The sequence below is a fragment of the Sphingopyxis sp. A083 genome, from assembly GCF_001468495.1.
Taxonomy (GTDB): Bacteria; Pseudomonadota; Alphaproteobacteria; order Sphingomonadales; family Sphingomonadaceae; genus Sphingopyxis; species Sphingopyxis terrae.
The window spans coordinates 1-54172 of sequence record NZ_LNSK01000005.1 but is presented as its reverse complement, the minus strand read 5'-3'; the positions used below and the strand labels follow the sequence as shown (position 1 = coordinate 54172).

The window sequence follows — 54172 nt, the reverse complement described above, 5'->3', positions numbered from 1 at the left end:
CGCGGGTTCAAGCTCGGCGGCAGCGAAGCGCTGAACTATCTGCTCGCGGCGCGGCGCGCCGGCTGATCGCGCGCTTGATCGCGGCGCCGGCGCCTGATAGGCACCGCTGCGATGACCAACGACCGATCCCTTCGATTCAAGGCGTATTGGCGCTCCTTTACCTAAGGAGCGGCATGGCATCATTCATCATGACCATGGCCGCCGTGTCGGAAGGCGAATGGTCATTATCATGAAACCGTACCCCTCTGTCACGGCGCGCCTTTTAGAAGAGACGCTTGCGATGACAGAGACTTTGATCCGCCTCACCACCCCGCGATGCCGCATCGACCGGCTGGTCGCCGATGATGCCGCCGACCTGTGGGCGATCACCGATGCGTCGGTGACGTCGCAGGTCCATTTCCTGCCCGAACCCTTCACCAAGGACGAAGCCGCCGCGCTGATCGCGCGGTCGCGCGGCGACGATGTCTTCCACGCCGTGCGCGACGCGGCGGGGCTCGCCGGGGTCATCGGCGTCCACCGCCGCGGCGCGGGCGAATATGAGGTCGGATACTGGTTTGCGGCGCGGGCGCGCGGGCAAGGGCTGGCGCGCGAGGCGGTCGGCGCGACGGTGCGAGAGATTGCGGCGGCGCGGCGCGGCGCGACGGTCGTCGCCGAATGCCGGCCGGGCAATGCGCGGTCCGAAGCTTTGCTGCGCGCAGTCGGCTTCGTACCGACGGGTACTGCGGGACGGCGCCCCGGGCGCGCGCTGTTCGTGTGGCGCGCGGCGCCGGGCGAGCGGATCGATGTGTGTTGAGGGCGCCGAAGGCCGGGGCGATCAGGATCAGAGCGCGGCGAGGCGGCGGCGGTCGACCCAGCCGGTGGCACAGGTCGCTCCGCGTGCGGGCACGCAGCTGTTGCGGCGGCTGGCATAGGCGACCCACGCCCAGCCGCCCTGTTCGCCGCACACCAGGACGCGCGTTCCCGCGCGCAGCCGGTCGGTCTTGCGTGCGGCCAGGCTGGGCGAGCGATAAACGGCGACGCGGGCGCTCTGCGCGCTGCCCGTGACGACTGCGGGCGGACAGGCGGCGGGCGCGGCGGCGCCCTGCATCGCGAGCGCGAGTGTCGCAAAGATCGTCAGCATCGGTGCATTCCTTTGGCTAGCCCTGTCGCTGGCCTATCGCACATCAGCCTATCTCTTCGGTTAACGCCTTGGCAATTGCGGCGACCGACGTCGGGGCATAGGCAAAGCCCATATGCGCGCATTCGACCTCGATCTGCCGGTCGCTTTCGTGCGGCAGGCCGCGCGCGCTGTTCACCGCGACGACGCCGTCATGCTTGGACCACAAGGCAAATGTCGGCATTTCGGGGCGCGGCGCCGGGTGGAAGTCGATGGGGGGATTGTCGACCGGGTGGCGCGCGATCAGATGATAGAGCCGCCAGGCGCGGTTGGCGCGGCGGCTGCCCGAAAAGGGCGAACCGAGAGTGACGACGCGCGCGACCTTGTGGGGGTGATGCTTGGCATATTCGCGCGCATAGATGCCGCCGAGGCTCCAGCCGACGAGTGCGGGCGGCTGTCCGGTCCGCGCGATGATCCATTCGACGCGCGCATCGATGCGGTCGATGATATCGGCGGTCGCGCCGCGGTTGAAGCCGAGGCCCCAGGCATAGCAGCGAAAGCCCGCGCGGCGCAGGTCGGCGCGCAGCGCCTTCGTCGACCAGTCGCCCGACAGAAAGCCCGGCAGCACCATCACCGGCGGGTGGGCGCTGTCGGGATTGGGTTCGGGCGGCATCGGCCGGACGCGTCCGCCGAGCGCGCGCAGCAGCGACCCCGCCTCGCGCCAGAGCAGCGCCAGCCGCGGCGGGGCGTCGGGGTCGGACACGCGCGCCGGCCACAGGGCACGCCGGGAGAGATAGCTGCGGATCATCGTCGGCGCGGCAGTCAGGCCTTCGGCACCAGCTTCAGCAGCTTGCCGTCCTTGCCGTCGGTCAGCAGCCAGACGCTGCCGTCGTCGCGCACCTCGACCTCGCGGATGCGGGTGCCGAAGTCCCAGCGATCGGACTTGTGCAGCGTGTCGCCGTCGATCGCCATGCGGATCAGCCCCTCGCCCGACAGCGCACCCATCAGCAGGCTGTTCTTCCAGCCGGGATAGGCGTCGCCGCCGTACCAGACGAGCCCGGCGGGCGACACCGAGGGGTTCCACCATAGCTTCGGCGCGGCAAATTCGGGGCGGGTCGGATGGTCGGGAATGTCGCGGCCGTCATAATGATCGCCGTTCGACACGATCGGATAGCCGTAATTGGCCTTTGCTGCGACCAGATTGACCTCGTCGCCGCCCTTTGGCCCCATTTCCTGATTCCACAGCCGCCCGCTGCCGTCGAACGCGAGGCCCAGGATATTGCGATGGCCGAGCGACCAGATTTGCGCGGTCACGCCGCCCTCAGCGGCAAAGGGGTTGTCGGCGGGGACGCTGCCGTCGGGGTTCAGGCGCAGGATCTTGCCGAGATTGGCCTTCATGTCCTGCGCCGGATCGAACTTCTGCCGTTCGCCCGAACCGATGAACAAATATCGGCCGTCGGGCGAGAAGGCGAGGCGGTGCGAATAATGGCCGCGGCCGGGCACTTTGGGATCCTGTTTCCAGATCACCTCGAGCCCATCGAGGCGCGGCGCGGCGCCCTGAACCAGCTTCGCCCGGCCGACGACGGCACCGGCGGTGTCGCCTGGGCCGGCTTCGGCCCAGCTCAGGTAAATGGTACCGCTCTGCGCGAAATCGGGGGCGAGGATCACATCGCCGAGGCCGCCCTGTCCGGCGTAGAGAACCGGGGGAACCCCTGCAACGTCTCGCGCGGCGCCGCCTTCTCCCCAGAGTTTGAGTTTGCCCGATTTTTCGGTGACGAGCGCGAGGCGCGTTCCGGGCAGGAAGGTCATCGCCCAAGGCTCGTTGAAGGCCGCCGCTTCCTGCACCGTGAAGGGCGCATCGGCGAGCGCGGTCGCGGGCTGCGCACCCGACGTGTCGAGCGCGGCGCTGTCGGTGGCCGCGTTGCTGGGGGTTCCGGTCGAACAGGCGGCGACGGCCAGTGCGGCCGATAGCGCAAGGGCGGGGATTTTCTGCATGAAAAGGCTCGCTTTGCTGGGGAGGTGGGCGGCCAGTCTGGCGCGCCCGCCCGGAAAAGTCGAGAGGATGTGCGGCGCGTTAGCGGTTCGCGGCTTCGCGGCGCGCGGTGATTTCCTCGACGCTGTCCATGATCGCATCCATCGCCTCGCTCGCCGGAACCGCGTCCGAGCGGCGCTGCGAGAATTGGCCTCGATCCATGATCTCTTCGAGCGCGGTGCGCGCGCGCGACACGCGACTTTTCATCGTGCCGAGTGCGCAGTCGCAAATCTGCGCCGCTTCCTCATACGACATGCCGCCCGCGCCGACGAGGATCAGCGCCTCGCGCTGGTCCTGCGGTAATTCCATCAGCGCGCGCTGGAGATCGGCCATCTCGCCCGAATCTTCCTGCGACGCGGGGGTCGACAGCGTGCGCTCGACGGTTGTTTCGTCATATTCGCCGTGAAATTTGTTGCGGCGCATCTGCGAAAGGAAGGTGTTGCGCAGGATGACGAAGGTCCACGCCTTGATCGAGGTGCCGCGTTCGAAGCGCGCACGCGACGCCCACGCCTTGACCATCGTGTCCTGCGTCAGATCGTCGGCCAGATCGGGATTGCCCGACAGGCTGCGCCCATAAGCGCGCAGATGCGGGATGACGCCAGCGAGAAGCGCCTTGAATTCGCCGTCCGACAGGCTGTCATTTTCCTGCGAACGCGGCGCAGCAGCAGGGCGGGTCATCAGAGTTTAGGGCTTTTCTGATCGAGTTGGGCCAAAAGATCGAGCATCTGGTCGGGAAGCTTTTCGGCGACGACGCTGCCATAGATCATGCGCAGCTTCGCACTCACCGGCTCGGGCGACTGCCGACCGGTCAGCGTGCGATGCCACTGGTCGCTGTCCGTCCCCGGAAAGCTGCCATTCGTGCGGCGCACGACTTCGGCTTCCTCCGCCGGGTGGGGCGGCTTGCCGTTGATCCTGTTGTCACCATGCGTAGCCATGCCGAAGCAACGAGGAAGATCGCCGCTGGTTCCCGGCAATTTCGATTTTGCGACGAATGCGTTGCCAAGGTGCCACACGCGCCCTAAGCAGGCTGGGCAGGCCCGCACGGGTTTGCGGATGGGGTCACAACGCTCCTTGAATGGGGAAGCCGGGAGTCATTTGACTTGCGATCGATTATCTATGTCAGCGTTGCGGACCCGCTGATAACGCCCGACGACATTGCCGATATTCTGGGTACGGCACGCCGCAACAATGCTCGCGATGCGCTGACCGGCGCCCTGATCTTCAACGGGCATAATTTCATGCAATTGCTGGAAGGCCCGGGCGACAAGGTCGAGGCGTGCCTTGCCGCGATCCGCGACGACCGCCGTCACAGCGGTATGGTCGAGGTGCGGCGGCGTGACATCGACCACCGCGAATTCGGCGACTGGTCGATGCTCTACGAACCCAATTTCGACGGGCATGAGGACAGTCTGAAGCGGCTGGCCGCCAACGGCCGGCTCGACCCCGTCGACGAACAGATGATGGCCAATTTCATCGCACTCGGACGTCGACGGCCGACAGCCGCGGTTCCCGCCTGAGCCATTGCGGCAGGGATCGCCGCTTTCCATCGACGTTTCAACGCGCTAAGCCCGATGCCAGACGCATCGAGAGATTGCCCAGATAAAGGCCCGATTATCAGCGACGACACGCCCCGACCGCTCGACGACGCCAGCTTCAAGCAGGAGCTGGCGGCGATGCTGCCGCATCTGCGCGCCTTCGGCCGCAGCCTGACCGGCAACGCCGACCTGGCCGACGATCTGGTGCAGGAGACGATGCTGAAGGCATGGAAGGCGCGCGCGAGCTATATTCCGGGGCCGTCGAGCATGAAGAGCTGGGCCTTCGTCATCCTGCGCAACTGTTTCCTGTCGCAGATGCGGCGCAAGAAATTCACCGCCGATTATGATGAGCTCGCCGCCGAACGCTTGCTCGTCGCGCCCGACGATCAGGACGACAGCCTGCACCTGTCGGACGTGCAGCGCGCGCTGATGATGCTGCCCGTCGACCAGCGCGAGGCGCTGATCCTTATCGGCGCAGGGCAATTATCCTATGAGGAAGGCGCCGACATCTGCGGCGTCGCGGTCGGCACGATGAAAAGCCGCGTCTCGCGCGCCCGGGCCGCCTTGCAGGCGATCCTCGACGGCGGCGAGATGCCGCTGCGCAGCGACGACCCGCTGCCGCCGAGCGAAGCCTTCGCGACGATCATGGGCAGCGTCGACCAACTGACAGGCGGGGGGCCATCGCCGGATTAACGGCGCCTGCGTGGCGGCTGCGGGGTGGGGAACGGACTTCGCCGCTAACCGCTTCGTGTTCCCCGGCGAAGGCCGGGGTCCAGAACGTCAACCGCTAACGTTGGTGCAGTAAAGCCCTGGGCCCCGGCTTTCGCCGGGGAACACATCAATGCCGGACGAATGAGAATATCCTCCCTGTCGCGCAGCGATGGGGAGGGGGACTGCGCCCGAAGGGCGTGGTGGAGGGGCCGTGGCGCCGCGGCATTGCCCCTCCGTCAGCCCTGCAGGCTGCCACCTCCCCATGACTTCGCCACGGGGAGGACCGAACGACCGCAACCGGTCGTTTCCGGTCATTCGATCCGTATCGGCGGCGAACGGCGACTTTGGGGTGGGAAGCTGCCACCCGCCATTTTCGTCATCCCGGCGAATGCCGGGATCTCGCCGGTGCGCTATTCCGTTAGGTAGAGATCCCGGCCTTCGCCGGGATGACGATGGAAGAAAAGTCGGCGGACGACCGCAATCGGCCGTTTCCGGTCATTCGCTCCGTATCGGGGTGAGCGCCCCGGTGGCCAGCGAAGCCCTATGCCGCGAGTTGGGGGGTGAAGAGCAGGCTCTGGCTGATCGCGGCGCGGACCATATTCTGGCGGAAGGGCTTGGAGATCAGGAAGGTCGGCTCGACCCGGTTGCCGGTGAGCAGCCGTTCGGGAAAGGCCGTGATGAAGATCGCCGGGACGGGGGCGATCGCCAAAATATCCTGTATCGCGTCAATCCCCGACGATCCGTCGGCAAGCTGGATGTCGGCGAGGACGAGGCCGGCCTCGGTGCGTTCGAACGCCGCGACCGCATCGTCGTGCGTCGTCGCGATCCCGGCAACCTCGTGGCCGAGTTCGCGGACGATCTGTTCAAGCTCCATCGCGATCAGCGGCTCGTCTTCGATAATCAGGACCGAGGTGCGCGATTCGCGGTCGAGATCGCCGACCGCTTCGGCGAGCAGCGTCTCGACGGTGGGGATGTCGGTGCCAGTGATCGCCGCAGCCTCGTCGGCCGAAAAACCTTCCAGCGCGGTCAGCAGGAGGATCTGGCGGCCGAGCGGCGTGATCCGGCGGAGGCGGTCGTTCGCGGCGCGCAGCACCGGGTCGAGTTCGGCGTCGCTGCCTTCGCCGTCGTCGATATAGGCGCTTTCCCAGATGCGGTGGAAACTGCGGTAGAGGTCGATACGCGTATCGGGACAGGTGCGAAATTCCTGGGGCGCCGCGACGATGACTTCCAGCGTGGTGTGGACGAAATTGTCGCCATGTTGCTGACTGCCCGTGAGCGCGCGCGCATAGCGGCGCAGGAACGGCAGATGGCCACGGATTTCTTCGCCCAAGCTCATGCAGGAACCTCCCTCTTTGAACCGATCATACGCGCCCCGCGGGGGCGGGTTCCCGGATTGAAGCAAAAAAGCACCGCCATTTTCTGCAACCACCACGCGCCTGATGCGTAGAGTCTGCCGGGACGCTACCGGATCGCCGCGTAAGTAGCAGAAAGATGGTCTTTTTCTTGCGCGCTCATTCACAAGCTTTTGCAGGGACCAGATTCATGGCACAGCGCCCCACCACGGCAATCGATGCGACGGCATCGAGCGAGGGCGCTTCGGAGAAGAGCGCGGCGGGAAAAGACGGAGGGCGGGCTTTGGCCGACGGGGGCGACGAAGGGGGTTCGAGGGACATGCGCGAGCGCGAACGCCGCCGGCTCGAAACGCTTCGCGAATACCGGATATTGGACACCGCCCCCGAACCGGCTTTCGACCGTGTCACCAAACTTGCGGCCGATCTGTTCGACGCGCCGATCGCGCTCGTGTCGCTGGTCGACGATTGCCGGCAATGGTTCAAATCCTCCTACGGCCTCGATGTCCCCGAAACGCCGCGCGAGATCAGCTTTTGCCAATATGTCGTGACCAGCGAGCAGGCGATGATTGTCGCCGATACGCTGGAGGACAGCCGTTTTCGCAGCAATCCGCTGGTCACCGGCGAACCGCTGATCCGCTTTTACGCCGGTGTGCCGCTGCGCGCCTATAATGGCGCGGTACTGGGGACTTTGTGCATCATCGACCGGCGGCCGCGCGCCGATTTTGCGGACCGCGAGCGCGAACGGCTCGAGGATCTGGCGGCGATCATCATGGCCGAGGCCGACCTGCGGCGCACCGTGATGGAGCGCGACGAGGCGCGGCACATGCTGGAACGCGCGCTCGACTTTTCGTGCATTGCGACCTGGCAGTTCGACGCGCGCACCGACGAGCTCAAATGGCGCGGCGCCACCGCCGAGCTATGGGGCGCCGATTTCGAAACCGCATTGAGGACCGGCGAGGGGTTTTTCGCGCGCGTCCATCCCGAGGATCGCGACGCGGTGCGCCGCGTGCTCTATGCCTCTGTCGACAGCGGCGCGCCCTATTCGATGGAGTACCGCATCGACCATCCCGAACGCGGTGTGCGCTGGATCGCGGCGCGCGGGGACTGGGATGTGCGCCGCGACGATGCCATTCTGACCGGGATCAGCGCCGACATCACCGAACAGAAGAGCCGCCAGGAAAATGCGACGCTGTTGATGCGCGAGCTGCACCACCGGATGCGCAACCTGTTTGCAACGGTCGGCGCGATCATTTCGCTCACCAAAAATTCGGCGCGCGATGTCGACGATTATGTCGAGCGGATCAGCAGCCGGCTCGACGCGCTTAACCGTGCGCAGAACGTCCTGCTCGGCGCAAATTTCATGACCGGATCGATACACGCGCTGATGCGCGAGGTCGAAGCCGCCTTTCCGCGCGTGCGCTGGTCGGGGCCCGACCTGCTGCTGCCCGAAAATGCGCTGGTGGCGATGGCGCTGCTGTTCAACGAACTGGCAACCAATGCGGTCAAGCATGGCGCGTTGACCGGCGCGCGCGGGCAGGTCGATGTCAGCTGGAGCCAGGACCCTGAAGGCAGCGAGCCGCGCCTGTTCCGGCTCGACTGGACCGAAAGCGGCGGCGATGCGCCGATCGGTCCGCCCGATCGCACCAGCTTTGGCACGCTGCTGATGGAGCGCAGCGTCCGGAACAATCTGGGGGGCACGATTACGCGGCACTGGAACCCCGAGGGTCTGCGCGTCGAGATATCGCTGCCCGCCAAATGGCGCGAAGCCTGAAACGCGACGAGGCGATTTGTTCCTTAAATGTTCTCGTGTTAAACGGGCGGCATGTCGGGAAAATCGATTCTGCAAAAGCTCGCGATCCTTGCCGATGCGGCGAAATACGACGCCTCCTGCGCCTCCTCGGGAACGGTGCGCCGCGATTCGACCGCGACCAAGGGCATCGGATCGACCGAAGGCATGGGCATATGCCACAGCTACGCGCCGGACGGCCGCTGCATTTCGCTGCTCAAGATACTGCTGACCAATTTCTGCGTTTATGACTGCCGCTTCTGCATCAACCGGGCGTCGAGCAATGTCGCGCGCGCGCGTTTCGATCCGCAGGAGGTCGTGCGGCTGACACTCGATTTCTACAAGCGCAACTATATCGAGGGGCTGTTCCTGTCGTCGGGGATCATCCGGTCCGAAGACTATACAATGGAGCAGCTGGTCGAGGTCGCGCGGCTGCTGCGCGAGGAGCATCGCTTTCAGGGCTATATCCATTTGAAGACGATCGCGGGCGCCGATCCCGCGCTGATCGCGCTTGCCGGCATTTATGCCGACCGGCTGTCGACCAATGTCGAACTGCCGACCGAGGCAGGACTGGCGAGCTTTGCGCCCGAAAAGAAGCCCGGCGTCATCCGCAAGACGATGGCATCGGTGCGCACGCGCGAGGCCGACGTCCTCGACGCCGCGAAGGGACGGCTGATCGGCAAGGCACCGCCGCCGCGCTTTGCGCCTGCCGGGCAATCGACGCAGATGATCGTCGGCGCCGACGGCGCGCGCGACGACGACATCCTGCACGCGGCGACCAACCTCTATTCGGGCTATCGGCTGCGCCGCGTCTATTATTCGGCCTATAGTCCCATTCCCGACGCGAGCAGCGACCTGCCCCCCGTGCGGCCGCCGCTGATGCGTGAGCACCGCCTGTATCAGGCCGACTGGCTGCTGCGCTTCTATGGCTTCGAGCGCGCCGAAATCATGGCGGGTGGGCGCGGCGGTATGCTCGACCTGGCGATCGATCCCAAGCTTGCGTGGGCGCTTCAGCAGCGCGAGAGCTTCCCCGTCGACATCAACCGGGCGCCGCGCGAACTGCTGCTCCGCGTGCCCGGTCTTGGCACGCGCGCGGTCGACCGCATCGTGGCGGCGCGGCGGCTGGGCAAGGTGCGGCTCGGCGACCTCGCCAAGCTGACGGCGTCGGTCAAAAAGCTGCTGCCCTTCATCGTCACACCCGACTGGCGGCCGGGCAAGCTCACCGACAGTGCCGACCTGCGCGCCCGCTTCGCGCCGCCCGCGGAACAACTGACGCTGGCGCTGTGAGGGAGGTCGTCCTCGAAACGCCCGGCGATTTCGGCGAATGGCGCCGCGCCGCGCGCAGCCTGCTGGCGGACGGGATTGCGCCCGAGGACATCAGCTGGCGCGGCGACGGCGAGGGCGCATCGCTGTTCGGCGAGGCCGCAGCGGTGCTGCCGCCGTCCGGGGCGCTCAGCCTGCCGCGCGAGCTGGTTGCGATCGCCGAGCGGGTGATCTGTTACCGCGATGCCGCGGTGCCCGCTCGTCTTTACCGCGTCCTTTGGCGCGCGTTGCAAGACCGTCGGCTGCTTGAACGGCGCACCGACGCCGATGTCGACTGGCTGATGAAGGCCGACAAGGCGATCCGCCGCGACGTTCACAAGATGCACGCCTTCGTGCGGTTCCGGCGGCTGGGCGAGGATGGCGAGCGCGAGGGCTTCGCCGCGTGGTTCGAGCCCGCGCACCGCATCCTGCGGCTGACCGCCCCCTTTTTCCAGCGTCGCTTCACCGGCATGGACTGGGCGATCGTAACCCCCGACGCGCGTGCGATCTGGCAGGACGAGGAGCTGCGTTACGGCCCCGGCGGGACGCGGGACGAAGTGCCGGAGAGCGATGTGGTCGAGGATCAATGGCGCACCTATTATGGCGCGATCTTCAACCCCGCGCGCGTCAAGATCGCCGCGATGCGCGCCGAAATGCCGAAAAAATATTGGCATAACCTGCCCGAGGCGCAGGATATTGCGCCGTTGCTGGCAGGCGCCGAGGCGCGCGTGGAACGGATGCGCGCGGTGGCCGTTTCGGCTGCGAATGCGCGAACGGAGAAATGGCGCAAACGCGTGACTGACGACGACGCCTCGACCGAAGCCCTTGATACGCTCGACGCGATCGCGCGCGCGCTCGATCGCTGCACGCGCTGTCCGCTCTATTGCGACGCGACGCAGGCGGTCGCGGGCGAGGGGCCGGAGACGGCGCGGATCATGCTGGTCGGCGAACAGCCCGGCGATCAGGAGGATTTGCAGGGACGGCCCTTCGTCGGCCCGGCAGGGCAAGTGCTGAACGAAGCGCTCGACGAAGCGGGCATGGACCGACGGCGGCTGTTTCTGACCAACGCGGTCAAGCATTTCAAATTCGAACCGCGCGGCAAGCGAAGGCTGCACCAGAATCCGACGGCTGCCGAGATCGACCTGTGCCGCTGGTGGCTCGACAAGGAGCGCGCGCTGGTCCGGCCCGACGTGATCGTGACGCTGGGCGGCAGCGCCCTGCGCGGGGTGACGGGGCGAAGCGCGACGATCGCGTCGATGCGCGGGTCGGTGCATGAATTGGAGGGCGGGTCGAAGCTGATCGCGACGGTCCATCCGTCGTTCCTGCTCCGCCTGCCCGACCGCGACCGCGCGGCAAAGGAGCGCGACATGTTCGTCGCCGACCTGATCCGCGCGCGAAAGCTGGCCGCCTGATGCCCGGCGCTAGCTGGATCGAGCCGCACCCGAGCGGCATCTATGTGAAGCCCGCCGACTTGTGGATCGATCCGTCGCGCCCCGTTGCGCGCGCTGCGGTCACCCACGGCCACGCCGATCATGCGCGCAGCGGGCATGGATCGGTCTTCGCGACGCCGGAGACGCTCGCGATCATGGCCCTGCGCTATGGCGTCGATGCCGAGGCGAGCCATAATCAGGCCTTTGCCTATGGCGACGGGTTCGAGCGCGGCGGGGTGCGGTTCAGCTTCCATCCCGCCGGCCATGTGCTCGGCAGCGCGCAGATATTGATGGAGTATCGCGGCGAGCGGATCGTCGTCACCGGCGATTACAAGCGCCGGGCCGACCCGACCTGCGCACCGTTCGAGGTGGTGCCGTGCGATATTTTCGTGACGGAGGCGACCTTTGGCCTGCCGGTGTTCCGGCACCCTCGGACTGGGGACGAGATCGCCAAGCTGATCGGCGCGGTGCGTGCCGAGCCCGACCGCGCGATACTCGTCGGCGCCTATGCGCTCGGCAAGGCGCAGCGGGTGATCGCCGAACTGCGCGGCGCGGGCTGGGATGCGCCCATCTATATTCACGGCGCGCTCGAACGGATGTGCGCGCTCTATGCTGCGCACGGCGTCGATCTGGGCGAATTGCGGCTGGTATCCGAAACCGACAAGGCGGCGATGGCGGGGCAGATCGTCATTGCCCCGCCGTCCGCGCTCAACGACCGCTGGTCGCGGCGGCTCCCCGATCCCGTCACCGCGATGGCGTCGGGCTGGATGCGGGTGCGCCAGCGCGCGCGGCAACGGATGGTCGAACTGCCGCTCGTCATCTCGGACCATGCCGACTGGGACGAACTGACCGCGACGATCGCCGAAGTGAACCCCAAGGAGAGCTGGATCACCCACGGCAGCGAGGACGGCCTCTTGCGCTGGTGCGAACTCACCCAGCGCAAGGCGCGCGCGCTGCACCTCGTCGGCCGCGACCTGGAGGAGGAGGCGTGAAGCGCTTCGCCGCCCTGATCGACCGGCTGATCTACACGCGCTCGCGCAACAGCAAGCTGGCGCTGATCGTCGATTATCTGAAGCATACGCCCGATCCCGATCGCGGCTGGGCGCTTGCGGCGTTGACCGAGGCGCTCGACTTTCCGGCGGTGAAGGCGGGGACGGTGCGGACGCTGCTCGCGACGCGCGTGGATGAAGAGCTGTTCCGGCTGTCGCGGCATTTCGTCGGCGATACGGCGGAGACGGCGGCGCTGTTATGGCCTGATTCAGACAACCGGACAGAAACAATCCGCATCCCCGAGCGAAGCCGAGGGGCTCTTTCGAGCGCAGCGAGAATATCGGGCGTTGCGGCCTCGACTTCGCTCGGCATGGCCCCTCGGCTTCGCTCGGGGATGCGGGATTCGGACACTGCGCAATCTTCACTCTCGGTCTCCGAAGCCGTCGACGCGCTGGCCGCCGCCAGCCGCAGCGATGCGCCCGCGATCGTCGCCGCATTGCTCGACCGGCTCGACGCCGACGGGCGTTATGCGCTGCTCAAACTGGCTTTGGGCGGGATGCGCGTCGGGGTGTCGGCGCGGCTGGCGAAACAGGCTTTTGCACAGGCGTTCGGCGTGCCGGTCGACGATGTCGAGGAGCTGTGGCACGCGATCCCGCCGCCCTATGCGCCGCTGTTCGCCTGGGGTGAGGGACGGGCGCCGCGCCCCGACCTTGCCGACGTCGCCTTCTTTCGGCCCTTCATGCTGGCGCACCCGCTTGAGCAAGAGGCTATCGACCTTGCCGACTTCGCCGCCGAATGGAAATGGGACGGCATCCGGGTCCAGATCGTGCGTGCCGCCGGCGAGACGCGTATCTATAGCCGTGGCGGCGAGGAAATCAGCGGCGCCTTCCCTGAACTGGTCGCGGCTTTCGATCAGGAGGCGGTGATCGACGGCGAATTGCTCGTGCGCGGCGAGGTTCAGGGCGGCCCAGAAACACAGGGAGGGGCGGCGAGCTTCAACGCGCTGCAACAGCGGCTGGGGCGCAAGACCGTGTCGAAAAAGATGCTCGCCGATTATCCAGCCTTCGTGCGCGTCTACGACCTGCTTGGCGTCGATGGCGATGATTTGCGCGCCCTGACGTGGACCGAGCGACGACGCCAGTTGGAGGCCTTCGTCCCGCGGCTGGCCGCCAGCCATTTCGACCTGTCGCAGGTCATCGACGCGAAGGATTTCGACGACCTCGCCGAACGCCGCGCCGGCGCACGCGACGCCGCGATCGAAGGCGTGATGCTCAAGCGGCGTGATGCCCCCTATGTCGCCGGGCGACGGGCGGGGCTGTGGTACAAATGGAAACGCGACCCGCTGACCGCCGATTGCGTGATGATGTATGCGCAGCGCGGGAACGGGCGCCGCGCCAGCTTCTATTCGGATTATACCTTCGGCTGCTGGACCGAGGCGGGCGAATTGCTGCCGGTGGGCAAGGCCTATTCGGGCTTCACCGACGCGGAGCTGAAGTGGCTCGACAAGTTCGTGCGCGACAACACGGTCGATCGCTTCGGCCCGGTGCGCGAGGTCCAAAAGACGCTGGTGCTCGAAGTTGCCTTCGATTCGATCCACGCATCGAAGCGGCACAAATCGGGGCTGGCGATGCGTTTCCCGCGCATCGCGCGCATCCGGCGCGACAAGCCGGCGGAGGAAGCCGACCGGATCGCGACGCTGCGCAGCATGGTGACGTAAAAATAACGCCAGAATTCGTCGTCACGGGGTTGCAACTCGCGTCAAACATACCGAGTTACACCCCCGAACACCAAAAAAAAGGAGACTGCCATGACAATCGCTTTTCCGCCGCTGCCCTATGCCGAGGACGCGCTGGCGCCGCATATTTCGGCCGACACGCTCGCGACGCATCATGGCAAGCATCACAAGGCCTATGTCGACAAGACCAATGCCGCGATCGAAGGCACCGACCTCGCCGGCAAGAGCCTCGAGGAAATCATCCACCATGCCGAAGGGTCGGGCAACAAGGGGCTGTTCAACAACAGCGCCCAGTCGTGGAACCACGCTTTCTACTGGAACTGCCTGTCACCGACCAAGACCGCACCGTCGGGCGATCTCGCCGCGGCGATCGACCGCGACTTCGGGTCGCTGGACGATCTCAAGAAGAAGCTGAAGGACACGGCGGTCAACCATTTCGCCTCGGGCTGGGCGTGGCTGGTCGCCAAGGACGGCAAGCTGTCGGTCACCGACACGCATGACGCCGGCACCGAAGTGACCGCCGGCATCAAGCCGCTGCTCGTCATCGACGTGTGGGAACATGCCTATTACATCGACCGCAAGAACCTGCGCCCGGCCTACGTCGATGCGGTGGTCGACGAGCTGCTCAACTGGGATTTCGCCGCCGAGAATCTGGCGCGCGACGGCGCCTGGATCTATCCGGCGTAATTTCCCGTCAAAGAAAAGGCCGTGCGTCCCCGCGAAGGCGGGGACCCATCTCCGGTCGGTGCTATTTTTCGCCCACGGATGATGGACCCCCGCCTTCGCGGGGGCACACGGCTTTCGACGTCAGGGCATTGGCTTCTGTCATAAGACTATTTCCTCGCCTATAGGCGCGGCATGACGATCAGCCTCTTCGAACTTTTCAAAATCGGTGTCGGACCATCGAGCTCGCATACCGTCGGACCGATGGTTGCGGCGCGGCGCTTCACCGTCTGGCTCGACGAACGCGGCCTGCTCGGCAAGGCGGCGCATGTCGAGGCCGATCTCTATGGCTCGCTTGCGCTGACGGGGAAGGGGCACGCGGCCGATACCGCAGTCGTCGCCGGGCTGGCGGGCGAAATCCCGGCCGAAACCAGCCTCGCCGCGATCAAGGCGCATTGGGACCGCGCCGAGAATGAAGGCTTTCTTTATCTGCTCGGCCGCCATCGCGTCCGCTTTCAGCCGGCGCGCGACCTGCATTTCCAGATGAAGCAGCGCCAGCCCTTTCACAGCAACGCCCTGAGCTTCACCGCGCGCGACGGCGATGGCGAGATACTGGCCAAGCGCATGTATTTCTCGATCGGCGGCGGTTTCGTCGTCGACGAGGAGGAGGCGGGACGCAACAGCCGCGGCGCCGAGGACGAGGTGGCGCTGCCTTTCGCCTTCACCTCGGGCGCTGATCTCCTCAGCATGGGTGCGGCGTCGGGCAAGAGTTTCGCCGAAATGATGCTCGACAACGAGCTGGTGCACCGCAGCCCCGAACAGGTCGAGGCCGGGCTCGACCTGATCGCCGCCGCGATGGACGCGTCGATCGATGCGGGCTGCTGCAGCACGGGCACGCTGCCCGGCGGGCTGAAGGTCAAGCGCCGCGCGCCGCAGATCGCCGCCGACATCCGCGAACGGCATGAGGCGAACCTGTCCGATCCGATGGCGATGATGGACTGGATCAACCTGTGGGCGATGGCGGTGAACGAGGAAAATGCCGCGGGCGGCAAGGTCGTCACCGCGCCCACCAATGGCGCGGCGGGGATCATCCCGGCGGTGATCCGCTATTACCGGCGCAGCTATCGCGGCGACGCGGCGGGGGTGCGCACCTTCCTGCTCGCCGCTGGGGCGGTCGGGGCATTGTACAAGCGTAACGCCAGCATCTCGGGCGCCGAGGTCGGCTGCCAGGGCGAGGTCGGCGTCGCCTGTTCGATGGCGGCGGCGGGGCTCACCGCAGCGCTCGGCGGCACCAACGCGCAGGTCGAAAATGCCGCCGAGATCGGCATGGAGCATAATCTGGGTCTCACCTGCGACCCGATCGGCGGGCTGGTCCAGATCCCGTGCATCGAGCGCAACGCGATGGGCGCGATCAAGGCGATCGACGCGAGCCGCATCGCGATGATCGGCGACGGCACGCACGTCGTCAGCCTCGACACGGTGATCGCAACGATGTTGCAGACGGGGCGCGACATGCGCGACAAATATAAGGAAACGTCGAAGGGCGGGCTGGCGGTTAGCGTGGTGGAGTGTTGAGGGGGCGCCGAATTGAGATGCGGTTGTATCACCCGTTCATCCTGTCGATTTTGGCCGTTCTTAGCATGACAAATGCGGTCGCTTGCGAAGTGGCTGACGTTCCAGAGACATTGAAAGAAATCGACGATAATGCTCGGCAGCAATTCGCAAATGCCGAGGGCGTGTATGAGGGGATAATTATCGCCAGTCCGGATGCTCGGGATGGCGGAACATTTTGGGTGATCAAAACTCATAAAGGGCAGAACAGAAGTTATCAGTTTCTGCATTTGCCTATCGCGGGTGGCTGTATCGGCGCGCTCGGACCGAGCGGCTTGGCTGACACCGGATTTCTAGCCATGCCAGACGAACCCGCCAACCGCTTTAATGGATTGGTTGCTCCTCAAATCGCCCAAAGCTGGGAGCGCCAACAACTTGTTGAGCAAGGCAGGGTTACGACCGCCAAAGTCTTGGCGGTTCTTGGCGCGTTGTTGCTTGTTCTGGTCGGCCTGATGTGGCGCTTCATGCTGCGAGGTAAGAGGATGAAATAGCCCTCTCGCGGGCTGGCTTTACTGGGCTATGCCGCATCGCTTCGCTGCAACATCCCCCCGGTAACTCCTCGCGTAACTTGTCGATCAGTAGCCGTGCCTTTGGCAGCAGATGGCGCCGCCGCGGATCGACGGCCCAGACCGGCTCCTCCTGCGGGCGCAGCTGGTTGAGGAGCGAGACGAGCGTGCCGCTTTTCTAGCCCATCCATCGTCATTGCGAGGAGCGAAGCGACGAAGCATCTCCAGTCATCGGCAAAGCGGTGCGATAGCTGGAGATTGCTTCGCTCCGCTTGCAATGACCCGGTACGGATGCGGACGGGACGAGCGCCAACTTGTTTCAGGGTTCATGGCCTGCCGTTTCCTTCGACGCCGTGTTCTTTTCTTTCACACGAAGACACGAAGAGGAAGACGTGGGCCGCTATGTCCCACTTCTCCGTCAGCGCCGCGGCTGGCCGAACGGTCCGAATCAAAAGCCGCTTCGCGGCCGATGCGACATCTTTGTGTCTTTGTGTGAAAATAGCTGGCGCCGCCTGGGCTGGCGAGCACCGGGCCATGGATGCTGAAACGCATTCAGCATGACGAAGGTTGGGAATGCGACCCTCGCATCTTGCATTGCGACCCCATTTGCCTGATTGGAGCGCCCGAGAAGGAGACCCGCCATGAAGACCCGCGCCGCCGTTGCGTTCGAAGCGAAGAAGCCGCTCGAAATCGTCGAACTCGACCTCGAAGGCCCGAAGGCGGGCGAGGTGCTGGTCGAGATCATGGCGACGGGGATCTGCCACACCGACGCCTATACGCTCGACGGCTTCGACAGCGAGGGCATCTTCCCGAGCGTGCTGGGGCATGAGGGCGCGGGCGTGGTGCGCGAGGTCGGCGCGGGCGTCACCAGCGTGAAGCCCGGCGACCATGTGATCCCGCTCTACACCCCCGAATGCCGCCAGTGCAAAAGCTGCCTCAGCGGCAAGACCAACCTCTGCACCGCGATCCGCGCCACGCAGGGCAAGGGGCTGATGCCCGACGGCACGACGCGCTTTTCGTACAAGGGCCAGCCGATCTTCCACTATATGGGCTGCTCGACCTTCTCGAACTTCACCGTGCTGCCCGAGATCGCGGTCGCGAAGATCCGCGAGGACGCGCCCTTCCAGTCGAGCTGCTACATCGGCTGCGGTGTGACCACCGGCGTCGGCGCGGTGATCAACACCGCGAAGGTGCAGGTCGGCGACAATGTCGTCGTCTTCGGTTTGGGCGGCATCGGGCTCAACGTGATCCAGGGCGCGCGGCTTGCCGGTGCGAACCAGATCATCGGTGTCGACATCAACCCCGATCGCGAAGAATGGGGCCGCAAGTTCGGCATGACCGATTTCCTCAATTCGAAGGGCATGAGCCGCGAGGATGTCGTCGCGGCGATCGTCGCGATGACCGACGGCGGCGCCGATTACACCTTCGACGCGACGGGCAACACCGAGGTGATGCGGATCGCACTCGAAGCCTGCCATCGCGGCTGGGGCACCTCGATCATCATCGGCGTCGCCGAGGCGGGCAAGGAGATCGCGACGCGGCCGTTCCAGCTCGTCACCGGCCGCAACTGGCGCGGCACGGCCTTCGGCGGCGCCAAGGGCCGCACCGACGTGCCCAAGATCGTCGACATGTATATGCAGGGCAAGATCGAGATCGACCCGATGATCACCCATGTCATGGGCCTCGAAGAGATCAACAAGGGGTTCGACCTGATGCATGCGGGGGAAAGCATCCGCAGCGTTGTCGTGTATTGACGCGGAAGGACGCGCAGCATGTTCAGCCATGTCACGCTCGGCGCCAACGATATTGCGGCGACCAAGCGCTTTTACGATGCGGCGCTTGGTGCGCTCGGCATCCCCGTCGGCCGCGTCGATGAGCGTGGCCGGTTGATCTACGCGCATGACGGCGGACGGCTCGTCATCACCAAGCCGGTGAATGGTGAAGCGGCGGCGTGCGGAAACGGCCATACGCTCGGCCTGCTCGCGGCCTCGCCCGAGGCGGTCGATGCGTGGCACGCCGCGGGCCTTGCCAATGGCGGGACGAGCGCCGAGGATCCGCCGGGCATTCGCAACGCGACCGAAGGCCGGGTGCTGTATCTGGCCTATCTGCGCGATCCGGCGGGCAACAAGCTGTGCGCTTTCCACAAGATTTCGGGCTGACATGACAACCGAACGTCCGGCCGCTTTCGTCCTGACCTTCAGCTGCGTCGATGCGGTGGGCATCGTCGCGGCGGTGACGGGGCTGCTTGCCGAAACCGACGGCTTCATCCTCGACAGCCAGCAATATGCCGACCTCGATTCGGGGCGCTTTTTCATGCGCGTCGAATTTCGCGGCGCGGGGCCGCGCTTTCCGCAGACGCTGGACGCGGTGCGCGCGGCGTTCGCGCCGATCGTCGCGCGGTTCGCTATGGAAGCGCGGATCAGCGATGCCGGGGCCAAGCCGCGCTTCGTGATCGCCGTGTCGCAGGGCAGCCATTGCCTCAACGACCTGCTCCACCGCTGGTCGACGGGCAATCTGGCGATCGACGTCGTCGGCGTGGTGTCCAACCACGACCATTTGCGCCGCCTGACCGAATGGCACGGCGTGCCCTTCCACTATCTGCCCGTCAGCGACGCGAACCGCGCCGAACAGGAAGCCGCGATGCTGGACGTCATGGCACGCGGCGGCGCCGATTATCTGGTGCTCGCGCGCTATATGCAGGTGCTTTCGGCCGATCTGTCGGCGAAGCTCGCGGGGCGCTGCATCAACATCCATCATAGCTTCCTGCCCGGCTTCAAGGGCGCCAAGCCCTATCATCGCGCGCACGAACGCGGGGTGAAGCTGATCGGCGCGACGGCGCATTTCGTGACGAGCGACCTCGACGAAGGCCCGATCATCGAGCAGGCGGTCGAGCGCGTCGACCATCGCGACGGGATCGAAGACCTGATCCGTATCGGCCGCGATGTCGAGGCGCAGGTGCTGGCGCGCGCGGTGCGCTGGGTCGCCGAACAGCGGGTGTTGATCGACGGACGCAAGACGGTGGTCTTCCGTTAGTCACGCGAACAGGATAAGTCCCGATTCGCAACCAAATCAGGAGGAGCCAAGGGCGATGTACAGTCACAATATGGTCGGATCGAACGACCTCGACGCATCGAAGAAATTCTACGACGCGACCTTTCAGGCGATCGGCGGCAAGCCGGGCATCGTCGACGACAAGGGGCGCCTCATCTATATGCACAATGGCGGACTGTTCCTCGTGACGGCACCGATCGACGGCCAGCCAGCGACTGCGGGCAATGGCTGCACCATCGGTTTCGCAATGGAAGGGCCCGAGCAAGCGAAGGCGTGGCATGACGCCGGCGTCGCCGCGGGCGGCACTTCGATCGAAGATCCGCCGGGCGTGCGCGAAGGCGGCTTCGGCAGCCTGTACCTCGCTTATCTCCGCGATCCGTCGGGCAACAAGCTGTGCGCGCTGCACCGCGTCGTCTGATCGTCTGAGGCCCTATGCGCGGCGAAGCGGGATTGCTGGCGGATCTGGATGCGCTCGCCATCCCCTTCACCGCGCACGAACATGTCGCGGTGTTTACCGTCGCCGAAAGCGATACGGTGAATGCCGCGATTCCGGGCGCGCACACCAAAAATCTGTTCCTGAAGGACGCGGGCGGGGCCTTCTGGCTCGTCACCGTGCCGGGCGAAGCGCGCGTCGACCTGAAAGCGCTGCCCGCCGCGATCGGATGCAAGCGCGTGAGCTTCGGCAAGGCCGACGACATGCAGCGGCTGCTCGGCATCGCCCCGGGATCGGTGACGCCGCTTGCCGCGATCAACGCCGCACCGGGAAGCATCACGGTGGTGCTCGATGCCGGGCTTGCGGCTGCGGAGCGCGTCAACGTCCATCCGCTGCGCAACACCGGAACCATCGGCCTTGCGGGCGCAACGATCCTCGACCTCTTGCGTCATTGGGGGCATGAGCCGTTGATCGCTTCCATACCCGTGCAGGACAATCCATGACCCTCGAAACGCTATCGACCAACCGCAGCCATGGCGGCACGCAGGGCGTCTATCGCCATGCCAGCGACACCACCGGCACCGACATGACCTTTGCGGTGTTCGTTCCCGATCATGCGCCGGGCGCGAAGCTGCCGGTGCTGTGGTATCTGTCGGGGCTGACCTGCACCCATGCCAATGTGATGGAAAAGGGCGAATATCGCGCCGCCTGCGCGCAGCACGGCATCATCTTCATCGCTCCCGACACGAGCCCGCGCGGTGAGGGCGTGCCCGACGACCCCGAAGGCGCATGGGATTTCGGACTCGGCGCCGGCTTCTATGTGGATGCGACCGAGGCGCCATGGGCAAAGAATTACCGCATGCGCTCCTATATCGAGGATGAACTCCCGTCGGTAGTACTGCGCAATTTCCCGATGGCCGACATGACGCGGCAGGGGATCAGCGGTCATTCGATGGGTGGCCATGGCGCGCTGACGGTGGCGCTGCGCACGCCCGACCGCTTCCGCTCGGTCTCGGCCTTTTCGCCGATCGTCGCGCCGCTGCAATGCCCGTGGGGCGAAAAGGCGCTGTCGAACTATCTCGGTGCCGACCGCGAGCCGTGGAGTCACTATGACGCCTGCGCGCTGATCGAAGGCGGCGCGCGCGTTGCCGACCTGCTCGTCGATCAGGGAGAGGCGGACAGCTTCCTCGAAGATCAGCTCAAGACGCATCTGCTGGTTGAGGCGTGCGAGAAGGCGGGGCAGAAAGCAGAAATCCGCATGCAGCCGGGCTATGACCACAGCTATTATTTCATCTCGACCTTCATGGCCGAGCATGTCGGCTGGCACGCCGAACGGTTGAAGGCTTAGTCGCTCCCCTCCCGCCCGCAAGCGGCAAAGATCAGGGCATCAACAGCGTCGACCCCATGGTCCGACCCGCTTCCAGATCTTCGTGTGCGCGAGCCGCGTCGCGGAGCGGGTAGCGCTGACCGATGGTGATCGCGACCGCGCCGTTTTCGATCATCTCGAACACGCGCGCGGCGCCGGCGGCGCGTTCGCCGGGATCGAGATAATAGTCGAACAAGGTCGGGCGCGTGACGAACTGCGATCCGTGCTGCGCCAGGATGCCGAGATTGACGCCGGTCACCGGCCCGCCGGCATTGCCGTAGCTGACGATCAGCCCGCGGCGCGCGGTGGCCTTGAGCGAGGTCGCCCAGGTCGCCATGCCGATGCCGTCGAAAGTGACGGGAACGCCTTGGCCGTCGGTGATTTCGCGGACGTGCGCGGCGACATCTTCGTCCCGGTAGCGGATGACATGGTCGACGCCGGCGTCGCGCGCGGCCTGTTCCTTGGCTGCGGTGCTGACGGTGCCGATCACGGTGGCGCCGACGGCTTTCAGCCATTGGACGAGGATCAGACCGACCCCGCCGGCGGCGGCGTGGACGAGCACCGGCCAGCCCGCCTCGACCTTGGCGCAGCGTTCGACGAGCGCTTCGACCGTGCAGGCCTTGAGCAGCGCGGCCGCCGCGGTCTCGTCGTCGATCGCCGCGGGCAGTTTGAACAGCGCGGCAGCGGGTACGAGCCGCGCGGTCGCATAGGCCGTGCGGCGGGGGCCGAAGGTCGCGACGCGGTCGCCGGGCTTCAGCCCGTGGACGTCGGCACCGATCGCCACGATCTCGCCCGCCGCCTCGAGCCCCAGACCGCCAGGAAGGTCGACCGGGTAGGTGCCGTCGCGATGATAGGCGTCGATATAATTGAGCCCGACAGCGGTCTGGCGGACCAGCACCTCGCCCGACCCGGGGGCGCCGAGCGTGACGCTGCGCCACTGGATGACGTCGGGACCGCCCTGCTTCTCGATAAAGGCTTCAACCGCTTCCATGCGTCCTCTCCTGCCGTTCGCCCGATTTGGGACGGCGGCGGAGAGGGCGCAAGGGCTCTACGCCTTAATATCTCCCGGTCTTGCGCGGGTTGCGCTGGCCGTAGGGTTTGGGCTTGTAACGGTCTGTGCCGCCGCCGGGGGCGCCGGGGCCGCGCGGTTTGCGCGGACCGTCGCCGCGAGGGCCGTCGTGGCGCGGGCCAGCGTCGCGGCGCCCGCCCTTATGGGGGCGCGTGTCGCGGCGCGGCGGATAGGTGCTGCCTTCGGGCGCCGGGGTGATGGCGACGCCGCTATCGTCTTCGCCATCCTTGTTCGCGGTGCGCGACACGGCTTCGGCGAAGCGATCGGCGATCGCGAGCGGGATGTTGAACAGCGTTTCGTTGGGGCCGATGCGGATCGCGCCGATTTCGTGCTTGGTCACATGGCCGCGGCGACAGAGCAGCGGCAGGATCCAGCGCGGATCGGCGTTCTGGCGGCGGCCGATGTTGAGCCGGAACCAGACGCTGTCGTCGAACTGTTCGCGGTCCGCTCCACGATCGGCGCGCTCGAGACGCTCACCGCGTTCGGGGCGCTCGCCGCGCGGGCGCGGGCCGTTATCGATCAGATCCTCGGGCGGCGGCATCGTCGCGCGGTGCGCGCGGACGAGCGCGGCGGCGATGTCTTCGGCGCTGCGCTCGGCGAGCAGGCGCTGGCCGAGTTCGATGTCATCAGCCTCATGTTCGACCGGCGCGAGCAGCGCCTCTATCAGCCGTTCCTTGTCGCGCGCGCGCACGTCGGTCGCCGTCGGCGCGTTCATCCACTGCGCGTCGATCTTCGCACCGCGCAGCATACCGTCGACGCGGCGGCGGCGCGGATAGGGGACGATGAGCACGGCGGTGCCCTTTTTCCCCGCGCGACCGGTGCGGCCCGAGCGGTGCTGAAGCGTTTCGGCATCGCGCGGGATTTCAACGTGAATGACGAGGCTGAGGCTCGGCAGGTCGATACCGCGCGCGGCGACGTCGGTCGCGACGCAGACGCGTGCGCGGCGGTCGCGTAGCGCCTGCAGCGCGTGGTTGCGTTCGGACTGGCTGTGCTCGCCCGACAGCGCCACCGCCGCGAAGCCGCGTTCGAGGAGGCTGGCGTGGAGGCGGCGGACATTGTCGCGCGTGGCGCAGAACAGCATTGCCGTGTCGGCCTCGTGCAACCGCAGCAAATTGACGACCGCGCCCTCGATATCGGCGGGGGCGACGGTGACGACCTGATAGGCGATGTCGCCATGGCCGCGATCTTCGCCGACGGTCGAGATGCGCAGCGCGTCGCGTTGATAATGTTTGGCAAGCTGGGCGATCGGCTTGGGGATCGTCGCCGAAAAGAGCAAAGTGCGGCGCGTTTCGGGGGTCGCGTCGAGGATTTCCTCAAGGTCTTCGCGAAAGCCCATGTCGAGCATTTCGTCGGCCTCGTCGAGCACGGCGACGCGCAGCGATTCCAGGTCGAGAGCGCCGCGTTCGAGATGGTCGCGCAGGCGGCCGGGGGTACCGACGACGATGTGCACGCCCTGGCTGAGCATCCGGCGCTCGCGGCTTGCATCCATGCCGCCGACGCAGGTCGCGATGCGCGCGCCGGCCTTCGCGTAGAGCCAGCTCAGTTCGCGGCTGACCTGCAGCGCGAGTTCGCGTGTCGGGGCGATGATCAGCGCCAGCGGCGCCGCCGCGAAGGGCAGGCGCCCATCCTCCAGCAATTCGCCGGCCATGGCGAGACCAAAGGCAACGGTCTTGCCCGATCCGGTCTGCGCCGAGACGAGCAGGTCGCGGCCTACAGCTTCGGCTTCGACGACGTGGGTCTGGACGGGGGTGAGTCCTTCATAGCCGCGCGCGGCAAGGGCGTCCGCAAGGACGGGCGAGAGATTTTCAAAAGGCATTTTATTCTTCTTATCCTGTGCAGCAAAGGCGCCGCTGTTTGGTCCTCGCTGCCCAGTCTGCGTCCCGGGGTCTGTCGCCCGCGATCGAAACACTGGTCATGGATGCCGAAACCCGTTCGGCATGACGAAGAAATATCTGGGTTTTTTCCTAAAGAGCCTGACCCGCCGCGTATCCGCTGGCCCAAGCCCATTGAAAATTATAGCCGCCCAGCCACCCGGTGACGTCCACGGCTTCGCCGACCGCATACAGTCCCGGCACGCTTTTGGCCATCATTGTTTGCGATGAGAGATTTGCGGTCGAAATGCCGCCCACCGTCACTTCGGCCTTGGCGAAGCCTTCGGTGCCGTTCGGACGGAAGGTCCAGCGCGCCAGCCGCGCCTCGGCATCGGCGAGCCTGCGGTCGGTCTGCGCGCCGAGCTCGCCGGCCAGCGCCAGCCGCTCGGCGAGCGTCTGCGCCAGCCGATCGGGCAAGGGCAGCGTTGCGGCAAGCGTGGCGCGCGGGCGTGCGCGCTTCGCCTCGATCAGCCAGCCGGGTGCGGCGGCGGGCAGGAAATCGATCGTTACCGGATCGCCGGGACGCCAATAGCTACTGATCTGGAGGATCGCCGGACCCGATAGACCCTTGTGGGTGAACAGCGCCGCTTCGCGGAACGCCGCCTTGCCGGCGTGTGCTTCGACCGGGGTTGCGACCCCCGACAGGTCGCGGAACAACACATCGTCACCGCCGAGCGTCAGCGGGACGAGCGCGGGGCGCGGCTCGACGATTTTCAGGCCGAACTGGCGCGCCAGATCGTAAGCAAAGCCGGTCGCACCCATCTTCGGGATCGATGGGCCGCCGGTAGCGATGACGAGGTTGGACGCGCGGACAGGCCGGTCGCCGAAGGCGACGGAGAAGATGCCATCCGCATGCGTGACCGCGCGCACCGGCTGGCCGCAGCGGACTTCAACTCCGCCCTTTGCACATTCCTCGAGCAGCATCGCCACGATCTGTTTCGCCGACCCATCGCAGAACAGCTGGCCGAGCGTCTTTTCGTGATGTGCAATGCCATAGGCATCGACCAGCGCGATAAAATCGGCGGGCGTGTAGCGCGCGAGCGCCGATTTGGCGAAATGCGGATTCGCCGAAATATAGCGGTCGGGCGCGGTGTGGATATTGGTGAAATTGCAGCGGCCGCCGCCCGAGATCAGGATTTTCTTGCCCACCTGCTCGGCATGGTCGAGCAAGAGGACGCGGCGACCCCTTTGCCCCGCGACCGCGGCGCACATCAGCCCGGCCGCGCCGGCACCCAGCACGATGGCATCATAATCGGTGGCGGTCATGCGGGGTGGTCAGCGCAGCTTTGCGATCGACAGGCCGTCGGCCTTGGCGCGGATCTTAACCGACTCTTCGCTCCGCGTCAGTGCCTTGGCGATGGCTTTGAGCGCCATGCCCTTTTTCGCCAGCGTGTGGAGCTTGTCGATTTCGGCGGCGGTCCACGGCTGCTTGTGGCGTTCGAACTTGTCCTTCATGCCATTTCCTCCGCATCGGGCGCGGCGGCAAGGACGGTGATGGCATCCTCGCGGCCCTGGAATTCGACGTTCTCGCCGACCTCGGCGCCCATCAGGGCGCGGCCGAGCGGCGCGGTGAAGGCAATCCGCCCTGCCGCCGGATCGGCTTCGTCATGCCCGACGATCGTCACGGCGCGCTCGGTACCCGCGAGCCGATAGCGCACCGCCGTGCCCATGCCGACGATCCCGTCCGCGGGCGCGGCCTGAACCTCGGCGGTCGCGTGGCGCGTGGCGATATAGCGCTGGCGGCGCTGCAATTTCTTGCGCGCGTCATCGGTTTCCGCCGCCGCGATGGCAACCTCGATTTGCGCGAGTTCTTCGCCGAGCAGACGGTGTCCGCGCGGGGTCACCAGATTGGCACCCGGCGGGATCGGCCATTCGAAGACCGGTTCCATATGTTCGTCATCGCTTTCGCGGCGGAACGCTACGCTCACGTTTCTCTCTCGGTATCGGGGAGGGGAAAGGCTCCTTTGCCGCGCGAAGGTGGCGACAAGATGGCGCGCTGTAACCTTGCCGGGCGGCGCGGCGAATTTCCCTTCGATGCCATCCCCCCGCATCCCCCTTTGTTGTGAATGGAGTGAAGAATGAGCAATGCCTTGAAACTGTCGCTGGCCGCCTCGGCCGTTCTGGCCATGGCCGCCGGCGCGATGGCGCCGGGAACCGCCGCCGCGGCCGGAAAGACCGAAAAATGCTTCGGCGTCGCGCTGAAGGGCAAGAATGATTGCGCCGCCGGCCCGGGGACGAGCTGCGCGGGCACCTCGACCGTCAATTATCAGGGCAATGCCTGGAAGTCGGTTCCGGCCGGCACCTGCGTCAAGATGGGCGGCACGCTGACCGCGCATGAGGGCAATGCCAAGCCGGTGCCGCAAAAGAAGAGCTGAGCCCCCGCCGTGTCCGCCTCCACTACCCCCCGGCTACCCCGACGCGCCGGCATAGGACTGAAATCTCAGCATTATGCCGCGCTTCTTGCCGCGGTGGAGGCGGGCACGGCACCCGCCTGGGCCGAAATCCACCCCCAGAATTATTTCGGCCCGGGCGGGCCCCCGCATCGCTGGCTGACCGCGGTCGCCGAGCATATGCCGCTCAGCTTTCATTCGGTCGGCCTGTCGCTGGGGTCGTCGGGCGGCGTCGATCGCGGCGAGCTCGATGCGCTGGCGGCGCTGTGCGCGCGCTATGTGCCTGCCATGGTGTCGGACCATCTGAGCTGGAGCAACGGCCCCGGTGACAAATTTCCCGACCTGTTGCCGATGCCCTATACCAGCGCCGCGCTCGCGCATTTTGCGGGCGAAGTGGCGCGCGTGCAGGACCGGCTCGGCCGCACGATCCTCATCGAAAATCCGTCGCGCTATCTTGCCTTTGCGGCAAGCAATTGGTGCGAGGTCGATTTCCTGCACGAATTGTGTCGCCGGACCGGCTGCGGCCTGTTGCTCGACATCAATAACATTCTCGTTTCCGCCCATAATCTGGATCGCGACCCCGAAGCCTGGCTTGACGCCTTCGACCCGCGGCTGGTCGGCGAAATTCATGTGGCGGGCCATGCGGTAAAGCCCGATGGCGACGGCGGCACGATCGCCATCGACGATCATGGATCGCCGGTCGGCGCGGCCTGCTGGACTTTGCTCGACCGCTTTCTGCACCGGGCAGGGCCGACGCCGGTGCTCGTCGAATGGGACAGCGACGTTCCGGATTATGCGGTGCTACACGCCGAAGCCGTGCGCGCCGACACGCTCATCGCGGCCTGTTCATCCGTCACCGCCGATGCTTGAGCGCGATCAGGCCGCCATCACCGCGGCGATCAACGGCGGGCCCGACCATTTGCCCGACTGGCTGTTCGCGGGCGATCCGGCGCAGATCCTGCGCGGGCTGCGCGTCCATGCCAATACGATCTCGCACGCGCGGCTCGTCGCGCTGGAGGAGACGTTTCCGCTATGCCGCGATCTGCTGGGCGTCGAAACATTCAACCGGCTGTCGCGGCATTATGTCGAAACAAACGGCGCGCGGCGTCGGGCGCTGGCCGACACCGGCGCCGGCTTTGCCGACTGGCTGCGCGGAAAAGCACCGCCGCCCGCGCAGGACCTCGCCCGGATCGAATGGGCGTGGCTCGAATGTTATCACGCCGCGGACGCGCCCGCGCTGACCTTGGCCGAACTGGCGGGGCAGAGCGAGGCGGCGCTGCTGTCGCTGGCGGTCCGGCGGCATCCCGCCGCGCGGATCGTCCGCCTGTCGAGCGATGCAGCGGCGGCGCTCGACCCCGCGCTCGCGGCGGCACGGCTCGTGCTCCTCGCCCGGCCCGATGCGGAGGTGCGCGTTCACGCGCTTGCCCCTGCCGAAGCCGCGGCGCTGGCGCTGGCCGATGATTTCGGCCCGCTGCGTAACCTGATCGCGCTTCTTGCCGAAAAGCATCCGGGCGGCGGCGCGGCGATCGCGTCGCTGATCGCCACCGGGGCGCTCGAAACAGCGCAGGAAGAAGGATAGCATGAAGCAGATTGTCGCATTTTACGATCGCGGCGTGGCGATCGTTTCGGGCCGGTTCGTCGAAAGCGTCGCCCTGCTGCTGCTGCGCGTCGCGCTGGGCGGCGTCTTCTGGCGATCGGGGCAGACGAAGGTGGTCGAAGGGAGCTTCCTTACCATCGATCCCAACACTTATGATCTGTTCCACAACGAATTTTCCGGCCTGCCGCTCGACGCCTCGATCGCGGTGCCGCTGACGACCTGGGCCGAGCATATCTTCCCTGCGCTGTTGATCATCGGCCTTGCCACCCGCTTTTCGGCGGGCGCGCTGCTGGTGATGACGCTCGTCATCCAGATATTCGTCTTTCCAGACGCGTGGTGGCCGGTCCATTCGCTGTGGACCGCGATGGCCGCGATCCTGATCGTGCGCGGCGGCGGCCTGTTTTCCCTCGACGCCTTGCTTGTTAGGATGCGCGGGAAATGAGCCTCGACGAACCTTCGCTCGCGCGCCTGATGGCCGCTTCGCAGCGGGGGGATCGTGCGGCCTATCGCGCGCTGCTCGGCGATTGCCGGACATGGCTCGCGCGCTATTTCGCGCGGCGGATCGCGCCGCATCAGGTCGACGATCTGATTCAGGAAACTTTGGTGTCGATGCATCGCAAGCTGGCGACCTGGGACAGCGATCGCGCCTTTCTGCCGTGGCTCGCCGCCATCGCGCGCTATCGCTGGATCGACATGCTGCGCCGCCAGCGTGACGAGGCCGAGCTCGGCGACAATGACGCCGCCGTGGGCGCCGAGGACGAAGCGGTCCATGCGCGGCTCAGCCTCGATCATCTGCTCGCGCTGTTGCCGCCGAAACAGGCGCAGGCGATCACGCTGGTCAAGATCGAGGGCGCGTCGATCGCCGAGGCATCGCGGATTTGCGGGCAGAGCGAATCGCTGGTGAAAGTGAATATTCATCGCGGCTTGAAAAAGCTCAGCCAATATATTGAAAGCGAATGACATGACGGACGTATCGATCGACGATCTGATCGACGGCCTGGCCGATGATCTGAAGCCGATCCGGCCGCGCCGGCTGCTGCGCGGCGGGGCCTGGACCGCGGCGGCGTGGCTGATCGGCGGCGGCACCCTGCTGTGGCTGCTGGGGATGCGGCACGATCTGGCTCATGGTGCCTCTATGGCGCCGATGCCGATGTTCGCCTTCTGGCTGATCGTCGCGCTGGGACTGGCCGCAACCTGGAGCGCCTTGCGCATGGGGCTGCCCGGAGTCGGGCGCGACTATAGCGGGTGGCGCTGGGCCGGGCTCGCGGCGCTCGCGCTGCCGCTGACTGCGCTCGTCGTCGGGCTGGGCGATACCCATGCGGCGATGCACGGGATGGACCCGCACGGCGGGATGCGCTGCACGCTCGACGGATTGGTTGCCGGGCTCGGGGTCGGAGCCGCGCTGTTCGCGTGGTTGAAGGGCGGTGCCCCGACCTCGCTCGAACGCGCCGGCTGGGTTGTCGGGGTCGCGGCAGGTGCGGCGGGTGCGGCGGTGCTCGCGCTTCATTGTTCGTCGGACAATATGGTCCATATCGCGCTGTGGCACGGGCTTGTCGTCATCCTGTCGGCGATTGCCGGGCGCCTGATCCTGCCGCCGCTGCTGCGCTGGTAGGACGGACTGGACAGTATGCCTCCTCTGTGTTAGGCGACTAATACAGAGGAGATTGATGATGCGAAACCGGTTGATTGGCGTTTTGCCGCTGGCGCTTGTGATGGCGACCGCGGCCTGTGGCGGATCTTTCACGATCGACAGCGACAAGGACAGCAAGTCGGGTGCCCGCGATGCGGGACCGGTTACCACCCGCGGCTTCGCGCTGAACGGCTTCACCGGCGTCAAGGTCACCGGCCCCGACGATGTCACGATTCGCCAGGGCGACGCCTTCGCCATCACGGCCAAGGGGCCGCAAGGCGAGCTCGACCAGCTCGAGATCGTGACCGACGGCTCGACATTGTCGATCGGCCGCAAGCGCGACGGCTTCAGCTTCGGCGGGCGCGACCATGAGGGTGTCGAGATCAGCATCACCATGCCGAAACTGTCGATGCTGCGCCTGACCGGATCGGGTTCGATCGACGCCGACAGCGTCGATGGCGACGCGCTGGAGGCGACGGTGACCGGATCGGGCGACCTCAAGGTCGCGAAGATGACCGGACAGAGCGCTAAAATCGCGATCTCGGGGTCTGGCGACGTCGATATCGGCGGCGGTACGGTCAATTCGGGCGCGATCAGCGTGACCGGATCGGGCGACGTCGATGCCAAGGGGCTTGCGGCGCAGACGCTCGACGTGTCGGTCGCGGGATCGGGCAATGTCGAAGGACGGGCGAGCGGCACCGCGGCGATCAATATCCTGGGGTCAGGCGATGTGACGCTGACCGGCGGTGCGACCTGCACCTCGCGCGAAATGGGATCGGGCACCGCGACCTGCAAATGATCGCGCGCTGGTGCCGCCGCCGCGAACCGGTTAAGGCGGCGGCATGACCAGCATCATGCGATGGGCCGCGATCGCGGCGACCGCCCTCTTGTCCGCTGCATCGGCGCACGCCGCCGAAAAGCGCTTCGGCCTCACCAGTTTCGCGGCGATCGAAGTCGGCGCCGATGTCGATGTCGAGGTGGTGACGCGCGCGCCGGTGAGCGCCGTGGCAACGGGATCGCAGGATGCGCTCGACCGGCTGACCGTCGAAAATCGCGACGGACGGCTGGTGATCGGGATGCGCCAGTTCGCGGGTGACGACCGCCGCGGCAGTTCGCCGGGCGCGGTGCTGCTCCGCATCAACGCCGCGACGCTGCAATCGGCAACGCTGGTCGGCGCGGGGTCGCTTCACATCGACGGGATGAAGGGCCAGCGCGTCGCACTCGGACTGCGCGGTCCGGGCAAGCTGAGCGTCGACGCGGTCGATACCGACCGGTTGGCGGTCGCGATGATCGGCAACGGCACGCTGACGCTCGCCGGCAAAGCGAAGCAGGCGCAGATGACGCTGTCGGGCTCGGGGGTCGTCGATGCCGGCAAGCTGGCGGTCGACGGACTGATTTCGGACAGCGAAGGGACGGGCGACCATATCTTCAACGCGGTCAAATCGGCCGCGATCACCGCGCGCGGCAGCGGCAAGACCGTGGTGCTGGGGCGCCCTGTCTGCACCGTGCGCAACGTCGGCACCGGCACGGTGGCGTGCGGCAGGGCGCGCTAGGGCGCGCGGTGGGACACGGAAGGGACGCTGGCGTGAGCGACGATTTTCTTCAGGGCACCGTGCATCAGGCTGCCGACGATATGCAGGCGGCGATATGCGCCGATCCGGCGGTCTTCGCGCTATGGCAGGGACTGACGCCGCTCGGGCGCAATGAATTCATCTGCTGGGTGGAGGATGCGAAACAGGCGGCGACGCGCGCCCGGCGCATCGGCCGGACCGTCGAGGAGTTGCAGGAAGGCAAGAAGCGCCCCTGCTGCTGGGCGGGGTGCATCCACCGCACCGACAAGGCGCCAAGCCGGTGGCAACAGGCGGTGCTGATCGACGGCAAGGCGAAGGCGCGCTAGGCGGAGCCGGGACGACGCACATTGCGCCGCCACTAGCCCGCCGCCGCGTTCCCTAGCTGGCGCTTTTGAAGCTTTCGGTGCCGGCCCAGCCGCGTTCGGACACGTCCACCATCACATTTTCCGGCCCCGTCATCTTGTACTCGGCATTGTCCTTGGCTGGGTTTTTGCCGAGGCCTTGCGCCAGATTGACGTCGTGGCGCGGCGCGTAGCCCGAATTTTCGAAGCGTTCGACCACTTCGGCGATATCGTCGCACTGGAAACCGATGTGGTGCAGCCCGGTATAGCCTTCGGGAAATTCCATTCCCGCGGCGGGGCGGTTCTTGAAACACAGCAGCGCGATGTTGATGTGGCCGTCGGTGACATAATAGCCGTGCGCGTTGCGGCTATCGATCTTGCCCGCGACGGTCCAGCCGAGGACTTCGGTGAAGAAGCCGACCGAATTGTCGGGGTCGGCAGACGCGATTGCCACATGGCGGAGGCGGGTGGTCATCGGGGAAACCTTTCTATGTTCCGATACGAATGGGGCTGACGAGATCGTGCAGCGCCGCGACGATGCTTTGTGCGGTGATGCGGCCGGTGCCGGGATTTTCGTCGGTGGGGATATTCTCGATCGCGAGTTCGAAGCGCGCGCTGTCCGAATCGACGATGATGCGGTGCGTGTTGCGCGTAAGGGCCGGGTCGGCCCAGATTTCGAGCCGCGTCTGGTCGGGGCCTGTTCCGGCCAGGCCCAATGCAGCGGCAACATTGACATTGGCCGGAAAGGCGATGGCACCTTCGCGCGCGCTGCCTTCGAATATCTTCAGCGGTTCGTCGATTTCAGTGAGATCGATGCCGTTGCGCACGACATGGTCAGCCTTGATGAGCGATTTGACGGGTTTGCGCGTCACCATCGTCACCGAATGGATCGAGCCGACCGCCGCCGCGCGCACCGCATCGAGACCGAGCAGCGCGCCGGTGGCCAGGATGATGCGGCCGCCATGGTCACGCGCGAACCCGGCCGCCCCGGGCCATTGCATCAACGCGGTGCCGCTGACCGTAACCAGCGTCTTGCCGGCGCATAATGTCGCTTCGGCGATGTCGCGAAACGCTGCGGTCGGCGCGCTGTCTACGATGACATCGGACAAGGCGACGAGTTCGGCGGTGTCGACGATCGGAACCGGCCGTGCAAGCTGCGCCATGGCGACTTCGGCGCGGGTGCGATCACCTGCCGAGACGGCGGCAAGCGCCAGCGGCAGATCGCTATTCTCGATATGGCGCGCGACGACGCGGCCGATGGTGCCGAACCCGGCAATGCCAATGCGTTTCATGGCCCCGCGCTAAGGGGGCATTGCTATATGCGATAATATCGATTGTCCGTTTCGCTATCTGCGAACGGCTATAAAGGCGCTTGGGCCACCGCTATCTATTTTTGATTATAGATAGGCGCATATTCTATCTTTGACTGCATATCGTCTGCCCCGCACAAGCAGGATCGAACTGTCGGGGGAGGCCATGCAGGCGCTTTTGAATCCGGATATGGCGATGCTCGCGGCGATGATGCTGTTGACCGGCGCGGTCGGCGGCGTGATCGCGGGGATGCTGGGCGTCGGCGGCGGGATCGTGATCGTCCCGGTGCTCGACCTCGTGCTCGCGGCACTGGGCATCGATTCCTCCGTGCGCATGCACGTCGCCGTTGCGACCTCGCTTGCGACGATCATCCCCACCGCTATCTCCTCATCGCGCGCGCACGAAGCGAAGGGCGCGGTCGATCATGACCAGCTCAGGCGCTGGGGCGTCGCGATCTTCCTCGGAGCGATCGCGGGCGTGCTGCTCGCGAGCCGCGTCAGCGGCGACGTGCTGGCGGCGGTGTTCGGCATCGTCGCTTTGCTCGTCGCGGTGAAGATGCTGCTGCCGCTGGAGGGCAAGCATATCGCCGAGACGATGCCGGAGGGCGTGGCCGGGCAGGTGATCCCCTTCGCGATCGGCGGCATTTCGAGCATGATGGGGATCGGCGGCGGCACGCTCAGCGTGCCCGTGATGACCTTGTTCAACGTGCCCATCCATCGCGCGGTGGGCACCGCGGCGCTGTTCGGGCTGCTGATCAGCGCGCCCGCCGCGGTCGCCTTCGTCGTTACCGGCTGGCACGTCGAAGGCCTGCCGCCGGGCAGCCTCGGCTATGTCAATCTGATCGGCCTTGCCGTCATCGGCCCCGCAACCTTCGTCACCGCGCCGTGGGGCGCCCGCATCGCGCATGCGCTCTCCAAACGCCAGCTCAGCATCCTGTTCGGCCTCTTTCTCACCGTCGTCGCGGTGCGGATGCTGATCCGGGCCTTCGGGTGAGCGGGGGGTGGCGACATTCGACCGCCGTGCGGCACTGGCCGCGATCGGCGCCGGCCTTGCTCTCGGCTGCGCCGCGCCCGGCTTCGCACGCAATTTTCAGAAGGATGATCTACGCATGACCCGCTTTGCCCTTGCGACCCGCCTCACACCGGACGGTGCGCGCCCGATGATCCGGGTCGGCGACGCTTTTCATGATTTGCACGATGCGGCGGCAACGCACGGCTTTACCGCGGTGGCGGACGATGTCACCACGATCATACGCGACTGGGATGCCCGCCGCGAAGGGCTGTTCGCGCTCGCCCATGTGCTGGAAGGCGCGGCGGGCGGAATCGATACGCCCGCGCTTGCGGCGCCGTTCGAGCCGCGCCGTATCTTCGCCGCCGCGTCGAACTTCATCGAACATGCCGAGGAAATGCAGACCAAGCTCGCCGCCAAGGCCGAGAGCGAGCCGTATATCTTCCTCAAGACCGTCGAGAGCGTCGTCGGCCTGAACGAAACGGTCGTCGTCCCGTCGCAGGTGTCGCGCCCCGACTGGGAGGTCGAACTCGGCGTCGTCCTCGGCCGCGCGGGCAAGAATGTCGCGGCGGCCGACGCGCATGACCTGATCGCTGGCTATACGATCGTCAACGACGTCTCGGCGCGCGACCGCACCCGGCGCAGCGACTTTCCCTTCTCGCACGACTGGTTCCGCGGCAAGAGCTTCGACAGCTTCACGCCGCTCGGCCCCGTATTCGTCCCGCGCGACTGCCTCGGCGATCCGCACGCCATCCGCTTGGGGCTCAAGGTCAATGGCGAGGCGATGCAGGACGGCAACACGTCCGAGATGATCTTCAACATCTACGAACAGATCGCCTATCTGTCGACGATCCTCGAACTCCGGTCGGGCGACCTGATCGCCTCGGGCACCCCCGCCGGGGTCGGCATGGGGCGCGGCGTCTTCCTGAAGGACGGCGACGTCATGGATGCCTGGGTCGAAGGGATCGGCGAGCTTCGCAACCCCGTTTCCGCGCCGCACCTGCCGCGCGCATGACGCCTCGGGCCGCCTTTTCGCGCCACGCGCTGATCGCGCCGCTGCTGGTCGTTGCGGCCATCGCCGTGCTGACGCTGTGGAGCGCCTTCGGCGGCAACGCGCCGCAGGCCGCGAAGCAGGCGGAAGGAGCGCGAATCGTGCGCTTCAACATGGCGTGGCTGCCGCAGGGCAGCATGGCGGGCATCTTCGTCGCGATCGACAAGGGCTATTTCGCCGACGCCGGGCTCGCGGTCGAGCCCGTGCGCGGTTTCGGCGGCATGCGGACCGCGAACGAACTCGACCAGGGCATGTTCGAATTTGCCTATATCGACCCGCTGTCGGTCGCGCTCAGCCGCGCGAAGGGTGGCAAGGTGCGGATGATTGGCGGCATCAACATGCGGCTTCCCGCCGGCGCCTGCTTCGTCAAGGAGCGGCACAAGATCGCGAAGCCCGCCGACCTTGCCGGACTGCGCTTCGGCGCCGGGCAAAGCTCGATGATCCAGGCGCTGCTTCCGGCGTGGCTCAAGGACAATGGCGTCGATCCGGCGCGCGTCGAGCAGATTCAGCTCGATCCGGCGATCGTGGTGTCGTCGCTTGTCGAGGGGCGGATCGACGCCGCCGAATGCTGGCTCGGCAATTCGATGGCGCTGTTCGACAAGGCGGCGAAGGCGAAGGGCGTCAGCATCGGCCGCATCGCCTATGCCGATTTCGGGCTCGATGTATACGGCAGCGGCTTCGCGACGCAGGACGTGCTTATCGAGAGGGATCCCGAGCTGGTGCGCGCCTTCCTCAAGGCGGCCTATCGCGGTTACGCCGACGCGGCGCGCGATCCAAAGGGAGCGCTCGCGATCATCCGCGAATCCTATCCGCTGCTCGACGAGGCGGTGACCGAACGCCAGATCCGCGAGACCGCCGACCTGATGGCGGCCGAGGGCGGTTCGCATCGCCTGACGCCCGAAAAGGTCGCGCGCACAGTCACCTATCTGCAGGCGAGCGGCCAGCTTCGGGGCTTTGACCAGACGCCGCAGCTCTTCACCAACGCCTTCGTTCCGATGGGGAATCAGCCATGACCGATCCCGCTTCCTACCGCCCGCGCCCGACGCGGCTCGGCCACCTCGTGCTCAAGGTACGCGACATCGACCGGAGCCTCGCTTTCTATACCGAGGTCGTCGGGTTGACCGTGTCCGACTGGATCGACCATCATATGGTCTTCCTGCGTGCCAGCGAGGATCACCACGACCTCGCGCTGCTCCAGCTGCCGCCGGGTCATACCGATATTCCCGAAGGCCATTATCCCGCGGTCGAGCATTTCTCCTACCGCCTCGAAACGATCGAGGAGATGGAGAAGGTCGCCGAGATGCTCGTCGCGCGCGCCATCCCGATCGACCGCGGCATCGGCAAGCATGGCCCGGGGGCGAACAGCTTCCTCGTCTTCCGCGACCCCGACGGCAACAATGTCGAATTCTACACCGACATGACGCAGATCACCGCCGGCAGCCCCTATGAACCCTCGGTTTGGGACGGCAAGGACCTCGAAACCTTCGACCGCTGGCACCTTGATCGCTTCCTCGTACCGCCACCGGCGCGCATCGTCGCCTTGCTGGGCAAGGACGGCGACGCGTGAGCAGGTGGTTCAATCGCGACGCCGCGATCAGCATCGCCTTCTTTGCGGCGCTCGGCCTCGCATGGGAATATGGCGTCCGCTGGTCGGGGGTACCGTCCTACCTGCTGCCGCCGCCGAGCGCGATCCTCGGCGAGCTTTGGCAGTCGCGCAGGCCGATCCTGTCGCAGAGCCTCGTCACGCTGACCGAGGTGTTCTGGGGCTTCATCATCGCGGTCGCGCTCGGCGTCCCAATCGCGGCGCTGATCCATTTCTCGCGCACCGCGAAAAGCACGGTCTATCCGCTGTTCGTCGCGTTGCAGAGCGTCCCCAAGATCGGACTCGCGCCGCTGATCGTCGTCTGGTTCGGCTACGGCCTCGCGTCGAAGCTGATCATGGCGTTCCTCTTCGCCTTCTTCCCGATCATCATCGCGACGCTCGGTGGACTGGCGAGCACACCCGCGCATCTCGAAGAGCATTTCCGCGCACTCCGTGCCTCGCCGATGCAAAGCTTCTGGCGGCTGCGTGTGCCCGCCGCGCTGCCGAGCTTCCTCGACGGTTGCAAGGTCGCGATGCCGCTCGGGGTGATCGGCGCGGTCGTCGGCGAATTCGTCGGCTCTAACGACGGGCTCGGCAATCTTATCCTTACGGCCTCCGGTTCGGGCCATACGACGCTGACCTTTGCAGCGTTGATCGCGGTGACCTTGCTGTCGCTCCTTCTTTTCTATGGCGTCGCCTATTGGGAACGCTTCATCTGGTGGCGCGCGGCATGAGCGCGGTGATCTCCATGGCCGGTGCCGGCAAGGCATTCGATGGCCGCAAGGTGCTGACCAACGTCAGCGCCGAAATCGGCGCGGCCGAATTCGTCTCGGTGCTCGGGCCTTCGGGCTGCGGCAAGAGCACGCTGCTCCGCCTGATCGCCGGACTCGAGCCCTTCGACGACGGCGGCATATTGTTCAACGGCGCGGTGGTGCAGGCCCCGTCGCCCGACATGGGCTTCGTCTTCCAGACCTCGAACCTGCTGCCCTGGCTCAATGTCCGCGACAATCTGCTGCTCGGGGTTGATCTCGACCCGGCGGCGAGACGTCCCGACGCGGCGGCGCTGGCCGAACTGGTGGAGACGCTGGGGCTGACAGGTTTCGAGGACAGCCATCCGCACCAGCTTTCGGGCGGGATGCGCCACCGCGTCGCGATCGGTCAGGCGCTCGCCCGCGGACCGCAGGTGCTGCTGATGGACGAGCCCTTCGGCGCGCTCGACGCGTTGACGCGCGACCGGCTCAATATGGAACTGCTGCGCATCTGGCAGCGCGACCGCAAGACGGTGCTGCTCGTCACTCACAGCATTTCGGAAGCCGTACTGCTCTCCGACCGCGTGCTCGTGATGTCGGAGCGGCCGGGGACGATTATCGAGGATGTCCGCATCGACCTGCCGCGCCCGCGCGATCCGAGCATGACGCGCGAGGATCCGGCGTTCGGCGACTATGTCGTGCGGCTCAGCAAATTGATGGGAGTATCGTGATGGACAGCGGGATTCTGGCGACCGCGGGCGCCGAAATATACTGGCAGGCGCACGGAGCCGGCCCGGCGGTGGTGCTCGCGCACGGCATCGGCGGCAACCATGCGATCTGGTATCGTCAGCTTGATGCGCTGTCGCAGTCGAACCGCGTCATCACCTTCGACCATCGCGGCTTCGGCCTCTCGCGCGACCCTGACGGGCGCGGCCGCGATGCCTTCGTCGATGATCTGACCGCGCTGCTCGACCATCTCGGCGAGACGAAGGTCGCGCTCGTCGGCCAGTCGATGGGCGCGGGCACCTGCATCGGCTTCGCGCACCGTGCGCCCGAACGCGTCGCCGCGCTCGCGATCTGCGACAGCCTCCACGGCATTGTCGAGAGCGGCGAGGTCAAGGCGATCATGGACGCTGCGCGGGCGAAGACTGCCGACCTGTCGCAGGTCGAGCGCGTGCTCGGCGCTGGCGCCGCGCCCGATCTCGCGGCGCTCTACAGCCAGATCGCGAGCTTCAACGCCGCCAGTCGCCACAACCTGACCGGCCGTTTCGATGCGCGCCCGGCCGCCGACCTTGGCGGCAAGGGCTTCCCGATCCTTTTCCTTTCGGGGGTCAACGACATAATCTTCCCGATCGAGGCGGTGCGGCTTGTGCAGGCCGGGGTGCCGGGCTCCTTCCTCGTCGAGGTCAACGACGCCGGCCATTCGGCCTTTCTCGAGGCGCCGGTGCAGTTCAACGACACGATATTGTCGCTGCTCCAGATGGCGGGCCATGTCGGCAAGGCGGGCGCAGCGCACAGCAATGCCGCGGGCTACGTCCCGGTCGGAGGTGTGGCGTGACCGGCTATCCTTTCGCCGACCGCCCGGTGCTCAACTATGTCGACGGCACCTTCGTGGAGGGCGATGGCTGGTTCGACAATGTGAACCCGGTTGACGGCAGCGTCGCGGGGCGCGTGTCGCAGGCGAGCCGCGATCTGGTCGATCGCGCGGTCGCAGCCGGGCGCGCCGCGCTCAAGGGACCGTGGGGCAAGATGTCGCAGGCCGAGCGCTGCAAGCTGCTCGTCCGCATCGCCGAGGGGATCGAAGCGCGCTTCGACGAGTTCGCCGCGGCCGAGATCGCCGACACCGGCAAGTCGCTGCATCAGGCACGGACGATCGATATCCCGCGCGGCGCCGCCAATTTCCGCGCCTTCGCCGCGATCGCCGAGGCGCGCGCGATGCCGAGTTTCCGCACCGATCTGCCGGGCGGGCGCAGCGCGATCAACTATGCGATCGCGCGCCCGCTCGGCGTCGTCGCGATTGTCTCGCCATGGAACCTGCCGCTGCTGCTGATGACATGGAAGGTCGCGCCCGCGCTCGCGTGCGGCAATGTCGTCGTCGTCAAGCCGAGCGAGGAAACGCCCTCGACTGCGACCCTGCTCGCCGAGGTGATGGATGCGGCAGGGCTGCCGCCGGGGGTGTTCAACCTCGTCCACGGCTTCGGCGCCGACTCGACCGGCGAATGGCTGACCGCGAACGCCGATATCGACGCGATCACCTTCACCGGCGAATCGGCAACCGGCGGCGCGATCATGCGTGTCGCGGCGGCGGGGGTGAAGCCCGTGTCGTTCGAACTCGGCGGCAAGAATGCCGCGCTCGTCTTCGCCGACTGCGATTTCGACGAGGCGGTCGCGGGGACGGTGCGATCGGTCTTCTCGAACTGTGGGCAGGTGTGCCTTTGCACCGAACGCGTCTATGTCGAGCGGCCGATCTTCGACCGCTTCGTCGCCGCGCTCGCCGAACGCGCGAAGGCGCTCACCGTCGGCGATCCCTGGTCGGGCGCCGACATGGGGCCGCTGATCTCGCATGGCCACCGCGAGAAGGTGCTGTCCTATTATGCGCTCGCGCGCGAAGAAGGCGCGACGGTCGTGACAGGCGGCGGCGTTCCCGAACTCGATGGTGCACTCGCGGGCGGCGCCTTCGTACAGCCGACGATCCTGTCCGGGCTCGCCGACGATGCGCGCTGTGTGCGCGAGGAGATTTTCGGCCCCGTCTGCCACATCGCGCCCTTCGACAGCGAGGAAGAGGCGATCGAACGCGCCAACGATACCGATTATGGCCTTGCCGCGGCGATCTGGACGCGCGACGTCGGTCGTGCGCACCGCGTTGCGGCACAGATGGAGGTGGGCATCGTCTGGGTCAACGAATGGTTCCTGCGCGACCTTCGTACGCCCTTCGGCGGTATGAAGCTGTCGGGCATCGGCCGCGAAGGCGGCGAACATTCGCTGAATTTCTATTCCGAACCGACCAATATCTGCGTGAAGCTGTAAGAGGATAATATGGCCGACATTGCCGCCATCGCCGCAAGGCTCGACGAAGCCGCCCTCGGTGCCCGCGCGATCGCGCAGATCACCGGGCAAGAGGGCGAATTGCCGCTCGCCGAAGCCTATGAAATCCAGCGCGCCGCGATCGACCGGCGCCTCGCGCGCGGCGCAACGCTCGTCGGGGTGAAGATGGGGTTCACCAGCGAAGCCAAGATGATCCAGATGGGGCTCAAGGACCAGATTTGGGGCCGGCTGACCTCCGACATGGTCGTCGTCAACGGCGCCGCGATTGAGCGCGCACGCTTCATCCACCCGCGCGTCGAGCCCGAGGTCGCTGTGCGACTGAAGGCGCCGCTCGCGGGCGAGGTCACGCGTGCGGAAGCGCTCGCGGCAGTCGATGCGGTCGCCGCTGCGCTCGAGATCATCGACAGCCGCTACGAGAATTTCCGCTTCGCGCTCGGCGATGTCGTCGCCGACAATGCGTCGTCGTCGGCCTTCGTCACCGGGCCGTGGCTTGCCCCCGATACCGACGTGTCGGACGTCGCGATGACGATGCGCGTCGATGGCGAGATTGTGGAGACGGGGACGAGCGCGGCGATCCTCGGCGATCCGATACGCTCGCTCATCGCCGCGGCGCGGCTTGCGGGGGCGGCGGGGCTGGTGCTTCAGCCGGGCTGGACCATAATGCTCGGCGGCGCGACCGCCGCGGCCGCGATTGGCGATGCGCGCAGCGTATCGCTCGACGCAGGCCATCTCGGCCGCGTCGGCTTCACGATCGAAGGAGGCGCGGCATGAGCGAGAACGCCGAAAATAGAGGGGGCAGGGTGATCCCTGGCAAGGCGCGCCCGCGCGGCCGCTTTCCGCATTATCGCCGCGCCGGCGATTTCGTCTTCGTCTCGGGCACCAGTTCGCGCCGCGCCGACAACAGCTTTGCAGGCGCTTCGGCCGACGAATATGGCACGGTCACCCTCGACATCGCGCAGCAGACGCGTGCGGTGATCGAGAATATCGAGGCGATCCTCACCGACGCGGGCGGCTCGCTCGCCGACGTCGTCGACGTAACGAGTTTCCTCGTCAGCATGAACGATTTCGGCGGCTATAACGCTGTCTATGCCGAATATTTCGACGAAGCCGGTCCCGCGCGGACGACCGTCGCGGTCCACCAGCTTCCCCACCCGCATCTGCTGATCGAGATCAAGGCGACTGCCTTCATCCCGCGCGCGCCCAAAGGATGACGCCATGCTGACCTATGGACTGCCCTTCAACTTCCGCGAATGGATCGAAGATCATCGCGACGTGCTGCGACCCCCGGTCGGCAATGCGCAGATCTGGGAAGATGCCGACTTCATCGTCACCGTCGTCGGCGGTCCGAACCAGCGCACCGACTATCATGTCGATCCGCTCGAGGAGTTTTTCTACCAGATCGAGGGCGACATGAACCTGCGCCTGTGGACCGATGACGGACCGAAGGACATGCCGATCCGCGAAGGCGACATTTTCCTGTTGCCGCCGAACGTCCCGCACTCGCCGCAGCGCCCCGTCGCGGGCAGCGTCGGCCTCGTTATCGAACGCAAGCGCCCCGACGGGTTGATCGACGCCTTCCAATGGTATTGCGACGATTGCGGCCATATCGTCCATCGCGTCGAGGTGCAGCTCCAGAGCATCGTCCGCGATCTGCCGCCCTTGTTCGAAGCCTTCTACGCCAGCGAGGAACTGCGCACCTGCGGCCACTGCGGCGCCGTCCATCCGGGCAAAGCGCGATGACGGCAACCCACGAAGCCGTCGCCCGTCGCCTGCGCGATGCCTATGCGGGCGGGGTTGTCCCGCCGCTGCGCGATGCGCTGGATCCGACCGATGCCTCGGGCGCTTATGCGGTGCAGACGATCAACACGCGCTTCTGGGAAGCGCAGGGCCGGCGGATTGTCGGGCGCAAGGCGGGGCTGACCGCGAAGGCGGTGCAGGCGCAACTCGGCGTCGAGCAGCCCGACTTCGGCGTCCTGTTCGACGACATGCGCGTCGCCGATCGCGGACGCCTCGACCCGGCACGGACGATCCAGCCGAAGGCCGAGGCCGAGATCGCCTTCATTGTTGGCGCCGACCTGTCCGATCCCGATACGACCACCGAACAGGTCGCGGCGGCGGTCGCGAGCGTTCACGCGGCGATCGAGATCGTCGACAGCCGAATCGCCGACTGGAAGATCACGTTCGCCGACACCGTTGCCGACAATGGCTCCTCGGCCTTCTTCGTGCTGGCGGATGACGGGTTATCGCTCGCCGGGCTCGACCTCGAAGGCGCCGCGATGGAGATGACCGTCAATGGCGCGGTCGCTTCGACCGGCGTCGGTGCCGCCGCGCTTGGCAACCCGCTCAATGCCGCCGCGTGGCTGGCGCGGACGCTGGCGGGGCGCGGCGAGCCGCTCAAGGCCGGCGATATCCTGCTCGCGGGTGCGCTCGGGCCGATGGTCACGCTGACCCCCGGCGACCATGTCGAGGCACGCATCGCCGGCATCGGTACCTGCAGCTTTACATACAAGGCATAGCGAAATGACGAAGACCGCCAATGGCAAGACCAAGGTCGCGATCATCGGGTCGGGCAATATCGGCACCGACCTGATGATCAAGATCATGCGCCTGTCCGACACGCTCGAAATGGGTGCCTTCGTCGGCATCGATCCCGAGAGCGACGGGCTGAAGCGCGCCGCGCGGCTCGGCGTTCCGATCACCGCCGACGGTCTCGATGGGCTGATCGCCATGCCCGGCTTCGCCGACATCGGCATCGTCTTCGACGCGACCTCGGCGGGGGCGCACCAGCGGCACAGCGACGTGCTGATCGCGCACGGCAAGCGCGTCGTCGACCTGACCCCGGCGGCGATCGGTCCCTACACGATCCCGCCGGTCAACGGCGACGCGCACCTCGATGCCGATAACGTCAACATGGTGACCTGCGGCGGGCAGGCGACGATCCCGATCGTCGCGGCCGTGAACCGCGTCGCCAAGGTGCATTATGGCGAGATCGTTGCCTCGATCGCCTCGAAAAGCGCCGGTCCCGGCACGCGCGCCAACATCGACGAGTTTACCGAGACGACGAGCGAGGCGATCGTAAAGGTTGGCGGTGCGACGCGCGGCAAGGCGATCATCGTCCTCAACCCCGCCGAACCGCCGCTGATCATGCGCGATACCGTCTATTGCCTGTGCGACGACGGCGACCGTGCGGCGATCCGCCAGTCGGTCGAGGACATGGTCGCCGAAGTACAGGCCTATGTCCCCGGCTATCGCCTCAAGCAGGCGGTCCAGTTCGAAAGCATCGGCGGCAATGCGCCCTTACGCATTCCCGAAATGGGCGGCAGCTTCACGGGCCTGAAGGTCAGCGTCTTCCTCGAGGTCGAGGGCGCGGCGCATTATCTGCCGGCCTATGCGGGCAATCTCGACATCATGACCTCGGCGGCACTCAAGACCGCCGAGAAGATCGCGCTCCGCATGAACGAAGGAGTGGCCGCATGAGCTTCGACCCTACCACGACCAAACTCTATATCCAGGACGTCACCCTCCGCGACGGAATGCACGCGATCCGCCACCAATATGGGCTCGATCATGTGCAGGCGATCGCCCGCGCGCTCGACCGGGCAAAGGTCGATGCGATCGAGGTGTCGCATGGCGATGGGCTGAGCGGTTCCTCCTTCAATTACGGCTTCGGCGCTCACACCGACTGGGACTGGATCGGCGCGGTCGCCGAGGTACTCGAACATAGCGTGTTGACGACCCTGCTGCTCCCCGGCATCGGGACGATCCACGACCTGAAGCACGCTTACGAAATGGGCGTGCGCTCGGTCCGCATCGCGACGCATTGCACCGAGGCGGATGTCGCGAAACAGCATATCGAGTTTGCGCGCGGGCTCGGCATGGACGTCGCCGGCTTCCTGATGATGAGCCACATGTCGGAGCCCGACGCGCTCGCGAACCAGGCGAAGCTGATGGAGGATTATGGCGCACATTGCGTCTATGTCACCGACAGCGGCGGCGCGCTGACGATGGACGGCTATGCGGCGCGCCTCGCCGCCTATGACTGCGTCCTCAAGCCCGAGACGCAGCGTGGGGTCCACGCGCACCACAATCTCAGCCTCGGCGTCGCGAACAGCATCGTCGCGGTGCAGAATGGTGCGATCCGCGTCGACGCCAGCCTCGCCGGCATGGGGGCAGGGGCGGGCAATGCCCCGCTCGAAGTGTTCGTCGCCGCTGCCGACGTCTACGGCTGGAACCATGGCTGCGACCTGTTCGCGCTGATGGATGCGGCTGAGGAACTGGTGCGCCCGCTGCAGGACCGCCCGGTGCGCGTCGATCGCGAGACGCTGACGCTCGGCTATGCGGGGGTTTACTCCAGCTTCCTCCGACATGCCGAAAAAGCGGCGGCCGAGCACGGCCTCGACACGCGCGCGATCCTCGTCGAACTCGGCCGCCGCAAGATGGTCGGCGGACAGGAAGACATGATCGTCGATGTCGCGCTCGACATGGCGAAGCATTAGGCGCCGGTCGCCGGACTGCGCAGTGGGTTCAGGGCCGGGGAGACAGCGCGTCGATCAGCGACGCCGTGCCGCTGCCGCGGCGGGCGGGGCGGGGCTGGTCGGGGTGCGGCGCCCAGCCGCTGAAATGGATGATACGGAATTGCTCGGCAATGCGCCCGTCGGGGTCGGCGCCTTCGGCAAAGGCGACCGCGATGCGCGCGGCTTCGGCGCGTGTCAGCGGCAGCGGCGTCGGCGTGAGGCGGCTCGTGAGGCCCGCCGCGCGCAGATCGCGCACGAGCCCCGGCAGCGCCGCATAGCGCACGGTCAGCGCCTCGACATCGACGACGGGCAACGCAAAGCCGGTGCGCTGGAGCAGATTGCCCATCGCGGCGAGGTCGATCTGCGGGTGCATCCGCGCGATGGTGCGCACCCCCTCTGCCATCGTCGCACGGCGCAGGCGCGGCAGGCTGCCGTCGCCGACAAAGGCGCCGAGCAGCAGGCCGTCGGGCGCCAGCAGCGCGCGCAGCCGTACAAGCGCACCGGGAACGTCGTTCACGGCGTCGAGACCGCCGGGCCAGACGATCAGATCATATTGGCCGAGCGGCAGGTCGATTGCATCGACTTCACCGACGATCGCTCCGGTCGCCGCGGCGAGCCGCGGTCCGGCCTCGAAGAGGTCGAGCGCCCGTCCGCGTGCGCGCAACGCGTCGGCAAGCGCGGCATCGTGGGCGCCGATCAGCAAGATGCGATCGAAGTCGCGCGTGACCATTTCCAGCCGGTCGAGCAGCGTTTCGGCCAGGATCGGCGCCAGGAAATTGGCATCAGCGGGCAGGCGCGCCAGCCGGTCGCGTTGGGCGCGGTGGCGGGCGGCGGAAAAGAGCGGCGGCGGCTGCGACATGGGCGCGCTTGTGCCGCCGGGCGCGATGTTTCACAAGAGGCCGATGGCGACGATGGCCGAAGACAGCGAGGATGATGCGCCGGCGGCGGCGGCGCCCGTCCTGTCGCGCGGCATTCGACGACTGGGCACGGCGCTGCTCGATTATGCGCTGCCGCCGCGTTGTCCGGGGTGCGGGCTGGTGGTGGGTGAAGTCGGGCAGTTCTGCCTCGATTGCTGGAATTCGCTGCATTTTCTGGATGGCCCTTCATGCGCCCGCTGTTCGGTGCCGCTGCCGACGGCGCTCCCCGGCGTCGTGAGCGAATGCGGCGCGTGCCTGGCCGATCCGCCACCGTTCGACGGCGCGCCAGCGGCTTTGGCCTATGGACCCGTCGCACGGACGGTGGCGCTACGGCTCAAATATGGACGGCGCCTTGGCCATGCCCGGCTGATGGCGCGCCTGATGGCGCGGCCTTTTGAGGCGCTGGCGGGCGAAGCCGAACCGCTGCTCGTGCCCGTTCCGTTGCACCGCTGGCGGCTCTGGTCGCGCGGCTTCAATCAGGCGGCGCTGATCGCCGACGAACTGGCGCGGCTGACCGGCGCGGCGCATGATCCGCATCTGCTTGTCCGGCGCAAGGCGACCGCGGCGCTGCGCGGCAAGGGGCGCCGCGAGCGTGAGAAGATCGTCGCGGGGGCCTTCGCGCTGGCGCCCGATGCCAAGGTGCGCGCCGCGGGTCGGCACCTCATCCTTATCGATGATGTGCATGCCAGCGGGGCGACGCTGCGTGCTGCGGCGCGGGCGCTGCGCCGCAGCGGTGCCGCGCGCGTGTCGGCGCTCTGCTGGGCGCGCGTCGTCCACGATGTGCCGGACAATGCCGCGCCATTTGACTTTGCGGCGCTCGATTCCGATATGCAGCGGTGAAAGGATGAAATCAGTCCCATGGCCAGGATCGAAGTCTATACCAAATTCCTCTGCCCCTATTGCACGCGGGCGAAGGCGCTGCTCGAGAACAAGGGCGCCGCGTTCGAGGAGATCGACGTGACGATGGACCGCGCCGGTTTCGACGCGATGGTCGCACGGGCTGGCGGTCGCCGCACGGTGCCGCAGGTGTTCATCGATGGCCGGCATATCGGCGGCAGCGACGATCTGGCGGCGCTCGATGCACGGGGCGGGCTCGACCCGCTGCTCGGCGCGGGCTGACTCTTGATCGTCTTCGATCTCTGCTGCGACGCCGGGGATCACCGGTTCGAGGCCTGGTTCGCGAGCAGCGACAGCTTCGCCGACCAGCAGGCCCGCGGCCTGATCGCCTGCCCGATATGCGGCGACAGCAGGGTGAAGAAGGCGGTGATGGCGCCGCGCGTCGGCGCCAAGTCGAACCAGCAGGCGGTCGCCGCGCCGACAGCCGCACCGGCACCCGATGCAGCACCCTCTGCCGAAATGGTCCAGGCAGTTCTTGCAGCGATCGCCGCCAAACAGGCCGAGATGTTGCCGCAATCGCGCTGGGTCGGACGCGATTTTGCCGATGCCGCGCGCGCTATGCACGAAGGCCGCGCGCCCGAAGACCTGATCCACGGGCAGACCTCGCCCAAAGAGGCGCAGGCGCTGCACGACGACGGGATCGCCGCCATGCCACTCCTCGTCCCGATCGCGCCGCCCGACGCAATCAACTGACCGCGCCGATTGACGCTGCGCGCCTTGCCCCGCTAAACGAGCGCCGACGCGCCCGTAGCTCAGCAGGATAGAGCATCAGATTCCTAATCTGGGGGCCACAGGTTCGAATCCTGTCGGGCGCACCATTTCCGTTCAGCTTTGGGCACCATGTGGGGCGGCACGCCCATAGCAGCGCGTGACAGAGCGGCTTTCGATCCGGAGATACGGATTTCCGTATGTCCGACTTCGATCCGATCAACGAGCAGACGGATATAATCCCTTCGCGCTGCTGAGGCTTGGCCGCGCAGCTTATTCCGCATCAACGAGCCGAATTTCTCAACAATCTCCGGCGTGATTCGACGCTCGCCATCTGCAATCTGACGTTCCAAAGCGTCAATATCGATTGCGATTGCGCGCTTCTGCGCTGCGATGTTGGCAATTTCAGCAGCGATCTGGGGATCGTCGGGGGCGTAAAGGCCGGAGCGAACCAGCTTAATGACGTTGGCGCTTTCGCCATCTAGCAGTGTCAGGCGAGCACGAAGTTGCTTCAGGCCTTCGCGGCGGCCGACTTGAACTTCTTCACTGCGGTCGATCCACGCGGATAGCAGGGCTTTGAGCCGGTCGGGGCCGAGAATATGTTCAGAAACGGCGTTGACCACCAGATCGTCGAGCGCGTCCATTCGGATTCGCCGACCTTGACATTGCGTTGCCCCCCTCGCTGCGCGGCGATGACAAGCATAGTAGCGGTATCGTCCACTCTTGCCAGTTGACGTGGTCATGCCGCCCCCGCAGCCGTCTCCCCCGCATCCGCAGACGACAGAGCCTGTCAGGAGGTTGCCGTTGGTCTTGACCGCAGCAACGCCCATCTTTGGATCGCGCGCGGCCATTTGCGCCCTGGCGGCATAGAACAGCTCTTCGCTGATGAGCGGAGGAACAGGGATTGGCACCCATTCATCCTCGGGGCGCGCTTCTCCCGTGCGGGAGTCGCGCTGATTATAAAACGCGACGCCGATGTAAGCGGTGTTGGTCAGAATAGCATGGACATTGGACACGCTAAACGGCTTGCCCCGTAAGCGTTCACCCCGTTCATTCAAGAGCTGAGCGAGATTCGTGATACCAATCGGCCGGCCCTTGTATCCTTGCACGTAGGTTTCAAAGATAAAGAGTGGGAGATGTTGGGTCTCGAGATCAACCACGAGCTTTCGGCGGTCCTTGCCTTTGGGTTGCGGAACCGCAACCGTCTTATAGCCTATTGGCGGCGTCTGGCCGTTCCAGAAGCCGTTCGCGGCATTGGCCAGCATCGTGCGCTTCACGTGCTTGGAGTTTTCCGCGCTGTGATATTCATCGAACAGCGCCAGCATGCCGACGGACAAATCCGCAGCGGGGTTATCGCCGAAGGCCTGGGTGATGGAAATGATCCGCACCTTGTGTCGCCGAAGCTTCTCTTTGTATTGCATGAAGTGAAGCGCATTACGGAACAGCCGCGATAAGGAATGAACGAGTATGATATCGACGGGTCTGTCGTCGCTCATTGCGAGGGCTATCATGGCCTGAAATTCGGTTCGCCCGTCCTTGGTGGCGCTAGCGCCCGCGTCGATGAAGGTTGCGGCTTTGCAGGCGCCATGTTCAGCGATCCAGCGTTCGGCCCAATCAATCTGATCGGTGATAGACAGCTCATTGTCCGCCTGCTTGCGCGTGGAAACACGGGCATAGATGGCGACCCGCTTTCCCTGATGATCTTTACTCATTGGGGGTTACTCCAAACAGCTCTGCGATCGCGATCCCGAACCATCGATCAATGAGTTCGGCCTCGGCCGGAATCGACGACCATGAATCATCGAAGTGGTAACTGACAAGAGGAAGGACCGCGTCGTTCGACTTGATGTGCTGTCGCGTTCCGGGACGCGCTCGGGATGGCTTTGTCTGCATCCCCAGTTTTTGGCTCGGCCAGAAATAAGGACGGCGGAGGGTCACTTGCGCAATCTGCGCGAAATTGATCATGCGAGATCAGCGAAGGCTTTCGTGATCGATGAACGACAGGGGCCGTGCCAGGAATTCATGCATGGGATCGGTGGGATGAGCCGTGACCATCATCGCGTGGTCGCGACTGCAATAGGCAGCCTCGATGTCGAGGGTCATCGAACAGCCTTTTTGCTTGCTGCCGGAACTGCAATTCGGGTGCCGCGAGAAATGCGAGGTCCAAGCACTGCGCTCGCTGCCGAGCCCCAGATGCTCCACAACCGCCTGCAACTGAAGTTGCCGATATTGACCGACGTCATCACCATCGTCCCTATACCATAGATGCGGTTGCCCCTGAGCCGAGAACCCGCACTGTCCGGGGTTTCGGCGCTTGTCGGCCTTTTCCTGTCCAGTTTTGCAAGCGCGCCGCCCGAAGTCCTTGCCCCTCCAAATATCGTCCAGCATGTCGTCGTCGAAAGCCGTCTTGAGGCCATTTCGATCCTTAAGCCCCGTCAGAAGTTCCTCGGTGATTGGGACCGCTGATGCAGGTCTGGCGTCAACCAGCCACATCAGCGCCAAAGCTTTGATAAGGTTGGCGAGATCTTTTTTCGACGTTCTGTAGCTGGGGGACGTATTTCGCGCGCTGGACGGCGGAAGCGACGCAGCGTCGCAGAAACGGCTTATTTCAATGAGATTGACGGCCACATTCTGTTGCCGGTCGAGAGACCAGAGCGTGACGGCGGGTCGTTTTTGCGCCCATGCCGCCTCCCTGCCATGCTTTTCGAACCACGCCGCTGGATGGGCACGCAGATTATCTTGTGTCAGTCGGGCTTCGAAGTCACACGTCCCTCGAAGCATTTCGGGCATCTTATCGCCACACTCGAAGAGGATTTGGGGCAGGTGCGACGCCGCGGCGAGCGACCAGGCCCTGCCCAGGAAGGGATCTCGGTTTGCGAAGGCGCAAGTCGGCGGAAGCAAGATTGTGGTTTGTAGAGGCATCATTTCGAGAAGACGGTTGATCTGAGCCTGGTTTGCCGTGAAGGCCTCGGAATTCGGCCCAGCCGTGATGCTGTTGATGGCCTGACCCATGGTCAAAAAAATACCGTCGTCGCGATAGGACATCGCGCACATCCCCCTGTCGTTCATCGACAGTCGGGCGAGTTCTGCATGAGCCAAGAGCGCGTTGGCTGGCGCCAGAACACGGCGCATGTCGCGGTTCCCCCAGTAGCGGGTGACTTCGGTTGGCCACCCTTCTCGGGTGAGCAATTCTGGCGCTGAGGCGAAGGCGGAGCGGAAATCCTTGGCGAGCAGGAATTTGCCAACGCGTGAGTGCTCGGGATCATAAAAGTGGAGGAGCCTCGCCAGATCTCGCGGCGTGTGACCGATAAGAACCTGGAAAATCCATTCCCTGTCAGGCTCATAATCAGGATCGTCGTCGATGGCATAATCAGCCGATGATGGAATTGACTCCGCCTTAGGCTCGCCGGGCATGATCCTGCATTGGCGATACAGACCGGACTCGATTTCCGATACGCTCATGCCCGGGTAAAGCAGCGGCGATCCTGGATAGGCGTCGCGAGACAGTCCGGCGAGGATGCCGAGATGCGGGGCGCGGAACATTCCCCACTCGTCATAAAGCGAGCCGCCTGGTTCGGAAGAATAATCCCATCCCTCGCGAAGCAGGGCAACTATGCGTCGTTCGCACACGGACTCACCGGCACAGATAGTCCTGTAAATTTTGCGATGGAGGGCTACCCACTCAATAGAAGATAAAACTGGCATCCTAAAGGACTCATTTAACAAAAGTCTCCTATTCTAGGATTTGCACCTATAGGTCGGCAAGCAATCGGGATATTTTTTCCAAATCTTCCGTTAGTCTGTGATCTTCGGCATCGATCCATAACTTCATTCCCTCTATGACGCGGCCGAGATATTCGGCCGCCTCTTCGAGTTGCTGCCATAAAGTTACGTTGCGTGGATCGTGCTGTAACTGGGCCTCGCACGTCCGCATTTCGCGAGTCAGCTGCGCGGCATAATCCTCAAGTTCGCGATAAGAGCAAAATACGCGCTCGTCCGAGCCGAGCCTCAGCTTGACACTGCGTTGACCGCTCATGATCCTTCGACTCCATCCTGTCGAAGCCGAAGATTGGCATCGTGCACCTTCAGCCAATCGTGCGCTGCGCCGCGCGTAATCTTTCCGGTCGGCTCCGCGACATTCAGAAATTCTGCAGTGCGCGCGATCAGGAAATATTGTCCGCGGGTCATCGGTTTGGCGCGCCAGCTTTGCGTCGGCTGCGACGCATCGCGATCGGCCCATCGTGCACATTCCGCAGCATAAGCGCGGCGTTCACGATCAAGAATGATCGCTTCGCCTTTGCGATGCCATTGATCGAAGTTCGCGCGAACCGCGGCGACCTCGACCGAGAGATTGTCGGCGTCGCCTGACCCCGCGGCATATTGCGCGAGTACTGCGGTGTATCTGTCCACCGGCAGACTGCGGAGATAAAGGCGGGCCGACGCCATTTCGCCTGTATAACCGGCGCGGCGGTCCGCTGCGGCGAGAGTTCTGGCGTGCCAGTTTTCGTGGCGCGTTATTTGGTCAATGCCGTTTCGGGCGGAACGCTTGGCTTTTTGAATGGCTGCGAGTTCCTCACGTAGTTTCGCTTCCCTGGCTTTGGCGTCCGCGAGTTTGCGGCGCCGGCTCACTTCGTCTTTGTCGAACATTGTCTGCCTCCTTCATTGAGGCAGTCCAATTACTGCAACGGCGCGCGTACCGTGCGGAGGGTCACTTCGACAGGAGAGTGGCAGATCGGTGACCCTCCGCATTCGAGGGTAAGCGAAGTTGTAAGCTTCGATCCGAAGCAAAATCCCAAACTGATAGGCAGGAAGGGAAGAGGAGGGTGGGAGTGCGAAAGAAACGTTGACCGCGGTCAACAGGCCCATGGCTTTCGTCCCACCCCCCTCTTTCAAGTGAGCAAAAAGGCGCAAAAGCATGCATTTGATCAGCGAAGACGGTGTGATGGCCCAAGCCGATGCACGTGCATTCGCAATTCTGATGGCGCCAAACCGCACCGCGCGCCGTTTAGCGGCCGCGGACCGCACGATCGCAGGCGCGATCAATCGCGTTGCCACGATGCGCCGCAGGCGCGAGGCCGGAGCCGAACGAGCTTACGCCATCGCCGACCGAGCGTTGCAGCGCGAGCTTGCCGAAAGCATTGCTCCGGGATGGGGGCGCACCTTTCGGGTAAAGTTGCAAAACCTGCCATTCAGACCTGCATCCGACCGCAAAATCAGCAGATCGAAAAAGGTGCCTTCCGCTGCTCGCCCGCTACGTCGATATCAGACCCCGCTGATCGATGCTCGCGGCCGTGTCGCGCTCTATATGAACGTCACCTACAAGGGCTTCAAATCGAAGGGCTGGCGTTCCGGCCTTGCCGCAGCCCACATTGAGTATATTTTTCGCGATGGGTCACTCGAAGAAGGCGATGTTCAGCTGTCCCATCCGATCAGCAACATGGGTGAGAGCGTCGAAGAAATCGAAGCGGCATGGCGCATGCTGGAAGCTGTCGAGGAAGGTTATCGGGCCAACGCCAAGGTCCAGTATCGTGTGGTGCTGAACCTGCCGCATGGACTCAGCGCTGGGCAGCGCCGTTTGTTCGTGCACGAGTTTTGCGAACGGACCTTCGGGCGGCTCGGTCTGCCCTACGCTGCCGCTCTCCATGTGCCGGACGAATTGAGCGATCGGCGCAATGTTCACGCCCATATCGTGTTTTCGACCCGGCCCTGCGAACGCACTTCATCCTATCAGTGGGACGTCGCGGAGGAGAAGGTCAACGGTCTCACCGATAAGGCGGGCCTGTTCCGGCTGCGCGCGTTCTGCGCGGCGCATTTGAATCAGGCCTGTCGACACGCGGGTTTGGCGACACGTTTCACGCATCTCAGCTATCAGGCGCGCGGCCTGAATGCCCATCGTCAGGAGCGGGTGGGGCCGGAACGCATGGCGGCATTTGACCGCGGCGAAACGGTCGCCGTCATCGAGAGCAACGCCCGTATCGTCGCGCTCAATGAGTTGGGCGCCGCGGGCGATAGAACCACAAAGCAGCTTGCTCTAGCCGAGCGCGAAACCGCGCTGCTAGTGCGTAGCGTCGAGATCGCGGCGAGACGCCGCAATCTTGACGCGCAGCGCGATAACATCGCCGAACTTACGAAACGTATTCGTGCCATCGCTATCCCCTCGCGTCGCCGCCCCTTGCCGGACGTCGTAATCATCCGCGAGATTGCGTCGGGCGCTACCAGTGTCCGAACGGCAATTCAGGCACGGGCCGATCATTACGTGCCAAAGGGCCGCGCCGACGTGCAGAGCATCGCGGCCACCATCAGACGGATGATGGCGCACCGG

Annotated in this window: 63 protein-coding genes, 1 tRNA gene and 1 pseudogene (1 of these 65 cut by a window edge); 47 read left to right on the top strand and 18 right to left on the bottom strand. The window is 65.6% G+C overall.

Annotation, left to right across the window (positions count from 1 at the left end; genetic code table 11):
• Together ubiG and ATE59_RS10830 are read left to right on the top strand one after the other, a co-directional pair.
• Window positions 1–66, top strand: the 3' portion of a protein-coding gene (gene ubiG / locus ATE59_RS10835; protein ID WP_058812446.1) for a bifunctional 2-polyprenyl-6-hydroxyphenol methylase/3-demethylubiquinol 3-O-methyltransferase UbiG. Its footprint begins 660 nt before the window's first position; the window shows 66 of its 726 coding nt (coding positions 661–726); the start codon falls outside the window, past its left edge; its stop codon occupies window positions 64–66.
• A gap of 214 nt (window positions 67–280) precedes the next feature.
• A complete protein-coding gene (locus tag ATE59_RS10830) occupies window positions 281–793 on the top strand; it encodes a GNAT family N-acetyltransferase (RefSeq protein WP_062900877.1) in 513 nt (170 codons plus the stop codon).
• A gap of 27 nt (window positions 794–820) precedes the next feature.
• On the opposite strand, the gene ATE59_RS10825 is transcribed toward ATE59_RS10830, so the two are convergent.
• The 5 genes from ATE59_RS10825 to ATE59_RS10805 form a co-directional block, all read right to left on the bottom strand.
• Window positions 821–1120, bottom strand: a complete 300-nt coding sequence (locus tag ATE59_RS10825) for a hypothetical protein (RefSeq protein WP_058812444.1) — start codon at window positions 1118–1120, stop codon at window positions 821–823.
• 43 nt (window positions 1121–1163) lie between these two features.
• Entirely contained in the window at window positions 1164–1859 is a 696-nt protein-coding gene (locus ATE59_RS10820) for an esterase/lipase family protein (protein WP_231737277.1), read from the bottom strand.
• Window positions 1860–1918: 59 nt separating this feature from the next.
• A complete protein-coding gene (locus tag ATE59_RS10815; RefSeq protein WP_058812442.1) occupies window positions 1919–3091 on the bottom strand; it encodes a PQQ-dependent sugar dehydrogenase in 1173 nt (390 codons plus the stop codon).
• Window positions 3092–3170: 79 nt separating this feature from the next.
• Complete coding sequence (locus ATE59_RS10810; protein ID WP_058812441.1) at window positions 3171–3806, bottom strand: sigma-70 family RNA polymerase sigma factor; 636 nt, start codon at window positions 3804–3806, stop codon at window positions 3171–3173.
• On the bottom strand, window positions 3806–4063 hold the full coding sequence (locus ATE59_RS10805) for a NepR family anti-sigma factor (RefSeq protein ID WP_058812440.1): 258 nt from the start codon (window positions 4061–4063) through the stop codon (window positions 3806–3808). The genes ATE59_RS10810 and ATE59_RS10805 overlap by 1 nt, the downstream gene beginning before the upstream one ends.
• A 165-nt stretch (window positions 4064–4228) precedes the next feature.
• Between ATE59_RS10805 and ATE59_RS10800 the strand changes: the two genes are divergently transcribed.
• Both ATE59_RS10800 and ATE59_RS10795 read left to right on the top strand, forming a co-directional pair.
• Window positions 4229–4645 carry a BLUF domain-containing protein gene (locus ATE59_RS10800; protein WP_058812439.1) on the top strand — a complete coding sequence of 139 codons (417 nt, stop codon included), beginning with the start codon at window positions 4229–4231 and terminating at the stop codon, window positions 4643–4645.
• Between the two features lie 54 nt (window positions 4646–4699).
• Window positions 4700–5356, top strand: a complete 657-nt coding sequence (locus tag ATE59_RS10795) for a sigma-70 family RNA polymerase sigma factor (protein WP_082657393.1) — start codon at window positions 4700–4702, stop codon at window positions 5354–5356.
• A gap of 559 nt (window positions 5357–5915) precedes the next feature.
• Here ATE59_RS10795 and ATE59_RS10790 read toward each other — a convergent pair.
• Window positions 5916–6710 carry a response regulator gene (locus ATE59_RS10790; RefSeq protein WP_058812438.1) on the bottom strand — a complete coding sequence of 265 codons (795 nt, stop codon included), beginning with the start codon at window positions 6708–6710 and terminating at the stop codon, window positions 5916–5918.
• A gap of 335 nt (window positions 6711–7045) precedes the next feature.
• Between ATE59_RS10790 and ATE59_RS10785 the strand changes: the two genes are divergently transcribed.
• From ATE59_RS10785 to fghA, 14 genes are all read left to right on the top strand, one after another.
• Window positions 7046–8497 (top strand): GAF domain-containing protein, encoded by a 1452-nt coding sequence (locus ATE59_RS10785; protein ID WP_058812437.1) that lies wholly within the window; start codon window positions 7046–7048, stop codon window positions 8495–8497.
• Between the two features lie 51 nt (window positions 8498–8548).
• Window positions 8549–9799 (top strand): putative DNA modification/repair radical SAM protein, encoded by a 1251-nt coding sequence (locus ATE59_RS10780; RefSeq protein WP_058812436.1) that lies wholly within the window; start codon window positions 8549–8551, stop codon window positions 9797–9799.
• Window positions 9796–11226: a UdgX family uracil-DNA binding protein gene (locus ATE59_RS10775; RefSeq protein WP_058812435.1), complete on the top strand. Its 1431-nt coding sequence runs from the start codon at window positions 9796–9798 to the stop codon at window positions 11224–11226. The genes ATE59_RS10780 and ATE59_RS10775 overlap by 4 nt, the downstream gene beginning before the upstream one ends.
• Window positions 11226–12236, top strand: a complete 1011-nt coding sequence (locus ATE59_RS10770) for a ligase-associated DNA damage response exonuclease (RefSeq protein WP_058812434.1) — start codon at window positions 11226–11228, stop codon at window positions 12234–12236. Before ATE59_RS10775 ends, ATE59_RS10770 begins: the two co-directional genes overlap by 1 nt.
• Window positions 12233–13951 carry a cisplatin damage response ATP-dependent DNA ligase gene (locus tag ATE59_RS10765; protein WP_058812433.1) on the top strand — a complete coding sequence of 573 codons (1719 nt, stop codon included), beginning with the start codon at window positions 12233–12235 and terminating at the stop codon, window positions 13949–13951. Before ATE59_RS10770 ends, ATE59_RS10765 begins: the two co-directional genes overlap by 4 nt.
• Before the next feature lie 90 nt (window positions 13952–14041).
• The gene (locus ATE59_RS10760; protein ID WP_058812432.1) at window positions 14042–14656 is read left to right on the top strand and encodes a superoxide dismutase; all 615 of its coding nucleotides are present in this window, start codon (window positions 14042–14044) and stop codon (window positions 14654–14656) included.
• Between the two features lie 171 nt (window positions 14657–14827).
• Window positions 14828–16207 (top strand): L-serine ammonia-lyase, encoded by a 1380-nt coding sequence (locus tag ATE59_RS10755; RefSeq protein WP_058812431.1) that lies wholly within the window; start codon window positions 14828–14830, stop codon window positions 16205–16207.
• A 65-nt stretch (window positions 16208–16272) separates the two neighbouring features.
• Window positions 16273–16734, top strand: coding sequence for a hypothetical protein (locus ATE59_RS10750; protein ID WP_197409164.1), 462 nt, complete (start codon window positions 16273–16275; stop codon window positions 16732–16734).
• Window positions 16735–17390: 656 nt separating this feature from the next.
• The gene (locus ATE59_RS10745; RefSeq protein ID WP_058812429.1) at window positions 17391–18503 is read left to right on the top strand and encodes an S-(hydroxymethyl)glutathione dehydrogenase/class III alcohol dehydrogenase; all 1113 of its coding nucleotides are present in this window, start codon (window positions 17391–17393) and stop codon (window positions 18501–18503) included.
• Window positions 18504–18521: 18 nt separating this feature from the next.
• Window positions 18522–18908, top strand: coding sequence for a VOC family protein (locus tag ATE59_RS10740; RefSeq protein ID WP_003052594.1), 387 nt, complete (start codon window positions 18522–18524; stop codon window positions 18906–18908).
• Between the two features lies 1 nt (window position 18909).
• Entirely contained in the window at window positions 18910–19782 is an 873-nt protein-coding gene (gene purU / locus ATE59_RS10735; RefSeq protein WP_058812428.1) for a formyltetrahydrofolate deformylase, read from the top strand.
• A 55-nt stretch (window positions 19783–19837) separates the two neighbouring features.
• Window positions 19838–20218, top strand: coding sequence for a VOC family protein (locus ATE59_RS10730; protein ID WP_003052600.1), 381 nt, complete (start codon window positions 19838–19840; stop codon window positions 20216–20218).
• A gap of 14 nt (window positions 20219–20232) precedes the next feature.
• Complete coding sequence (locus tag ATE59_RS10725; RefSeq protein ID WP_058812427.1) at window positions 20233–20736, top strand: prolyl-tRNA synthetase associated domain-containing protein; 504 nt, start codon at window positions 20233–20235, stop codon at window positions 20734–20736.
• Entirely contained in the window at window positions 20733–21581 is an 849-nt protein-coding gene (gene fghA / locus ATE59_RS10720; RefSeq protein WP_058812426.1) for an S-formylglutathione hydrolase, read from the top strand. Before ATE59_RS10725 ends, fghA begins: the two co-directional genes overlap by 4 nt.
• Before the next feature lie 31 nt (window positions 21582–21612).
• Here fghA and ATE59_RS10715 read toward each other — a convergent pair whose 3' ends face one another.
• The 5 genes from ATE59_RS10715 to ATE59_RS10695 form a co-directional block, all read right to left on the bottom strand.
• Window positions 21613–22590 carry a quinone oxidoreductase family protein gene (locus ATE59_RS10715; RefSeq protein ID WP_058812425.1) on the bottom strand — a complete coding sequence of 326 codons (978 nt, stop codon included), beginning with the start codon at window positions 22588–22590 and terminating at the stop codon, window positions 21613–21615.
• Window positions 22591–22654: 64 nt separating this feature from the next.
• Window positions 22655–24484: a DEAD/DEAH box helicase gene (locus ATE59_RS10710; protein WP_058812424.1), complete on the bottom strand. Its 1830-nt coding sequence runs from the start codon at window positions 24482–24484 to the stop codon at window positions 22655–22657.
• Between the two features lie 148 nt (window positions 24485–24632).
• Entirely contained in the window at window positions 24633–25805 is a 1173-nt protein-coding gene (locus tag ATE59_RS10705; RefSeq protein ID WP_058812423.1) for an NAD(P)/FAD-dependent oxidoreductase, read from the bottom strand.
• A gap of 9 nt (window positions 25806–25814) precedes the next feature.
• The gene (locus ATE59_RS10700) at window positions 25815–25994 is read right to left on the bottom strand and encodes a hypothetical protein (protein WP_003052619.1); all 180 of its coding nucleotides are present in this window, start codon (window positions 25992–25994) and stop codon (window positions 25815–25817) included.
• Complete coding sequence (locus ATE59_RS10695) at window positions 25991–26467, bottom strand: GreA/GreB family elongation factor (RefSeq protein WP_058812422.1); 477 nt, start codon at window positions 26465–26467, stop codon at window positions 25991–25993. Before ATE59_RS10695 ends, ATE59_RS10700 begins: the two co-directional genes overlap by 4 nt.
• A 150-nt stretch (window positions 26468–26617) precedes the next feature.
• On the opposite strand from ATE59_RS10695, the gene ATE59_RS10690 reads away from it, so the two are divergent.
• The 9 genes from ATE59_RS10690 (at window position 26618) to ATE59_RS10650 (ending at window position 32053) form a co-directional block, all read left to right on the top strand.
• On the top strand, window positions 26618–26914 hold the full coding sequence (locus tag ATE59_RS10690; RefSeq protein ID WP_003052634.1) for a BufA1 family periplasmic bufferin-type metallophore: 297 nt from the start codon (window positions 26618–26620) through the stop codon (window positions 26912–26914).
• A gap of 9 nt (window positions 26915–26923) precedes the next feature.
• Window positions 26924–27799, top strand: a complete 876-nt coding sequence (bufB, locus tag ATE59_RS10685) for an MNIO family bufferin maturase (RefSeq protein WP_058812421.1) — start codon at window positions 26924–26926, stop codon at window positions 27797–27799.
• Window positions 27792–28508 (top strand): HvfC/BufC N-terminal domain-containing protein, encoded by a 717-nt coding sequence (locus ATE59_RS10680; protein ID WP_058812420.1) that lies wholly within the window; start codon window positions 27792–27794, stop codon window positions 28506–28508. Before bufB ends, ATE59_RS10680 begins: the two co-directional genes overlap by 8 nt.
• A gap of 1 nt (window position 28509) precedes the next feature.
• Window positions 28510–28968: a DoxX family protein gene (locus ATE59_RS10675; RefSeq protein WP_058812419.1), complete on the top strand. Its 459-nt coding sequence runs from the start codon at window positions 28510–28512 to the stop codon at window positions 28966–28968.
• Window positions 28965–29486: a sigma-70 family RNA polymerase sigma factor gene (locus ATE59_RS10670; protein ID WP_003052645.1), complete on the top strand. Its 522-nt coding sequence runs from the start codon at window positions 28965–28967 to the stop codon at window positions 29484–29486. Before ATE59_RS10675 ends, ATE59_RS10670 begins: the two co-directional genes overlap by 4 nt.
• 1 nt (window position 29487) lies before the next feature.
• Window positions 29488–30138, top strand: coding sequence for an NrsF family protein (locus tag ATE59_RS10665; protein ID WP_058812418.1), 651 nt, complete (start codon window positions 29488–29490; stop codon window positions 30136–30138).
• A 100-nt stretch (window positions 30139–30238) separates the two neighbouring features.
• The gene (locus ATE59_RS10660; RefSeq protein ID WP_231737270.1) at window positions 30239–30955 is read left to right on the top strand and encodes a head GIN domain-containing protein; all 717 of its coding nucleotides are present in this window, start codon (window positions 30239–30241) and stop codon (window positions 30953–30955) included.
• 43 nt (window positions 30956–30998) lie between these two features.
• Complete coding sequence (locus ATE59_RS10655) at window positions 30999–31709, top strand: head GIN domain-containing protein (RefSeq protein ID WP_058812416.1); 711 nt, start codon at window positions 30999–31001, stop codon at window positions 31707–31709.
• 32 nt (window positions 31710–31741) lie between these two features.
• Window positions 31742–32053 (top strand): YdeI/OmpD-associated family protein, encoded by a 312-nt coding sequence (locus ATE59_RS10650; RefSeq protein WP_058812415.1) that lies wholly within the window; start codon window positions 31742–31744, stop codon window positions 32051–32053.
• A 52-nt stretch (window positions 32054–32105) separates the two neighbouring features.
• Here the strand turns inward: ATE59_RS10650 and ATE59_RS10645 are convergent, their stop codons facing one another.
• Both ATE59_RS10645 and ATE59_RS10640 read right to left on the bottom strand, forming a co-directional pair.
• Window positions 32106–32543 (bottom strand): VOC family protein, encoded by a 438-nt coding sequence (locus ATE59_RS10645; protein WP_058812414.1) that lies wholly within the window; start codon window positions 32541–32543, stop codon window positions 32106–32108.
• 13 nt (window positions 32544–32556) lie between these two features.
• The gene (locus ATE59_RS10640) at window positions 32557–33360 is read right to left on the bottom strand and encodes an aspartate dehydrogenase (RefSeq protein WP_058812413.1); all 804 of its coding nucleotides are present in this window, start codon (window positions 33358–33360) and stop codon (window positions 32557–32559) included.
• Between the two features lie 184 nt (window positions 33361–33544).
• On the opposite strand from ATE59_RS10640, the gene ATE59_RS10635 reads away from it, so the two are divergent.
• From ATE59_RS10635 to dmpG, 14 genes are read left to right on the top strand one after another with little or no spacing between them, the layout of a single operon-like run.
• Window positions 33545–34372, top strand: coding sequence for a sulfite exporter TauE/SafE family protein (locus tag ATE59_RS10635; protein ID WP_058812412.1), 828 nt, complete (start codon window positions 33545–33547; stop codon window positions 34370–34372).
• 7 nt (window positions 34373–34379) lie between these two features.
• On the top strand, window positions 34380–35402 hold the full coding sequence (locus ATE59_RS10630; RefSeq protein ID WP_082657392.1) for a fumarylacetoacetate hydrolase family protein: 1023 nt from the start codon (window positions 34380–34382) through the stop codon (window positions 35400–35402).
• The gene (locus tag ATE59_RS10625) at window positions 35399–36451 is read left to right on the top strand and encodes an ABC transporter substrate-binding protein (RefSeq protein ID WP_058812411.1); all 1053 of its coding nucleotides are present in this window, start codon (window positions 35399–35401) and stop codon (window positions 36449–36451) included. The genes ATE59_RS10630 and ATE59_RS10625 overlap by 4 nt, the downstream gene beginning before the upstream one ends.
• Window positions 36448–37005, top strand: coding sequence for a VOC family protein (locus ATE59_RS10620; RefSeq protein WP_003052671.1), 558 nt, complete (start codon window positions 36448–36450; stop codon window positions 37003–37005). Before ATE59_RS10625 ends, ATE59_RS10620 begins: the two co-directional genes overlap by 4 nt.
• Window positions 37002–37754 (top strand): ABC transporter permease, encoded by a 753-nt coding sequence (locus tag ATE59_RS10615; RefSeq protein WP_058812410.1) that lies wholly within the window; start codon window positions 37002–37004, stop codon window positions 37752–37754. Before ATE59_RS10620 ends, ATE59_RS10615 begins: the two co-directional genes overlap by 4 nt.
• Window positions 37739–38500, top strand: a complete 762-nt coding sequence (locus tag ATE59_RS10610; protein WP_082657391.1) for an ABC transporter ATP-binding protein — start codon at window positions 37739–37741, stop codon at window positions 38498–38500. The genes ATE59_RS10615 and ATE59_RS10610 overlap by 16 nt, the downstream gene beginning before the upstream one ends.
• A complete protein-coding gene (locus ATE59_RS10605) occupies window positions 38500–39327 on the top strand; it encodes an alpha/beta fold hydrolase (RefSeq protein WP_058812409.1) in 828 nt (275 codons plus the stop codon). Before ATE59_RS10610 ends, ATE59_RS10605 begins: the two co-directional genes overlap by 1 nt.
• Window positions 39324–40796 carry a 2-hydroxymuconic semialdehyde dehydrogenase gene (locus tag ATE59_RS10600; protein WP_058812408.1) on the top strand — a complete coding sequence of 491 codons (1473 nt, stop codon included), beginning with the start codon at window positions 39324–39326 and terminating at the stop codon, window positions 40794–40796. The genes ATE59_RS10605 and ATE59_RS10600 overlap by 4 nt, the downstream gene beginning before the upstream one ends.
• Before the next feature lie 9 nt (window positions 40797–40805).
• Complete coding sequence (locus ATE59_RS10595; RefSeq protein ID WP_058812407.1) at window positions 40806–41585, top strand: 2-keto-4-pentenoate hydratase; 780 nt, start codon at window positions 40806–40808, stop codon at window positions 41583–41585.
• Window positions 41582–42025 (top strand): RidA family protein, encoded by a 444-nt coding sequence (locus tag ATE59_RS10590; RefSeq protein ID WP_058812406.1) that lies wholly within the window; start codon window positions 41582–41584, stop codon window positions 42023–42025. The genes ATE59_RS10595 and ATE59_RS10590 overlap by 4 nt, the downstream gene beginning before the upstream one ends.
• A 4-nt stretch (window positions 42026–42029) precedes the next feature.
• On the top strand, window positions 42030–42554 hold the full coding sequence (locus ATE59_RS10585) for a 3-hydroxyanthranilate 3,4-dioxygenase (RefSeq protein WP_058812405.1): 525 nt from the start codon (window positions 42030–42032) through the stop codon (window positions 42552–42554).
• The gene (locus tag ATE59_RS10580; RefSeq protein ID WP_058812404.1) at window positions 42551–43330 is read left to right on the top strand and encodes a 2-keto-4-pentenoate hydratase; all 780 of its coding nucleotides are present in this window, start codon (window positions 42551–42553) and stop codon (window positions 43328–43330) included. Before ATE59_RS10585 ends, ATE59_RS10580 begins: the two co-directional genes overlap by 4 nt.
• 4 nt (window positions 43331–43334) lie before the next feature.
• Window positions 43335–44291 (top strand): acetaldehyde dehydrogenase (acetylating), encoded by a 957-nt coding sequence (locus tag ATE59_RS10575; protein ID WP_058812403.1) that lies wholly within the window; start codon window positions 43335–43337, stop codon window positions 44289–44291.
• Window positions 44288–45310, top strand: coding sequence for a 4-hydroxy-2-oxovalerate aldolase (gene dmpG, locus ATE59_RS10570; RefSeq protein WP_058812402.1), 1023 nt, complete (start codon window positions 44288–44290; stop codon window positions 45308–45310). The genes ATE59_RS10575 and dmpG overlap by 4 nt, the downstream gene beginning before the upstream one ends.
• A 28-nt stretch (window positions 45311–45338) precedes the next feature.
• Here the strand turns inward: dmpG and ATE59_RS10565 are convergent, their stop codons facing one another.
• Window positions 45339–46187, bottom strand: coding sequence for a methyltransferase domain-containing protein (locus tag ATE59_RS10565; protein ID WP_058812401.1), 849 nt, complete (start codon window positions 46185–46187; stop codon window positions 45339–45341).
• 43 nt (window positions 46188–46230) lie between these two features.
• On the opposite strand from ATE59_RS10565, the gene ATE59_RS10560 reads away from it, so the two are divergent.
• The 5 genes from ATE59_RS10560 to ATE59_RS18230 all read left to right on the top strand — a co-directional run bounded on the left by ATE59_RS10560 (window position 46231) and on the right by ATE59_RS18230 (window position 48335).
• On the top strand, window positions 46231–47085 hold the full coding sequence (locus ATE59_RS10560; protein WP_231737267.1) for a ComF family protein: 855 nt from the start codon (window positions 46231–46233) through the stop codon (window positions 47083–47085).
• Window positions 47086–47103: 18 nt separating this feature from the next.
• On the top strand, window positions 47104–47364 hold the full coding sequence (gene grxC, locus ATE59_RS10555) for a glutaredoxin 3 (protein WP_003052703.1): 261 nt from the start codon (window positions 47104–47106) through the stop codon (window positions 47362–47364).
• 3 nt (window positions 47365–47367) lie between these two features.
• A complete protein-coding gene (locus ATE59_RS10550; protein ID WP_058812400.1) occupies window positions 47368–47835 on the top strand; it encodes a DUF1178 family protein in 468 nt (155 codons plus the stop codon).
• A 48-nt stretch (window positions 47836–47883) separates the two neighbouring features.
• A tRNA-Arg gene (locus ATE59_RS10545) sits at window positions 47884–47960 on the top strand.
• 150 nt (window positions 47961–48110) lie between these two features.
• Complete coding sequence (locus ATE59_RS18230; protein WP_058812399.1) at window positions 48111–48335, top strand: hypothetical protein; 225 nt, start codon at window positions 48111–48113, stop codon at window positions 48333–48335.
• 135 nt (window positions 48336–48470) lie between these two features.
• Here ATE59_RS18230 and ATE59_RS18385 read toward each other — a convergent pair.
• From ATE59_RS18385 to ATE59_RS10510, 4 genes and pseudogenes are all read right to left on the bottom strand, one after another.
• Window positions 48471–49562: pseudogene (locus ATE59_RS18385) on the bottom strand (recombinase family protein); the annotation flags it as partial.
• 259 nt (window positions 49563–49821) lie between these two features.
• A complete protein-coding gene (locus ATE59_RS10520; RefSeq protein WP_058812395.1) occupies window positions 49822–51393 on the bottom strand; it encodes a hypothetical protein in 1572 nt (523 codons plus the stop codon).
• Window positions 51394–51601: 208 nt separating this feature from the next.
• Window positions 51602–51886 carry a hypothetical protein gene (locus ATE59_RS10515; protein WP_058812394.1) on the bottom strand — a complete coding sequence of 95 codons (285 nt, stop codon included), beginning with the start codon at window positions 51884–51886 and terminating at the stop codon, window positions 51602–51604.
• Window positions 51883–52497: a hypothetical protein gene (locus ATE59_RS10510; RefSeq protein ID WP_156416772.1), complete on the bottom strand. Its 615-nt coding sequence runs from the start codon at window positions 52495–52497 to the stop codon at window positions 51883–51885. Before ATE59_RS10510 ends, ATE59_RS10515 begins: the two co-directional genes overlap by 4 nt.
• 268 nt (window positions 52498–52765) lie before the next feature.
• Between ATE59_RS10510 and ATE59_RS10505 the strand changes: the two genes are divergently transcribed.
• The coding region (locus ATE59_RS10505; protein WP_156416771.1) for a MobA/MobL family protein at window positions 52766–54172 on the top strand (1407 nt) is incomplete at its 3' end.

What these genes read in the sequence shown, in the direction of transcription:
- ATE59_RS10580 (WP_058812404.1), top strand. Translation starts at nt 42,551, where the DNA reads ATGACGGCAACCCACGAAGCCGTCGCCCGTCGCCTGCGCGATGCCTAT.
- ATE59_RS10655 (WP_058812416.1), top strand. Translation starts at nt 30,999, where the DNA reads ATGACCAGCATCATGCGATGGGCCGCGATCGCGGCGACCGCCCTCTTG.
- ATE59_RS10745 (WP_058812429.1), top strand. Translation starts at nt 17,391, where the DNA reads ATGAAGACCCGCGCCGCCGTTGCGTTCGAAGCGAAGAAGCCGCTCGAA.
- ATE59_RS10605 (WP_058812409.1), top strand. Translation starts at nt 38,500, where the DNA reads ATGGACAGCGGGATTCTGGCGACCGCGGGCGCCGAAATATACTGGCAG.
- fghA (WP_058812426.1), top strand. Translation starts at nt 20,733, where the DNA reads ATGACCCTCGAAACGCTATCGACCAACCGCAGCCATGGCGGCACGCAG.
- ATE59_RS10690 (WP_003052634.1), top strand. Translation starts at nt 26,618, where the DNA reads ATGAGCAATGCCTTGAAACTGTCGCTGGCCGCCTCGGCCGTTCTGGCC.
- ATE59_RS10585 (WP_058812405.1), top strand. Translation starts at nt 42,030, where the DNA reads ATGCTGACCTATGGACTGCCCTTCAACTTCCGCGAATGGATCGAAGAT.
- ATE59_RS10795 (WP_082657393.1), top strand. Translation starts at nt 4,700, where the DNA reads ATGCCAGACGCATCGAGAGATTGCCCAGATAAAGGCCCGATTATCAGC.
- ATE59_RS10825 (WP_058812444.1), bottom strand. Translation starts at nt 1,120, where the DNA reads ATGCTGACGATCTTTGCGACACTCGCGCTCGCGATGCAGGGCGCCGCC.
- grxC (WP_003052703.1), top strand. Translation starts at nt 47,104, where the DNA reads ATGGCCAGGATCGAAGTCTATACCAAATTCCTCTGCCCCTATTGCACG.
- dmpG (WP_058812402.1), top strand. Translation starts at nt 44,288, where the DNA reads ATGAGCTTCGACCCTACCACGACCAAACTCTATATCCAGGACGTCACC.
- ATE59_RS10780 (WP_058812436.1), top strand. Translation starts at nt 8,549, where the DNA reads ATGTCGGGAAAATCGATTCTGCAAAAGCTCGCGATCCTTGCCGATGCG.
- ATE59_RS10515 (WP_058812394.1), bottom strand. Translation starts at nt 51,886, where the DNA reads ATGAGCGGTCAACGCAGTGTCAAGCTGAGGCTCGGCTCGGACGAGCGC.
- ATE59_RS10830 (WP_062900877.1), top strand. Translation starts at nt 281, where the DNA reads ATGACAGAGACTTTGATCCGCCTCACCACCCCGCGATGCCGCATCGAC.
- ATE59_RS10805 (WP_058812440.1), bottom strand. Translation starts at nt 4,063, where the DNA reads ATGGCTACGCATGGTGACAACAGGATCAACGGCAAGCCGCCCCACCCG.
- ATE59_RS10715 (WP_058812425.1), bottom strand. Translation starts at nt 22,590, where the DNA reads ATGGAAGCGGTTGAAGCCTTTATCGAGAAGCAGGGCGGTCCCGACGTC.
- ATE59_RS10590 (WP_058812406.1), top strand. Translation starts at nt 41,582, where the DNA reads ATGAGCGAGAACGCCGAAAATAGAGGGGGCAGGGTGATCCCTGGCAAG.
- ATE59_RS10665 (WP_058812418.1), top strand. Translation starts at nt 29,488, where the DNA reads ATGACGGACGTATCGATCGACGATCTGATCGACGGCCTGGCCGATGAT.
- ATE59_RS10645 (WP_058812414.1), bottom strand. Translation starts at nt 32,543, where the DNA reads ATGACCACCCGCCTCCGCCATGTGGCAATCGCGTCTGCCGACCCCGAC.
- ATE59_RS10710 (WP_058812424.1), bottom strand. Translation starts at nt 24,484, where the DNA reads ATGCCTTTTGAAAATCTCTCGCCCGTCCTTGCGGACGCCCTTGCCGCG.
- ATE59_RS10740 (WP_003052594.1), top strand. Translation starts at nt 18,522, where the DNA reads ATGTTCAGCCATGTCACGCTCGGCGCCAACGATATTGCGGCGACCAAG.
- ATE59_RS10725 (WP_058812427.1), top strand. Translation starts at nt 20,233, where the DNA reads ATGCGCGGCGAAGCGGGATTGCTGGCGGATCTGGATGCGCTCGCCATC.
- ATE59_RS10560 (WP_231737267.1), top strand. Translation starts at nt 46,231, where the DNA reads ATGGCGACGATGGCCGAAGACAGCGAGGATGATGCGCCGGCGGCGGCG.
- ATE59_RS10625 (WP_058812411.1), top strand. Translation starts at nt 35,399, where the DNA reads ATGACGCCTCGGGCCGCCTTTTCGCGCCACGCGCTGATCGCGCCGCTG.
- ATE59_RS10520 (WP_058812395.1), bottom strand. Translation starts at nt 51,393, where the DNA reads ATGTTCCGCGCCCCGCATCTCGGCATCCTCGCCGGACTGTCTCGCGAC.
- ATE59_RS10640 (WP_058812413.1), bottom strand. Translation starts at nt 33,360, where the DNA reads ATGAAACGCATTGGCATTGCCGGGTTCGGCACCATCGGCCGCGTCGTC.
- ATE59_RS10660 (WP_231737270.1), top strand. Translation starts at nt 30,239, where the DNA reads ATGGCGACCGCGGCCTGTGGCGGATCTTTCACGATCGACAGCGACAAG.
- ATE59_RS10810 (WP_058812441.1), bottom strand. Translation starts at nt 3,806, where the DNA reads ATGACCCGCCCTGCTGCTGCGCCGCGTTCGCAGGAAAATGACAGCCTG.
- ATE59_RS10790 (WP_058812438.1), bottom strand. Translation starts at nt 6,710, where the DNA reads ATGAGCTTGGGCGAAGAAATCCGTGGCCATCTGCCGTTCCTGCGCCGC.
- ATE59_RS10635 (WP_058812412.1), top strand. Translation starts at nt 33,545, where the DNA reads ATGCAGGCGCTTTTGAATCCGGATATGGCGATGCTCGCGGCGATGATG.
- ATE59_RS10705 (WP_058812423.1), bottom strand. Translation starts at nt 25,805, where the DNA reads ATGACCGCCACCGATTATGATGCCATCGTGCTGGGTGCCGGCGCGGCC.
- ATE59_RS10760 (WP_058812432.1), top strand. Translation starts at nt 14,042, where the DNA reads ATGACAATCGCTTTTCCGCCGCTGCCCTATGCCGAGGACGCGCTGGCG.
- ATE59_RS10620 (WP_003052671.1), top strand. Translation starts at nt 36,448, where the DNA reads ATGACCGATCCCGCTTCCTACCGCCCGCGCCCGACGCGGCTCGGCCAC.
- ATE59_RS10700 (WP_003052619.1), bottom strand. Translation starts at nt 25,994, where the DNA reads ATGAAGGACAAGTTCGAACGCCACAAGCAGCCGTGGACCGCCGCCGAA.
- ATE59_RS10730 (WP_003052600.1), top strand. Translation starts at nt 19,838, where the DNA reads ATGTACAGTCACAATATGGTCGGATCGAACGACCTCGACGCATCGAAG.
- ATE59_RS10680 (WP_058812420.1), top strand. Translation starts at nt 27,792, where the DNA reads ATGCTTGAGCGCGATCAGGCCGCCATCACCGCGGCGATCAACGGCGGG.
- purU (WP_058812428.1), top strand. Translation starts at nt 18,910, where the DNA reads ATGACAACCGAACGTCCGGCCGCTTTCGTCCTGACCTTCAGCTGCGTC.
- ATE59_RS10675 (WP_058812419.1), top strand. Translation starts at nt 28,510, where the DNA reads ATGAAGCAGATTGTCGCATTTTACGATCGCGGCGTGGCGATCGTTTCG.
- ATE59_RS10510 (WP_156416772.1), bottom strand. Translation starts at nt 52,497, where the DNA reads ATGTTCGACAAAGACGAAGTGAGCCGGCGCCGCAAACTCGCGGACGCC.
- ATE59_RS10670 (WP_003052645.1), top strand. Translation starts at nt 28,965, where the DNA reads ATGAGCCTCGACGAACCTTCGCTCGCGCGCCTGATGGCCGCTTCGCAG.
- ATE59_RS10595 (WP_058812407.1), top strand. Translation starts at nt 40,806, where the DNA reads ATGGCCGACATTGCCGCCATCGCCGCAAGGCTCGACGAAGCCGCCCTC.
- ATE59_RS10750 (WP_197409164.1), top strand. Translation starts at nt 16,273, where the DNA reads ATGACAAATGCGGTCGCTTGCGAAGTGGCTGACGTTCCAGAGACATTG.
- ATE59_RS10815 (WP_058812442.1), bottom strand. Translation starts at nt 3,091, where the DNA reads ATGCAGAAAATCCCCGCCCTTGCGCTATCGGCCGCACTGGCCGTCGCC.
- ATE59_RS10785 (WP_058812437.1), top strand. Translation starts at nt 7,046, where the DNA reads ATGCGCGAGCGCGAACGCCGCCGGCTCGAAACGCTTCGCGAATACCGG.
- ATE59_RS10565 (WP_058812401.1), bottom strand. Translation starts at nt 46,187, where the DNA reads ATGTCGCAGCCGCCGCCGCTCTTTTCCGCCGCCCGCCACCGCGCCCAA.
- ATE59_RS10770 (WP_058812434.1), top strand. Translation starts at nt 11,226, where the DNA reads ATGCCCGGCGCTAGCTGGATCGAGCCGCACCCGAGCGGCATCTATGTG.
- ATE59_RS10755 (WP_058812431.1), top strand. Translation starts at nt 14,828, where the DNA reads ATGACGATCAGCCTCTTCGAACTTTTCAAAATCGGTGTCGGACCATCG.
- ATE59_RS10575 (WP_058812403.1), top strand. Translation starts at nt 43,335, where the DNA reads ATGACGAAGACCGCCAATGGCAAGACCAAGGTCGCGATCATCGGGTCG.